Here is a 46,019-nt window from a genome sequence, read left to right as displayed (position 1 = left end):
CAAATACGATTACTGGCAATAGTTCTTCCGGTATTTCCGTGTCCAATTCGAACTGGACAATTCATAATAACAATCTCTACGGCAACACATCCTATGACCTTTCTTACTCTGGCGGATCGGGGACTACGCTGGATGCGACCGATAACTGGTGGGGTACAACTAATGCAGTGGAGATATCGGCTCATGTTTACGACAGTAATGATGATTTGACCAAGGGGACGATCAACCTGGGCAGTGTCCTTATGTCGGCAGGCGGTACTTCCAACAATGTTCCCAGTATCTCAGCTAACGTATCCCCCTTCTTTGGTAACATACCGTTTACACCTACCTTTACTGGGTCAGGTACAGATAGCGACGGCTCCATTGCCAAATATGAATGGGATTTTGATGGAGACGGGACATTTGATTGGAACTCCACCAACACAGGTAATAGCACCCATACATATTCCACGTCAGGGAACTATACTGCCACGTTCCGTATAACTGACAATCTGGGGATCACCAATCAGGTTTCTATCGGAGTGACAGCTATTGACCCTAACTCGCCTACCGCTATTCCCATTGGCGGCAAACTCATATCGGATTTGACATTATTACAGGGCTTTACCTTTGTGATGCACGATAATCTCATAGTTCCCTCCGGCCTTACTTTAACTATTGAGTCGGGTGTTACCATAAAGATCGACAGCGGCAAGGCCATTCAGGTGGACGGGACGTTGATTTCCAGAGGGACGAGTGAAAACAAGGTCGTCTTCACCTCCAGTCTGGCGAGTCCCGTGGCAGGAAGCTGGGGATTCATCAAATTCACCGATTCAAGCATTGACGCTACCTTTGATGATTCCGGCAACTATACTGGCGGCAGCATTTTGCAGCACTGCAAAATCGAGTATGCCGGTGGCGGTTCAGTACCGGATGCTGTGATCGTGGAAAGCGCTGCTCCCTTTATCGACAACTGCGAGATAGCCTATACCAAAGGTGCGGGCATATACGCAACCAATCCGCCGAATATTCGGATTACCAATAATAATATCCACCACAGCCAAAAAATTGGTAACGGCTATAGTATTACTGGCGGCGGTATTGCCATTGACGGTGGGAGTGCTATTATCAAAGGCAATGTTCTGTCGAACAACGCTGGTGAGCAAAGAGGGGGTGGCATAACCCTCAGGTCCATAAGCGCGTCCACTTTGGTTGATGGCAATACAATCACCAATAATACTGGCAATGGTAACGATAGCGGAGCGGGTGGCATCCATGTTGGCGGAAACTCGGCCGTTATTACCATTAGTAACAATACCGTTGACAGTAACTCTGGGAGTTCCGGCTACGGAGGTGGTGCTGGCGGAATTAAGGTCCACTACAACACTGCCAATGTTGTCATCGACAGCAATACCGTAATCAACAATACTGGTGATTGTGGTATCAATCTTGGGGGCGGAGGTTTCGGTCCGTCGGCCCATGCCACTATCCAGAACAACGCTATTAAGAACAATGCTTCCTCAGGGATTCAAGTCTTTGGTGATGGTCAACCGACCGTTATCAGTGGTAATACCATCCAAAGCAACACGGGTAATGGCGTTAATATCGTACAGGGTCAAAACATTACTATCCAAAACAACACGGTTGAATCGAATAATGGAGGGATTAGCGTTGGTTCGGGGAGCGGGCAAACAATCTCCGGCAATACGATACGTAACAATGCAGGTTCCGGACTTTCTTTAGGTAGCGGGTCTGGCTCTGTGTCTACAAATACGATTACTGGCAATAGTTCTTCCGGTATTTCCGTGTCCAATTCGAACTGGACAATTCATAATAACAATCTCTACGGCAACACATCCTATGACCTTTCTTACTCTGGCGGATCGGGGACTACACTGGATACAACCGATAACTGGTGGGGAACGATCAATGCATCAGACATTGATATGGATGTATATGATAAGTATGATGACCTAGTGAAGGGAATATCGAATTTCTCAACACTCCTCCCATATGCCGGCGCAGTAATTCTTGGCCCCACAAATCCATTTATCTCGATACTTAAACGCTCAGGCACGGTTAAAAATCCCGTGCTGACCCTTTCGCTTGGCGCTGATGGTCCGCCAATCGATATGAAAATCACTGAAGACCCCGAATTTCCACCTCCTGCCAGTTGGGAAACCTTTGCGGCAACAAAGGAGTTCAAAGGGGACGGCACCAAATATATCTATGCGAAATATAGAGATGCAAGCACCAATGAATCTGCCATTGCCTTTGCCCGCCCCAGAGGCGTGCTTTACATTCAAAAGAATAAGACGCTGGTCAGCAGGCCGGTCAACATTAAAATTAGAGCGGCGGAAGTGTATACGAAGAAGTATCCGGATTTAATTGCAAAATTATACTTCCGGGGCATTGGAGAGACGGTGTTTCAGCAGACTGTTATGGACCTCGTCGATAATGTCCATCAAGCCTGGATACCTGCGGAGCATACTGTAAACGGCATTGAGTACTATATCATGGTGGAAGACGGTCAGGGCAACGTCCTTACCTCCCTGCCGGAAAGCAATCCCTCGACGCAACCGATGTCCATGTCGTCAGATCAGCTTGTCACTGAATCGCTGGAGAAGGGGAAAGATGTCGAACTTGAGCTTGCCATGGGCGTTACCCTTAAACTACCCGCCAGCGCCGTAGTGAGCGATACGAATCTGGTGGTGAGGAAGCCGGAAAGTGAATTGGCGGCGCTGCCAGGGATAACGCCAATGGGGATCGGTTTTGATGTATCGCTCGAGAACGGCACGAAGGCCTTTACAGAACCGGTTCAGATGGCCATAGGCTACAACCATAAGGAAATAAGCGATGCTTCACAGAGGCGTTTGCGGGTTTACTACCGCAGAGACGATGGCCTCATCCGTCTGGTTCAGGGCTTTGTCGATCTCCTGACCAAGGAATTCAAGTTTTCGACGAATCACTTTTCATCGTTTTTCCTGGCAGAAGGAAGCGATGCCTATCCAGAGTTGCCGATCTCCTGGACGCAGGGCCAGCCGCTGGTCGTCAAAATATCCGTTCTGAAAGGAGTTCCCCTTTCTCAGGCCACCCTTTACTACCGCTCAGGTGAGAAAAACGATTGGACAGCTCTCACCATGACCAAATCCGGCGATTTCCTGGAAGCGACCATTCCCGGCAATGAGGTGGTCAAATCTGGTTTGAGCTATTACGTTGAGGGCACGGACGGAGAGACGTCGGCCACGTCCGGCACCGTGGCCGTCTATACAGGCGAGGACAATTACGAAATCGACGACAGTGATGCCAAGGCCAGTGTCATTGTCCTGAATCACGACTATCCGCAAATCCATAACTTTCACGCGACCGGTGACGAAGATTGGGCGAAATTTTACGCCCATGCAGGGATCGTTTACGAAATCAAGGCCTCGAATCTGGGCCAATATGCCGACGTTGTCCTTGACCTGTACGATACCGATGGGGAAACGTTGCTGACCTCGGTTGATGATGGGTTCAACGGACAGGATGAATTGCTCTCCTGGACGGCCCCTGAAAAGGGTATCTATTATGTGAGGGTCCGGCAATACGACGCCGCTGTGTTTGGCGCTGAGACGAATTATGATTTGCGGATTTACCGGCCGGTGGCCCCCGATATAGGAACCATTCGGGGAATTATCCTGAGTGATACGGCGCAGGCGCGGATCTCCGGCGCGGCCATACTGGCAAGCCTGGGAAGCGCGATCAGCAGCAATGGCGATTTTATACTTAAGGTGGAGGCCGGCACGGTCAGTGTCCAGGCGGAAGCTAACGGATACCAGAGCGCAACGATACCGAATGTGCAGGTACAGGCCGGACAGGAGACCGTCGTGGACATCTCTATGTTGCCGTTGACCGCTGCCTTGACGGTCGCGAAAACGGGGAACGGCTTGGGGACTGTAACAAGCAATCCTGCGGGGATAAACTGCGGTGTTGATTGCACGGAAACATACAATTCAGGCACGGCGGTTACCCTTACCGCATCGCCCGATTCAGGATTCACCTTTGCCGGCTGGTCGGGCGCATGTTCCGGCACGGCATCCGCCTGCGACGTTGCGATGGATGCGGACAAGAGCGTTTCGGCGGCCTTTGCCGACATTTCCCCACCGGTAGGTTCCGTCTCCATGAGTGGGGGGGCTGTTCTCGCGAATAACGGGACGGTCACCATTGCGATTTCCGCAACCGATGCCGGTAGCGTGGTTCAGATGAGGTTTTCCAACGATGGCGTAACCTGGTCGGATGCCGAGGCCTACGCAACAGTGGGAACATGGACGCTTGCTTCCGGTGACGGCTCAAAAACTCTTTACGCAAAATTTAAGGATAGCGCGGGCAACTGGTCGCAAGCGTATACCTATTTGATTACTCTGGATACGGTGGCCCCGGTACTGACGCTTTCGACGTTGCCGGATGGAGCTTATATAAACAATCCGACGTTGAATGTCGCCGGTTCGGTGACGGATGCGACGTCGGGAGGGAAAACGCTGACGGTGAATGGGAAGGACGCGACGATCGGCGTTGACGGGATATTCAGTGATATCGTCACGTTGGTTGCCGGGGCGAATGCGCTTACAGTGACCGCGACCGACAATGCTGGGAACCAGACGACGGCGACGCGAACGATCACGCTCGATCAGACGGCGCCGGCTTTGATGATAACTGCGCCTGCCGACAACAGCAAGACAGGGGTTTCGGATGTGACTGTGACGGGGAACGTGGACGAGACCTCAACCGTCGAGATAACGTTAAACGGTGACGTTGCGCAGGCGACGACGATGAGCGGCAACAACTTCAATCTGTCGTTGACGCTGACCTACGGCGTAAACACGATCGATGTAAAAGTTACGGATCGTGCAGGTAACAACAGTTCGGGAAAGAGGACCGTTACCTATGACAATCAGGGGCCGTCGTTGGCGATAACCGTTCCCGCTCAGGATGTCAGAACCAACCAGGGCAGCATAATCATCAAGGGCACGGTGACTGATCTGACTACTGTGTCGCTCACGCTTACCGATGGGACAAACACTTTTTCTCCTGTGGTAACAGCCGGCGCCTTTGAGCAGGCGATCACCCTGGCGGTGGAGAAGACCTATGCGGTGACGGTGACGGCTGCCGATGCAGTGGGAAACCAGACGATAGTGCAGAGAAATGTTATCTACGATATCACACCGCCTGCGATGGCCGTCAATGCCTTAGTGGCTTTGACGAATAAATCGAGTCAGACCGTGACGGGAAGCAGAGAGACGAACGCCATTATAACGGTTACCTGTTCAACGGCTACCATAGGGACAGTGACTTATCCTACGGATACCTCCTGGAGCGTGACGATATCCAGTCTGACTGGAGGGAACAATGCCATTGTTTTCAAGGCGGCGGATGCTGCGGGGAATGAGACCGCCCTTGATAGATCGATCACTCTGGATACAACGCCGCCTGTGGCGGAGATTTCCGGATTGCCGGGATCGCCGACGAAGCTTACGGGCGTAACCTTGAATATTGCCGGTGCCGGTGTGACTGCCTATCGGTTCAAGGTGGACAACAGCAGCTACTCACAAGAGGTAGCGGTGACCGACCCTATAATCTTGACTGCTATGTCGGAGGGTAGTCATACGGTTTACGTGGTCGGCAGGGATGCGGCGTGGAACTGGCAGGTGGAGGAATTGGCGACATCGGTAACATGGGTAGTGGATACGATTGCACCGCTCGTTGAGGGGACAGTGAATGACGGTAGTCCATATGCCATGAAGAATACGGCTATATTGACGTTCACTCCATCGACCGCGGATGTTGTAAAATTACGTTTGAGCAATGACGGGGCCATCTGGGGAGAAGAACAGGCGTACGCGAGCAGTTTGACCTGGAATCTTGGGACGAGCGACGGTGCAAAGACTATTTACGTGAAGTTTAAAGACAGCGCCGGCAATTGGTCTCATACGCATAGTTATACAGTTAATCTGGATACGATGGCGCCGGTTCTGGCGCTTTCTACCATGTCGGATGGGTCTTACACGAACAATCCGACGTTGAATGTTGCCGGATCGGTGACGGATGCGACGTCGGGGATGAAGACGCTGACAGTGAACGTGAAGGAGGCGACGATCGGCGTTGACGGGACGTTCAGTGATATCGTCACGTTGGTTGCCGGGGAGAACACGCTTACGGTGATAGCAACCGACAATGCCGGGAACCAGACGACGGAGACGCGAACGATCACGCTCGATCAGACGGCGCCGGTGTTGACGATAACCGCACCTGCCGATAACAGCAAGACCGGGGTTTCGGATGTGACGGTGACGGGAAGCGTGGACGAGACCTCTACCGTCGAGATAACGTTAAACGGGGGCGCTGCCCAGTCAGCGACGATGAGCGGCAAGAACTTCAACTTGCCCTTGACGCTGACCTACGGCGTAAACACGATCGACATAGCGGTGACGGATCGTGCCGGTAACGAGGGCGCAGGGAAAAGGACGGTGACCTATGACAATCAGGGGCCGTCATTAGCGATAACCGTTCCCGCTCAGGATGTCAGAACCAACCAGGGCAGCATAATCATCAAGGGCACGGTGACTGATCTGACTACCGTGTCGCTCACGCTTACCGATGGGACAAACACTTTTTCTCCTGCGGTAACAGCCGGCGCCTTTGAGCAGGCGATCACCCTGGCGGTGGAGAAGACCTATGCGGTGACGGTAACCGCTGCTGATGCAGTGGGCAACCAGACGATAGTGCAGAGAAATATCATTTACGACATTACGCCGCCTGAGATGACGATCGATGCCTTTGCGACCTTGACGAATCAATTGAGTCGGACGTTGACGGGAACGAAAGAAGCCAACACCACATTAACAATCACCTGTCCAACGGCTACGGTAGGGGCGATAACTTATCCTACGAATACCTCCTGGAGTGTGACGATATCCAGTCTGATTGAGGGGAACAATGCCATTGTTTTCAAAGCCGTGGATGCCGTGGGAAATGAGACCGCCCTTGATAGATCGATTACTCTGGATACAACACCTCCGGTGGCGGAGATTTCCGGATTGCCGGGATCGCCGACGAAACTTACCGGCGCAACCTTGAATATTGCCGGTGCAGATGTGACGGCCTACCGCTATAAACTGGACAATGGCGGCTACTCGCAAGAGACGGCTGCGACCGATCCTATAACCTTGACCGCTCTTTCCGATGGCAGTCATACGGTTTATGTTATCGGCAGGGATGCGGTAGGGAACTGGCAGGCGGAGATTTCGGCAACCAAGGCGACCTGGGTAGTGGATACGGCAGCGCCGCTGGTTGAGGGGACAGTGAATGACGGTAGTCCATATGCCATGAAGAATACGGCTACTTTGGCGTTTATCCCATCGACCTTGGATATTGTAAAAATACATTTGAGCAATGACGGAGCTATCTGGGGAGAAGAACAGGCGTACGCGAACAATTTGACGTGGAATCTTGGGACGGGCGACGGCGTACGGACGCTTTATGTCCAGTTCAAGGATAGCGCGGGCAACTGGTCACGAACGTACACCTATTTGGTTACTCTGGATACGGTGGCCCCAGTTCTGACGGTATCGACGTTGTCGAATGGGTCTTACACGAACAATCCGACGTTGAATGTTGCCGGATCGGTGACGGATGCGACGTCGGGGGTGAAGACGTTGACTGTGAACGGGAAGAACGCGACAATCGGCGTCAATGGGGCATTCAGCGATGCCGTCATTTTGGTTACTGGGGCGAATACGATTACGGCGACCGCGACGGACAATGCCGGGAACCAGACGACGGAGACGCGAACGATCACGTTCGATCAGACGGCGCCGGTATTGACGATAACCGCGCCGGCCGACAACTGTAAGACAGGGGTTTCGGATGTGACGGTGACGGGGAACGTGGACGAGACCTCGACCGTCGAGATAACGTTAAACGGCGGCGTTGCGCAGGCGGCGACGATGAGCGGCAACAACTTCAATCTATCGTTGACGCTGACCTACGGCGCAAACACGATCGACATCGCGGTGACGGATCGTTCCGGCAACAAGGGCGCAGGGAAAAGGACGGTGACCTATGACAATCAGGGGCCGTCATTAGCGATAACCGTTCCCGCTCAGGATATCAGGACCAACCAGGGCAGCATAATCATCAAGGGCACGGTGACTGATCTGACTACCGTGTCGCTCACGCTTACCGATGGGACAAACACTTTTTCTCCTGCGGTAACAGCCGGTGCCTTTGAGCAGGCGATCACCCTTACAGTGGAGAAGACCTATGGGGTGACAGTGACCGCTGCCGATGCAATTGGCAACCAGACAATAGTGCAGAGAAATATTATTTACGACATCACGCCGCCGGAGATGTCCGTAGATGCCTTTGCAACCTTGACGAATAAATCGAGTCAGACCCTGACGGGAACCAGAGAGACGAACACCGTTGTAACGGTAACCTGTCCAACGGCTACCATAGGGACAGTGACTTATTCTACGGATACCTCCTGGAGCGTGACGATATCCAGTCTAACTGAGGGGAACAATGCCATTGTTTTCAGAGCCATCGATGCGGCGGGGAATGAGACTGCTCTTGAAAAGACGATCATGCTGGATACAACGCCCCCTGTGGCAGAGATTTCCGGATTGCCGGGATCACCGACCATGCTTACGGGCGCAACCTTGAATATTGCCGGTACCGGTGTGACTACTTACCGGTATAAGGTGGATAACGGCAGCTACTCACAAGAGGCGGCGACATCCAATCCAATATCCTTGGCCACTCTATCCGATGGCAGTCATACGGTTTATGTTATCGGCAAGGATGCTGCGGGGAATTGGCAGGCAGAGGGGTTGGCGACAGCGGTAACCTGGGTAGTGGATACGGCAGCGCCATTGGTTGAAGGGACAGTGAATGACGGTAGCTCGTATGCCAGCAACAATATGGCTATTTTGACGTTCACTACGTCAGCCCAGGATATCGTAAAATTACGTTTGAGCAATGACGGGGCCATCTGGGGAGAAGAACAGGCATACGCGAGCAGCTTGACTTGGGATCTTGGGACGGGCGCCGGTTCACGGACGCTTTATATCCAGTTCAGGGATAGTGCGGGCAACTGGTCACAGACGCACACCTATGCAGTTACTCTGGATACGGCGGCGCCGGTTCTGACGGTTTCGACGTTGTCGGATGGGTCCTACACGAACAATCCGACGTTGAATGTTGCCGGTTCGGTGACGGATGCGACGTCGGGGATGAAGACGCTGACGGTGAATGGGAAGGATGCGACGATCGACGTCAATGGGACATTCAGTGATGCCGTCATTTTGGTTACCGGGGCGAATGCGATTACGGTGACCGCGACGGACAATGCCGGGAACCAGACGACGGAGACGCGAACGATCACGCTCGATCAGACGGCGCCAGCTTTGACGATAACCGCGCCTACGGACAACAGCAAGACAGGGGTTTCGGATGTGACGGTGACGGGGAGCGTGGACGAGACCTCGACCGTTGAGATAACGTTAAACGGCGGCGTTGCGCAGGCGGCGACGATGAGCGGCAATAACTTCAATCTGTCGTTGACGCTGACCTACGGCGTAAACACGATCGACATAGCGGTGACGGATCGTGTCGGCAACAAGGGTGCAGGCAAAAGGTCCGTGACCTATGACAATCAGGGACCCTCATTGGCGATAACCGTTCCCGCTCAGGATATCAGAACCAACCAGGGCAGCATGATTATTAAAGGTACGGTCGTGGATCTTACGGCAGTTGCACTCACGCTTACCGATGGGACAAACACTTTTTCTCCTGCGGTAACAGCCGGCGCCTTTGAGCAGGCGATCACCCTGGCGGTGGAGAAGACCTATGCGGTGATAGCAACCGCTGCCGATACAGTCGGCAACCAGACGATAGTGCAGAGAAATATTATTTACGACATCACGCCTCCTGTGGCAGAGATTTCCGGATTGCCGGGATCACCGACGAAGCTTACCGGCGCAATCTTGAATATTGCCGGTGCCGGTGTGACTGCTTACCGGTATAAGCTGGACAACGGCGGCTATTCCCAAGAGGCGGCTGCGACCGACCCTATAATCTTGACTGCTATATCGGAAGGGAGTCATACGGTATACGTAATTGGCAGGGATGCGGCAGGGAATTGGCAGGCGGAGATTTCGGCAACCACGGCGACCTGGGTAGTGGATACGGCAGCGCCGCTGATTGAGGGAATAGTGAATGACGGTAGCTCGTATACCAACAACAATATTGCTATTTTGACGTTTGCTACGTCAGCTCAGGATATCGTAAAATTACGTTTGAGCAATGACGGAGCCATCTGGGGAGAAGAACAGGCATACTCGAGCAGCTTGCCTTGGGATCTTGGAACGGGCGCCGGTTTACGGACGCTTTATATCCAGTTTAAGGACAGTGCGGGGAACTGGTCACAGACGTACACCTATGCAGTTACTCTGGATACGGTCGCGCCGGTTCTGACGCTTTCGATGTTGTCGGATGGGGCTTACACGAACAACCCGACGTTGAATGTCGCCGGTATAGTGACCGATGTGACGTCGGGGGTGAAAACGCTGACGGTGAATGGGAAGGATGCGACGATCGGCGTCAATGGGGCATTCAGCGATACCGTCACGTTGGTTGCCGGGGCGAATGCGCTTACGGTGACCGCGACGGACAATGCTGGGAACCAGACGACGGAGACGCGAACGATCACGCTCGATCAGACGGCGCCGGTGTTTAGTCTGAATCCGGTGCAAAGTCCGACCAGTCAGACAGACCAGACCCTGACCGGTACGAGGGAAGCAAGTGCCAAAGTCGCGGTTGTCTGTCCCACCGCTTCTGTAGGAACGGTTACGTATCCTACCGAAACAACATGGTCAGTGACAACGACCAATTTGGCCGAGGGAGACAATGCCATTTCTGTAAAAGCTAATGATATCGTTGGCAATGAAGCCACGATACATTCAGTGATTACGTTGTTCATTGTCACTTCCGGGGATGTCAACAACGATAAGAATGTGGACTTGATTGATGCCGTTTTGGCCATACAGGTTATGAATAACATGGCGCTTGCCCAGCCGATTTACAACGAAGCAGATGTCAATGGCGACCACAGAATCGGCATGGCGGAGGTGCTTTACATTTTGCAGAAGGCGGCGGAGATGCGACAGCAGTAAATAATTTGGGAGTGGAAAAGTATTGAAAAATTGCATCCATAAAAGGTACTTCATATTTTTAGCAGGATGTTTCTGCTGGCTGCTTCAATTTAATGGAGCTTGGGCTGCCGATGTTCCCGCGGGGAAGGTCATTCATACACGCGGTCAAGTCGAGATTATCAGCATGACCCCCAAGGCGGTCGTACCGGGTCAGATTCTTAACCATGGCGATGTCATCCGCACGGGAGCCGATGGGTGGATCGCCATCGTTCTGTCAGATGAAACCCTCCTGCAATTAAATCGTAATTCCCGCTTTACCCTGAAGGATGTTGCCGAAAATGCCGGTTGGAACCTGATCCGGAATGTTGTTGTAAAAACTATCAGAAATGTATCGAGCTCCCGTTATATGCTGAATGCTGGCGAGGGATGGTTCCGCAACAAGAACAGGAATACACGGATAGATATTGAGGCGTTCGGCATGGTCGCGGGCGTTCGGGGTACCGAACTCGATTTGAAATTGAGCGATGACGGGGTTGCAACCGTAGCCGTTCTGGAAGGGAGAATCACTGCAAGTAACGATTTAAGTTCTATAGACGTCCGAACTGGTGAACAGGCGGTTGCCCGACCTGGCAAACCGATAACCAAGAGCATACTTCTGACCCCGGAAGATGCCGTTCAGTGGACGATCCCGGTTCCGCCCCTTTTTGATGACCGCGGTGTTCCTTCGGAGGTTCGGGTGGCCTTGGCGGACCTTCAAGCGGGAAATGTGAAACAGACCGAACGGCAAATGGCGGATTTCACTTTGCGCAATCACGAAGAGGCTTCCGGGTGGAGTCTGCTGGCCCTTACCCGCATTATTCTTGGTCGAAAAGCGGAGGCGCTGCAAGCCGCCGACAAGGCGGTACAAGCCGCGCCGGATTCGGCCAACGCCTTCATCATTCAGGGTTACGCTTTTCAGGCCGCGTTCGACATGGACCGCGCACTGAAATCATTCAAACAGGCGCTCCGCCTTGACGGTGAAAATGTTCTTGCTCTTGTCAATCTTGCCCGGCTTCAATTTGGCATGGAGCTGACCGATCAGGCTTTGGAAAATTTGGAAAAGGCTCGACGGCTCGCCCCGCAAAATGGTAATGTTTACAACCTCGAGGGATTTGTACTTCTGGCTGGAAGGCGTACCGATGAGGCCATTGCCGCTTTCCGAATAGCGTCCGAACTCGATCCCTCCCTTGGTGAGCCGCACATGGGGTTGGGACTCGCGTATATGCGGAAGGGCGATTCTGCGCAGGTCCTGGAAGAGATCACAACTGCCGTTCTCCTCGAACCACGGCGGTCGCTATTCTTGAGCTACTGGGGGAAAATGCTCTATCAGCTCGAACGTTTTGACAAGGCCCTGGATGTACTCAAAACAGCGGCTATTCTCGATCCCCGTGACCCTACCCCCGAATTCTACCAGGCGCTCATCCTGCGCGACCTCAACCGGCCGACGGAGGCCATCGCCGCGATTAACCGGGCAGTGTCGCTCAACGACAATCGGGCCGTGTACCGCTCACGCTTTCTGCTCGACCGGGATCTGGCTTCGAAGAACATTGATCTGTCAGTCCTTTATAACCAACTCGGCCTTTCCGCCTGGGCAAAAAACAAGGCGATGGCTTCCATCAAGCAGGATTACAATAATTCCGGAGGACATCTCTTTTTGTCCGGCGCCCTGCGGGATGCTGATGACCGCTCTTGGGCCTTCGCCGGGGAATCGCTGCTGTCGCGCCTACTGCAACCGGCCAACGTCAACACATTCAACACATTCAATGAATACACAGCATTCTTTGAAAAACCCGCCGTTCATGCGACCGTAAGTGGCTCGTTCGGCGAAATGCAGACCAGCGGGGGTGAAGTCTTTCTCGATGGCGCCATTCCCGCTCTGAACTTGGCCCTGGCGGCGGGTGGCCTTTATCAGGAGACGGACGGTTGGCGCAGCACGAACGGCGAACGTGCCGGCAATTTTGCCGTTTACGGGAAATGGGATCCAACAATGAAAGACGGTTTAATGGCTGTTTACTCAAGTCAGAAGTCGAAACAAAAAGATACCGGCTACCCGCGCTACGAATGGGACGCGCTGCAGGAACCGGATGCCTGGACGGAAAACAGCTTGAGCCGTGTCGAACTGGGATACCACCACCATTTTTCACCCCGTTCGGATGTGCTGCTGCATTTCAGTCGGTTGAGTTCAACCACTGATATCCACGATCTGAGGAGTTTCAGCCAGGACCTCTCTGGACCACCGCCCATGACCGCAATTGGAAAGACACTATTTTCCGGATGGAATGAGACGCCTTACCGCCAGATGCAGGGTCAGTTTCTCTTCAAGGCTGGGGCGCATCAGTTGATACTTGGATGCGCCCAGTATTGGGGAGAAAACGATTTGGAAGGAGTCAGCTCGGCAGATGTTAATCAGGTGAAAACCGGTGGTATCCTGACCGATGTCAGCATCAACCTTTATCGGAATCCGATTCAAACCGAGACGAGTCGGAGCTCTCAGAGCTACTACCTTCAGGATATTTGGAAGATCAATAGATACTTGAGCGCCGAGGGTGCGCTATACTTTGATCGGATGGAGAACAGTGACCCCCTTTACAAAACGGCTTGGACGCTTAACGAATTCAATCCCCGTTTCGGCATCATTTTTACCCCGACCGCTCAGGACACCTTCCGACTGGCCGCATTTCGCTATTTGCTGCCCTATATTACAAGCAGAATCGATCCGATGGACATCGGTGGTATCACGGTACTGCGCAACAACTTTCAGGGGGCAGCCATCAGGGAAGGAGATCTCACTTGGGAGAGGGAATGGAGATCGGGATTCTTGTCCATAGGCGGTTTCTACCTGGAAAAGGAGTATGCGCATCAGTTGATCGATGCTTCTACGGCAATCGTAGAGCAGCGGGAGAGGGGCCGTATGAAAGGAGCGGAAGTGGTGATCAATCAGCTCCTATGGCATGGTGTGGGGCTGGCAGCGAGCTATCGCTATCAGGACTTGCAAGACGAAAGTCTGCCGGAGGCCAACCGGGAAGACCACAGAGTCACGGCTGGCCTGAAGTATGTCCATGCGCTGGGATTTTCGGCGGGTATATCGGAGACCTGGCGCCATTCGCGATTTGAAGCGATCAGTAGAGACGATGAAGACATCTGGATTACCGACGTCAAAATCGGTTACGAATTCCCCGGCAGGAAAGGCAGCGTCAACCTTGAATGCCGCAACCTCTTCGACCAGCGTTTCAACTGGATTACTGATTATTTTGTCTTTGCCGGTCGTGCCCCGTCCCGGGAGACTATCCTGACCCTATCAGTAAACTTTTAACTGAAAATTTGCCGGCTTGACCTGAAAGGGCTTATGTGAGAAAAGGTCGAGAAGGCCGCCTTTGCCAGCCCCAAAGAAGGTAAGGCGTAATCGGGCGGCAGAAAAAACAGTTTGTACTCATTTAACAATCAGGAGGTATAAAATGGCAAAGGAATTCAAGGGATCGCAAACGGAAAAGAATTTGCTGGCAGCCTTCGCTGGAGAGTCGCAGGCGAGAAACCGTTACACATATTTCAGCAGCGCGGCGAAGAAGGAAGGCTTCGAACAGATCGCGGCCTTTTTTACGGAGACGGCGGATAACGAAAAGGAGCACGCCAAGGTATTTTTCAAGCACCTGCAGGGCGGCGAAGTGGAGATTACCGCTGCCTATCCGGCGGGAATGGTAGGCACAACAAAGGAGAATCTTGCCGCAGCGGCGGACGGCGAAAAAATGGAGTGGACCACCCTCTATGCAGACTTCGCAAAAACGGCAAAAAAAGAGGGTTTTTCTGAAGTTGCCCGTTCTTTCGAGCAGATTGCTAAGGTGGAAAAGTTTCATGAGGAGCGCTACCGAAGGCTGCTGGCGAATGTCGAGTCCGGGAAGGCCTTCCGCAAGGAGCAAGCCGTGAGATGGCACTGCCGGAATTGCGGTTATATTTTTGAGGGCAAGATGCCCCCTAAAATCTGCCCTGCGTGTCAGCATCCCCAGGCCTATTTTGAAGAGTTGGCTGAAAACTACTAACCCCATCTGGTGGTCGGGAACATCACCCGCTGAAAATTTGTAAGCGGGTTTCATATCGGTCCCTCCTAAGGGGGCAGGCGAGCATTGCCGCATCCGAGGAGGGACCGTTTTCTTCATTGTGCCAATCTTTTTGCTGCCATCATTTTATGGCCGTCTTTTCAGAAGGAAAAGCTCGCTGATACGCCCCCGTAAAGGAAGGAGCTGTCCCGCTCGGCGTTGGTCGCTGTTCCCTTCAGTCCGAAACCCTTCATTTCATTTCTCGCATCGCGGGAAAGAGGAAATACATAAGAAACAATCGGCGTCACCGTTACATATTTCATGACCTTGAGCGGCATTGAGGCCGTTACGCTTCCGTCATGAAAATTGTTGAACTTATCCGTTGTCGCCAAGGCATTGCCGTCGAATTTCGGATAGGTCGTTTCATCGTTGCTCAACAAATAGCCCGCCGATGCGGCAAGTTTCAAAGACATTATTTTGCTGAGTTCAAAAACATGCGAAATCCCGAGCAGCATATACCAGTTGTGGTAGTGGTCGATTTCCTTGTAAACCGTCAAGGTCGGCGACAAGAGGGTGTTCAGCCCCAGCGAAGCGAAAATCTCCTGGGAATCCAGTCGATCCGCCAAATCCTGATTAAGTGCGCCCAGGCCGTAGTAGATGTAACCTCCTCCTACTGTGAAGGGTTCCATTGCCTTGGAGTAAGCTAAGGTAACATCGGTCTCATTCCACGCGCTGCTGTAACTCTTGTCGGGAGCTGCTCCGCTGTAATAGGGTTTTGCATCCAGGTTTCCCCAGATATTAACGGAAAAACCCTTATACCCAACCGTCAGCGAAGGCTGAATCACTACTCCGTTTCTGCTTAATTCGTAGCCTCTCCACAGGTACTGGCTGAGAACCGCGACTGTAACGTCCGTAGCCGGTTTTTCTTCCTCTGAGGCAAAAAGCCCCGGAGCAAAGATTGTAAACATGGCGATGATCATGAAGCAGATCATCAAGCTTTTTTTCACTTTCACTGAATGGTCCATAACCTGTGCCTCCTGATAAATTTTTTTGCCAATCACGCGCGTCACGGCAATTGTGGATAATATAGGCGATATCCATGCCATCAGTGTACGTAATTGAATATATTATGTTATTTATTGTGAGTGCAGAGATAATATCTGAATCGTGAACATTTTTGTATCAAGATAACTTACAACAGTATGATGAGCAGCCTTTTGCTTGTTTTCAAAAAATGGCTTTTATTTCTTTAAAACATCGAATTTACATGCCATCGTTCGAATATTTAAACAGAAATACAACTGAAACATAATTGTGGTTCATCCGGTTGATCCGTACTTTTACGTTATCTACAAGTCAATGAAACTGGAAATCGTTCCCATCTAACGATTATTGAAGTCGAGAACCGAGGGTGATGAATTTTTGTACGGGCCTTCTTTTGGTAATGTGCGAATGTAATCAAGAAATAAAAGGGGATTGCACAAATCCAGAATGGTTATCCGAAATTAGAGCGAGGATCACCACTTCGAGCTGAGAATCCTAACTTTTTTGTATAATATCTATCTACTTTGTATAATATCTATCTACGGACTATTTGATTTTCAACGCCTCCCCAGCCTTACGCCGAATTTCCTCAAAGTCTTTACCCCTGGGCATAGTGAAGAAGCAACTGCCGTTGCTGCGCCGCTCCCACAGTTCACCGAGTTGACGTTTTTCGATATTTTCCGGCAAATCCCAGTCACGACTGTTCTTGTATTCAACGGCCAGAACAGTGCCATTTACCATCTGACAGAGAAAGTCGGGATAAAAGCGGTCACTGCCGGTTTGTAGTGAAAAAGACGTCGGCTTGCGCTCAACGTTGCGAACCCAGCAATTGACCCCTTCAAGCTGCGTCGCCAAAAAGAGCGCACACTCGAATTCTTCGCCATCTCCCTTCAGATTGCCGATTAGCGGGAAAAAGTGCTTGGGCAATTCTGTAAATCCGCAATAGATTGAGTCATAAGCATACCGCCCCTGTTCAAACACAACCAGGTTTCTGTCATTGACAACAAATTCCTCCGGCGTAAGCAAAAGCTCCTGGTGAACCCGCTTCATGGCAAGCCTTTTGGCTTCGCCGATCTTTGCTTCCAGTGCGTTTCGCAACCGGAACTTTGCATACGCAAGTTCTTCCAGCGTGAAGCCGTTGGCTTTCAGCCAATCGATGGCCTTGTTCAGAAAAGCCGCCTTTTCATCCGGCAACAGGTTTTCGTCATAAATGTTTCGGTCCAACCAATAGACTAGAGACGCTTGGCTCCAGCCCGACTGGTACTCGAACAAGACTGGCTCCGCGATGCCGGGCTGAAAAAAGGTGAACTTCACTTTTTCCTTCTCCAGATACATCAAGCCGCCTTGAGGGTTTTGGTTTACCTTGCTGAAAGACGGCAGATCGCAAGGATAGTCTATCAGGCTCCAGTCCCCCTGCAACAGGTGGGTTTCCTCGAAGGGTTCCCACAACCCACCCTGCCGTAACTGCAGCCGGGGTACCTTGAACAATTCTCCTTGTTCCGCGGGTGACTTGGGAGGGGCCTTGCGGGGCGACCTCATCCGGGTAATGGCCTCCTGCACGGCCTGCTTTCCCGCTGGCGTGTGAAAAACATCCTGCAAAGTCTTCACCTGGGTTTCGGTAAAAGAACCCTTCAGCGTGATAGAACCATTCTCCGGGGTGATCTCGATCTTTTTCATCAGCGTGTCAGGAATCGACTCTGTCTCGGGCAGCTCCGGTGTGCTGTAGGTAATGCTCGTCTGCTGCTGACTGAAAAGGTCTTCGGTTTGCGCTCCATCCGGGATGTTGATCAGCTCCCTGGCCTCCTGCCGTTCAAAGCCGTTCCGCACCAGACCGTCTTTCAGACTCTCGACCGTGGCGGCAAAGTTGCTCGATGTCAAATAGGCATAAGCCATGTTCAGTTCCGGGTGGTCCTTCTTTTGGGCATAAGGCTGGCGCAAAATGCGCCCCAGTATCTGTTCCGCCGCCGTGGCCGAACTGGTGTTGCGCAACGAGCACAGCACATAAGCAAAAGGACAGTCCCACCCTTCGCGCAGTTTGTCCACGGTGATGATAAAGCGGAATGGACAATTTTCGGACAGGATATTGATATCCGCAATTTCGTCCATTGTTCCGGTGGCGATGGCAATCTCACGTTCGGGAATGCCGAAGTCATCCGTCAGCGCTTTTTTGACCCGCTCCGGCGTCAAAGTTTCGTGATCCGCATCCCTGCGCTCTGCTTGCAGCAGCATGATCGGGCGCAGGTAGTTTCCTCCTGCCGATCTTTCCGCTTCGGCGGCCTGATGCAATTGATTCAGACAGGCAATCGCATCGCGCAGGGCATCGAGCCAGTTGGGCCGCTGCACCAATGTGAGGGGCATCTTGATCATATCTTCCGAGTGCAGGACGGAGGCAGAAACACTGAAGAGAACATTGCTTGGTTGCCAGATTCGGTCCGGCGTCGCCGTGAGTTCCAGGATGGCACATGGTTCAAAACGCGCCAGGGTTTCAAAGGCCAGAGACGTCCCCTGATTATGGGCCTCGTCCACAATGACAAAGGGGCTGCGCAGTCGCAACACATCAACCAGCGATCCGTTTCCGCGCACTTCAGGATCGCTGATCCCCTCGAAGTGCTCCATCAGGCTGCCGTTCTGCTTATAGACGCTCAGGCGCCCCGTTTCCTCCTGTTTGAAGGCCTGCATCGTAGCGACAATGATCACGTTCGAGCCGTTCAGCACATGCGGGGTCACTCGTAAAGCCCCCTCGATGTCGAGCACAGTCAACTCCCCCAGTGCCGACGAAACCGACTGACAGAGAATCGATGTCTTGTCGCGTAGCGCCTTCAGGGTCTGCTCGCGGATCGGCTCCGACGGCACCAGCCAGAGGCTCAGGCTATAGGGAACATGCAGCAGACTCCTGTTCACCCGTTCAATGGCCATGCCGGCGACGAGCGTCTTTCCGCCACCGGTGGGAATGCGTACGCAGACATAAGGAACTGTTTCGAGGGTGCGCAAGGGGCGGTAGAACAATGCCATGTCGCGCCACTCCTGCGTGGTTTGGGCATAGCTTTCCCGCGGCTGTCCGCTTTCTCGGCAGCGTTTGAGGAACTTCTCAAACCAATCCAGCGCGTCGGACTGATATCTCTTCAGAATCATGCGCCCCCCACTTTCAGTTTGTATGGCAACTGCTTGAAGACGATTCCCTCTCGTCGCATCCGTTCGTGGTCAATGCGGCAGGCCGTGCCGTATATGACTTTTGATCCGTCGTGGGCGGGTAGCGTACCCAAAATATTCGTGGTCAGAACGTTACCGCCCCGCTGCGTCTTGTCTTTCAAAATGCCGTTGTACAGAAGATAGACCGCCGTGCCATTGTGGATACCCAAAAGTGGGCTGTCCAAAGCGACTGTAGTGGGCAGCGGTTCACCGGTTTCAGTGAAATAGACATGGCGGGCCAAGTCGGAAAAGCATACCGAGGAACGGATATTGCCCCGTTCGTCAAAGAGCGGCTCCCCCAATTCGCAGTAGCGAAAACCGCCACCGAGCGCTGCAACAGAAGATGGTTTACCTTTTCTGGGAATGTATGTATAGCCCGCAATAGCTTTTTCCAAGCGTGCCTTGGTCTTTGTCCGGCAAACCTCCCTATCCATCTCCACAAGGACGAATTTCCTGCTGCCACCAACAGCTTGATTAAGTTTCATTACAGCATGGGCCGTTGTGCCTGATCCACCAAAGCTATCCAGAACGATGTCGTCATCATCGGCAACGACACCAATCAAATCGGCAAGCAATTCGGAGTCTTTGGGAAACGGAAACGCTCCTGCGCCAAGGATGCCTTCGACTTCAAGCGTAGCGGCTCGTCCATCCTTGTAAAAGACACTCATCAAAGGCTCCTGATCCACCTCCTTTAGATAGCTTTTACGGTTTGGTATTGTCGTTTCATCCTTGCCAAAGTGAATACGGGGTGGTGTTTCAGCGAGAGCCTTGCGTGTAGTTTCCTCATCCCAACGCCAGCCCGTTGAGGGTTTGGCACACGGTTTTCCCATTCTTGGATGTATGATGTCATAACGTGGACGGCTTTCCCTACCGTCATCCGGACCAGCAAAATCGGCTGCGAAATAAAGCCCCCTGTCATCAGACCATTTGTAATGTTTATGGGCTTTTCGTGGGTCTTTCTTCTCGAATGATCGATACCATGACATCATGGCCTTACGAATACTGCTATGGTCCTTTCCAAGGCTGACACGAAGATCGGCGTAGTATTGAAGAACTGCGTCAACACCTGCCTTCCTCTTGCGCCATTTGATGTTTTTTGACGTTAGATAGCCTTTATTCCGGGCAAAGATCACAATATATTCGTGTGTCTCGGATACAAGCTTGGAATCGCCTTTCTTACCTTTCTCCCAGACCAAAGTGGCAACTTCGTTTTGCTCTCCAAAAACCTCCCGCATCAACAAACAAAGGTTTGCATACTCGTTATCATCAATGCTGATAAAAATCGCCCCATCATCGCGCAGAAACTCTCGCAGCAAAGACAGGCGCGGATACATCATGCAGAGCCACTTGTCATGCCGTGAAAGATCTTCCGCTTCCTTCCCCACGGCCCTGCCCAGCCACTCCCGCATCTCGGGGCTGTTCACGTTGTCGTTGTAAACCCAGCCTTCATTCCCGGTATTGTAGGGCGGATCGATGTAGATGCACTTCACCTGCCCGGCGTAGTAGGGCAATAGGGCCTTGAGCGCAATCAGGTTGTCTCCCTGCACGAGTAGGTTCCCGCTGCCGGGATCGCCCACGGAGAGGTCATCATTGCTGCGCAGTAAGTGGAACGGCACCTCGCGGTGATGGTTAACGACGGCTTTCTTGCCGATCCAATCGAGTTTGGGCATGAATCCTTTCACTCCTGTCTCTATAAAGGTTTTATGGATAAAGTGCTTTGCCGGTTAAAGAGGGCGCCGGCAGGCATTGTCGCTTATCGCATAATGCTTTGATAAAAAATCGTCTCTGAACTGGCGAAGTATAGAAAGGTCATCGTCTTGTGTCAATCAGATATTAGTTACATAATACCATACGGATTTCGATAGGCGGTTATTTGGGCGGTAGTTCCTTAAATAGCTTTTTATAATCCAATGCAAATGATTTTGGTTTATCTTCAGCATAATTCCAATATGATGCAATCTGCCTCACGACAGTGATGTCTATGTGCCGGCAATCCAGCATCAGCCTCAGAATATCCAGTGTTTTTAATGTTTTGATGTTGAAATCTTCGGCTAACGCCAACATATCTGAATCGTCGGTTACGATCTGGATATCCAGCACATAGGCATGCGCCAACGCGGTAATATCCACCCTTGAAAGTCCAGGATATGAATCTTTTGCATAGTCCTTTATAAAATCGTATACTTGCGTTATTGTCTGTTTGTTTTTTCTCGAAATATTCAGTTCACAGGCCCGGTTCTTCTTGTATTCAGGTTCATTAACCCAATAGAACATGCTCTTGAGTCGCGGACTCTTATTATATTCTGTTTGAAGCTCCTTGATCACGTAAAGGCAATGTCTCTCCTTTCCGAATTCAATCTGAAGAAGGGGATGAATAGTTTGGGCAAGACGGAAATAAACATTGGAGTCTATTAGGATTTTTATCTGAGGCATGGTTAGAGCGCCTCATAAATATTCCTGGCATCAAGCAAGGACATTCTGAGGATGCTCTGGACAAAACTTGCCGGTTTCCTGTTTTCCTTAATATATGTCTTCAGGGAACCAAAAAAAGGACTGCCGAAATGATCTGTGGCGGATCTGATATATTGATCCGGCGCGGGTGTCTTATCTTTAAAAAGACATTCACTGATGGTTTTGAATGCCTTATTAAAGTTGGTGTTTGCCTTGTATATTTCCTGATGATCTGTCAAATCAATGTTCGGAAGTTTACACTGTTGGGCATATTTATTGATTTCCAAATAAACCGTCAGCGGAGACACACATAATCTTTCGGCAACCGATTTTATATGATTGATTTGGAGGGAAATTTTGTCTGTTTTCCTCAAATGCTGGTATTCGATAGCAGCGATTTCCTCGGGAACAAGCAAGGCCCCGGCAAAGGCATCGGCAAAATCTTCTCCTTTATCGTCGTGCAACTCCGGCGCTAAGACGTGCCCCAACTCATGGGCCATCCAGAATTTGAAATCATGAATATTACAGTCCAGATTCAGATATATCCATGTCGTCATTGACGCCGGCAAATAGATGTGGAGGGCGTTTTCATGTCTGTCTTTGCTTCCCCACAGGACGGGAATGATGACGGCGTTAAGGTCGTTAAAAAAATTAATTAAATCTTCAAACTCTATGGCTTCATTCTGAACCTTGCCAATCTGGCTTCTTGTTTTTTTTGCAACCTGCTGGATATAAGGATAATCAAGCTGGGGGTGGATCAGGGTTTTTGGTCGGGTAAGCCTGTCAAAGGGAAGATAAGGGATAAGATTGGACAGAATTCTTCCAGTGTCGCGGGCTTCCTCAAGATATTGATCTGTGATCTTGTGATTACCTTTTTTTCTGAATGCGACAACAGGTTCATTTTCAGAGGGAAGACTTGATACAATCTCATTAAAATTCAGCCCCAGGGCCATGGCTAGCTTCAACAGCTTGTCTGGTCGCGGGAACTTTTCCCCTTTAAACCATTGCGATACGGTTTCCCTCGAAACTTCAACGATACTTGCAAGTTTAGACTTGTTAAAGCCGAGCCGCTCAGCGCTTTCCTCTATTTTGTTGATGTTAAGTTTGCGATTATTCATGACTGCATCATATTCACAGCTGTCAACATTTGTCAACTTTTATTTGATAGGCCCTAGGAACAAAGCTCTTTTCGGTTGCAGGTGACTGGACAATCAGCTGCCAGGCTTTGCACGTTTCATTCGGCATTCAGTAAAAGTCCCAGAATCTTTACTTACAACACTTGTATTTGCAGACTTGCAGTTCCGTTAAGGAAGAAGGCAGCGCAAAGCTGCGGAAAATACTGATCAAAATGTTGTTTTCAACTTTTGCCGGCTAAAGACATTCACCTTTCTGTGGAGGCGTGCAGCGGTTGACCAGGGGCTTATCACTTTTATTCCAGCCGCTGCCTGGTGATATGTTCGACCCATACTTCTGCGCCGAATACTTCCTGCAATTTCTTGGAAAGAGCGTCCAGATCGGCCATGTTTTTTGCCTCTATAACCAGGTCGTAGTCATTGAGCACCCGGAGGCTGCCGTATTGCTTGAGAATGGCGATCGCGTTTTCCACATCCGCAGTGAACCAGCCTTTCATCCGGAGGAGCAGTTCATCGCCCCGGAAGGGCCGTTCGATGACCAGTTGAACATCGCGCTGCTTGGCTTCCCAGCCGATAAGGGCCGGTTTTTTCATCACCGGCCGCACCGGGTCATGCAGGGCGGCGCACTTAAACCAGATCAGGGCTCTTTCCATTTTGAATAACCTCGCATTTTAAAAGGCTCTTGTTCTCAGCCGGTTTCTGTATTACTATGATTTAAAATGAAGGTCAAACCGTTCATCGTGAACGTTTTTCCGGCCGTTCGAAAAAAGGATGAAAGCATGGATTTGCTTGCCGCCATGAAGCAAAGAAGAAGCGCCCGGGTTTTTCTGGATAAACCAGTTTCCCGGGCAGAGGTAGAAGAATTGCTTGAGTACGCACACCTTGCCCCCTCCGCCATCAACCTTCAGCCCTGGGAGTTTGTCGTGACCTACGGCGAAGAAAAGGAACGCCTTATCCGACGGCTCTTAAAGGCGCATGGGGAACAAAAGGTTTCCTGCGGACCCGGCACGGCAAACCCCCTTCCGGAGCGCTATGCAAGTCGTTCGCGAGGCGCATCTCGGGGGTTAAAACCACGTATTTCAGAGTTGGGGATGGAGTTTAACAGCTTTATTGAGCAGGGAAGCTGCTCCTTTTATGGCGCACCCATCGCAATTATTGTCATCATGGATAAATTATTTCCCCGACTTCGGTATCTCGATGTGGGCCTTAGCGTCTCTTATCTGCTTTTGTCGGCCGAGGCAAAAGGGCTGGCGACGTGTCCCATCGGGCTTGTCACCGCCTATTCCGACGAAATTGCCGATGCCCTCAGCATTCCTAAGGAAAAAGAGATACTTCTTGCCATCGCGCTCGGTTACGCGGATGAGACCTCGCCGGTAAACCTCTATAAAACGGAGCGTGAGCCGCTTGCAGAGATTAGTTCGTGGTATGAATAGTCCGGCTGGGGAGTATTTTAATGCTTTTGGGCCTGGCCCTTTACTGTCTAAACCGGGCAAGCGCTTCCTGGGCGAGCTTTTTCCCGGTCTCGGTAAAAAACCACTTTTCAATCTGCTGCTCCAGCCAATTGGCATGATGGGTTATTTTTATTTGAAAACGGTTGGCGTCAATTTCCATCCCGCTTTTATCAAAACGAAACAGCTTATCGGCATCCTTGACGATCTTGTCGCTGGCTGAAAGGGCCGTCGAACGGGTGTCATGACCTTCAATGATAGCAATAATTTCTACAGACTTCTGAGGTTCATACGCGATTGCCAGTAAAATATCCCGGGCCAGTTTTGCCCCTTCAATCTCGTGCAGGCGGGTCAACGCCGGATCAGAGTTTGGCCCGAATGCCTTCAAGTGCAGCTCTTCTGGCACCTGACTCCAGCCGATATCATGGCAGATTACCGCTGGTATGATTATCGAGGGATCGCCAGGCTCGCTCTCCAGCAAGCGGCAGGCAGAACGATAAACAATCTCGGTGTGAATGTCGTTTTTCCGGACATTCAAATAAGGCTGGGCAAGTTTAAAAATATGGCTGTAATCAGCGTGCATCCTCTCTCCTAACTATTTATACATTATTTCAATACTTTAGAGGTAATTGCAAAACTCCCCATTCTTGTCATTCCCGCAACGATTCTGAGCGGGAAAACGAAGTTTAATGTTCATAATCTGGTTCTAACTGCTTGAAAAACCATATTCCCGATAGAGACATTCGGGAATGACAAATGGTTTTGCAATTGCCTCTTTATCCTATAAAATTTTTCATCATCCCCCCTCGACCAGATGGGTAAAGATGATGGTATCTCCTGGCTGCAGGTGAAAGTCCTCCATCCGCTCGGGGGGGACGTATTTTCTTCCATTGACGATAATCTGGAGATTGGTTTCGCAATGTCCGTTAGTAAGGAAAACGCGCTTGCTCAGTGATCCGTATTTACTGATAATTTCGCGAACAAGATCGCCCGCGCTGCTTCCTTTGAGATCGAAGGCGAATTCCGTGGCGCCGAAGGCCTCTTGAGCGCCTGCCACGACGATGAATTTAAGATTTATCTGCATTAATTACTTGTGAAAACTTTCCATCTCCGGCGCCAAGTCCGCAAGACCTAATTCTTTCAGCTTTTCCGCGGTCGGGATGCCGTTTTTATCATATCCCATAAAGTCATAATACTCGTCGAGGAGAGTGTCCATCTTTCTGATGACCTCGCCTGTTGAGGGGCCGGCATTCTTCAAGGGCTCTTTGAACATCCTTTCCGGAAGCGTATCGTCCTTTCTGCTGAATCCCTCCCGAACATTAAAGCATCTTTCCAAGCAGACAATCCGTTCGCCAAACTTGTCGATATTGTTGACCTCAGCCAGATCGCGCCGGCCGGTAGCGCTGACATAGAGATCGCAAATCAGTTGCTGAGTAACATTGGTATCGGCAAAATTGCAGAGGATGCCCGTTTCTTCCACCGCCTTTTTTATCTGGTTCCAGCCCGCGATATCTCCCTTGCCGTCATCGGCAAAACGGTCTATTTCTCGAGGTTGCATGAAACCGGATATTTCCTGACGGGCATAGCCGTACATATGGCTGCCGCCGATGTTCGAAACGGCGTATCCGAGACCATGCGCCTTGGCCGCCCGCGGTTCGTATCCGGGCAGTTCCAGACCTTTGGCGGTCATTGCATAGTATTCTGCGCCTTTCCCGATCAGTTGGCCGGCCTTTCTTGTTCCTTCAGCCAGGATGTTGCCTATGCCTTCGCGTTTCGCTACTTTTTCGATGAGCTGAAAAAGCGCCTCATGGTTGCCCCACTCCGGTTTCAGACCATCCAATTCCTCTGAACGTAAAATGCCTTTTTCGTAGAGTTCCATGACAAAGCCGGCAACCACCCCCATGCTGATAGTGTCTATTCCCAGGCGATCGCAGAGGGCGTCGGCCGCGATGATGGCCCCGGGGTCGGTGTTGGCGATTTCTCCACCGAAGGAGAAGACAGTTTCGTACTCCGGACCTTCGCTTTCTGCCCCTTTGTAGGGACCTTCCGTAGCTTTGAAGATGTTGCCGCACCGAGTTGTGCAGGCATAGCAGCCATAGTCGCCAGTTTTCAGCTTTTGGAATGCCTCCGCGCCGATCTTTTCCACTCCGGTCAGACCGCCTTCCTGAAAATTCTTGACCGGAAAAATGCCAAGCGCGTGCATTTTTGACGTCATAAAGGTGGTGCCGTAGGTGGTCATTTTCTTACGTCGGTCATGGGTTTTAAGAATTTCGTTATGTTCCTTCACGAGCTTCAGGAAGGTTTCCCGGTCCTGGAGTGCCGGAGCAGTGCCGCCGGAGGTATTGATGGCGACGGCCTTTAAATTCTTTGACCCCATCACTGCGCCGACGCCGCCGCGGGCCGCTGCCCTTTTCTCATGGATGATCGCGGCAAATTTTACGAGGTTTTCGCCTGCCGGTCCAATGCAGGCAATGTGGGTATTGCTTTTGCCGCATTTATCCCAGATTTGATCCTGTGTGGCAGCGGTATCAAGACCCCACAGACCGTCGGCATCAAGGAACTCAGCCCCTTCTTTACTCAAATGGACATAGGTTGGACGGTCTGCCCGGCCGTGGATCGCAATAAATTCGTACCCGCAAGTCTTGATGGCAGCGCCGAATTTCCCGCCGCACACTGAGCGGATATAGGCGCCTGTGAGCGGGCTTCTGGCAGCCACAATCCAGCGGGAGAAGCCGGGAGCGCTGGTTCCGCCAAGAATTCCCGGCAAAAATAGGAGGATATTGTCAGGACTGAGGGGGTCCGTATGGGGGGAAAGATGCTTATAGAGGTATTCTATCCCGAAACCGCGACCGCCCAGAAAGTCGCGAACCACATCCGGATCGAGCGGCGCTTCGACAGCTTCCCTTTTTGATAGATCAAGCTTCAGAAACTTGTTTTGATAAACGGTCATTTTTTGCTTCCTTATCTCAGTCAAACATTCCTACCATTAGATTGATTATATAGTCAACATCTTTGGATTTATCGGCTTTGGTAAACTTCGCCGGCCGGGCCTGAACCCAGAAGATGTTTTCCGGAAAGGGGAGGTTTTTATCAATTACCCATTCCATATCCTGGGGCATCCCAAAGTGCTTTTCGACAGCGAGGGCGATTTCGGCGAGCGCGAGCAGTTCGTCATCGTCGAGGCAGGGTTTTTCCTGTAATTCTTCCGGCACCTTGGAGTAAACTGTGCCGGAAGCTTCCCGAACCACCATTCCCTGTTTACGGCAAACGTGTCGGCCGGTGATCTGCATATTCTCTTTTTCCAGCGTGAAAGAATCGGGGGTGATCTCGCCGCTGACGACGCTCTCTCCCAGGCCCCAGTTGCCCTCAATTATCACCTGGGTGGTATCGCCTGTAGTTGGCAATACGGTCAGGATAACCCCGGCCGCTTTCGCATCAACCAGCATCATTACCGCCACTCCGATCGGGGCCCACTCCACAGGGAGATTTTTTTCGATCCGGTACATCATGGCGCGCACTGTGTAGGCGCTGCTCCAGACCTTCTTTATATATTCAATAACATTGTCTTCGCCGCTGATATTGAGATACGTATCCATCTGCCCGGGCATGCTGACGATTCCGCTGGAGCGGACCGCCACCGGCAGATCAGCTCGGCCCAACTTTGTGCAGAGCTCCCGGTAATAATCCACTATTTCCTTTCTCATGGACTCCGGCATGGCCATAGATTCAATAAGATGCTGAACCACGCGGCTTTCTTCCTGACAGACTTCCACCTTTTTCAGGATTTCCCGGCGCGGTTCAATGCGCTCCCTGATCTGGCCGGCAAGACCCGTAAGATTCATGAAGGCCTCGAATCCCTGCACCGAGATGGCAAAACCGTAGGGCACCCTCATGCCGAGTTTGCTCATTTCGCCCAAGTTGGCGCATTTTTTCCCCACCAGATCGTTGAATTCCATTCCCAGTTCTTCAAACCGGTAAAGCCACTGTTCCATTTTCCAGTCTCCTCATGCATTAGTAGCTTATGCGCTTATGAGATAGTTTTGATAAACAAAAAAGTCCATAAGTTACAGTGATTTTGTAATTCCGCTCAGCAGATAGGCCATCTCCACTCTTCCTGTCGGCGCCAGAATCCTGCTGCTGTAGTCTTTTGCAAAATTGGCCAGCAGGTGACGTCTTTGCCGGCGGTACTCATCCGTCATCATTGCTTGCGCAACCTCCACCAGATTGGTGGTTAGCCCTTCCAAGATCAGGCGCAGGGTGTTGCCGATGATGACCTGCCACTCTGCCTGGACCCGGATGCCTACTTTTGCCAGCATTGGCAGATACTCATTCTTCAGGAAGTCCGTGTATGCGGCTTCCGTCCCCCGAACAAGCTTGAAGTACTGGTTAAATCGCCACGTTCCGAGAGCCAAGCCGTAATTGGCCATATCCACGCGGCCAGTATCCTTGAGAACGGCATTGCTGTAATTGGCAACATAGTTGTTCAGCTCTTTGGTTACTTCAATAAACTCCTCTCTCTGCCAGGCCATCTGCATGCTCAAAAAGTCATCGGCCATTGCCGCGGAGGTAATCCTCGGGCCGGATCCCAGAATGACATGGAATCCGCCAATGATGTTAAGACCCACCTTCGCCATGGCAGGCAGATGTTTCCGCAAAATAAAAGTCGAGTAATCATCCTCCTTGCCCTTGATGATTTCCCATTGCTGAACAAACAGAAACATAAATCACCTCCCCATGAAATCAGCGGCATTTGGAGACAGATTAAAATCTGCCTCCAAATGCCAACAGCCGCTTAGCGAGTTTAATGCAGTATTACTACCGTCCCTAAATTAGCATCTACTTTTATTCGCTGTCCTGATTTGATCTTCGTTGTTCCCTCAAAGACGTTCATGACCACGGGGATGCCGTATTCCCTGCCCACGATGGCGGCGTGGGAGAGGCTGCCGCCCCGGTCCACCACCACCCCCTTGATCATTCCGAAGATGGGGGTCCATGCCGGCGAGGTGCTTACCGCGACAAGAATGTCTCCGGGCTGGATGCTGGCCAGATCCTCTTCCTTGAAGACGACCCTCGCAATGCCTTCGGCCACGCCGCCGGAACCGCATGTTCCGATGAGGTCGGCCTTGAGCTCCGGCCGGGCTTCCGGCATGGTGCCCACGACCACTTTGAGGGCGATCGGATCCATCGATTTGACCATTACCTCCATGGCCTGCGCCATGCTGAAATCACTCTTTAAAATTACGGGAGGATTGCCGTCCTTGTTCCACTGCGTCCATTCGGCCCGGCGACGCTCGACGAGAGGCTTGAGGTTGAACTGCCCGGGGTTGAGACCTGCTTTGCGGACTTCATCGGGCATGAGGAAGAAGATGTCGTCGCGTTCGGCAATGGTTCCTGCGGCTGCAAAACGCCGGCCGATATCAATGCAGGTCTTGCGCAGCAGGGCGTGGGTTTCCTGATCGAGATAATGGTTGTGCTCTTCGCTGAAACGGCTGCAGTTCTGAGCAATTTTCATCAGCGTGGAAAACCACCCCCGCTGTTCGGCGGAAACCTTGGCCAGCATCTCCGCCTCTGTTTTTTTGCGCTCCTCTTCGAGCGCCAACCGTTTCTTTCCGAGATCGAACTTCTCCCCCGCCTTCAGGTAAACCGCAACCTTGTCGAAAGCCTGGGGCAGATCTTCCGCCCACGTGGGCAGACAGATCTCAGCCATTCGTTCCATCCGCCATCCGGCCTTCGCGTCAATGAATGCCACAAATTCTTTCAGGAACTCGCGGCCTTTATCGGTCTCCTGGAGTTTGGCTTCCCAATCTTTGGGCGCCGTCGCCTGCAGAGTTGCTTCCATGCCAATTTCCCGTAATTTCTGGGCGTAGTCGCACAGAGCCAGATCGACGCGGAAACTCTCATTATCGAAGCCGCTCATCAGCTTCTGGAAATCAGGATGGGTGTCGTCGATGTTCAGCAGATGCTTGCAGAGCTTTTCAAAGAGCACGAAGGGCATGTAGGTGCCGTACATCATATACATGTGAATTTCCCACATCCTGCGGCACGTGGCGATTGCGTATTCGAAGTTTTCCAGGAGTTCTATCTGGGTTGCTTTTTCACCGTCCACTGCCTTGATTTTCCGGTACCGAACGAACAGCTCTTCCAGCAAACCGGTCCAGAGCTTGTCGTAGTTCTCCACGAAAGGCCGGATTGCCTGCTGGAACTTCACCTCCCGGGCCTTCTTTTCTTCCTCCGAGCCCACCAATAACAGTGTCAGGTAAGCGCCGCCATTTTTAAAACGCCAGTCCCAGCCGTGAACAGTGGGAAGCTGGAGGGTTTCGGCGCCATACTGCATCCCGTGGCGGCAGAAATTGATCCAGAACCACCCGAACATCGGAGTCCAGGGCGGCACCGAGTGGGTGCCATCCAGAAACCAGACCGGCGACTGTTCCAGATCGGTTTTCTCATCAAACTCTAATCCCGGTACGCAATCATACATCTTCATCTTAAGTTCCCTCCTTAATTAATGTTGTGATTGCCGGTGACAGAATTGCAATTTGTCACCAAACGTTTTTGATTGCCGGGGAGAGAATAAAATTCGGTCCCCAACCCCCTTAGCTAGTGCATGGCCCTCCCGCCATCCACAAGTATAATTTCTCCCGTTATGAAATCGGCGTCATCGGAAGCCAGAAAAATTACCGCTCCGACAATGTCTTCAGCTTTGCCCAGTCTCCGGAGGGGCGTTTTTGATGTGTCATATTTTGCAATATCCGCGATCGTGCGGCTCGCTTCGGTATCAGTAAAGCCTGGCGCTACGGCGTTTACCGTGATGTTGTTCGGCCCCAGTTCGGCGGCCAGCGCCCTGGTTAATCCGACAACTCCGCCCTTGGAGGCTACGTAATGGGCAAAGCCATTGGAACCAGTGAAGAATACCTCGGAAGCAAGGTTAATGATCTTACCTTTGCCCTGCTCCTTCATGCTGGGGAATACCGCCCGGGCACAGATCCAGGGTCCCTTGACGTTGATGCCCATCATCATGTCCCACTCCTCCGGCGATATTTGATCGAAGGGCTTTCGCGCGACGCCGAAATAGTAAGCGGCATTATTCACCAAAACATCAATCTTGCCGAATTTCTTGACAGTTTCATCAGCTACTTTCTGCATCTCTTCGAGTTTGGTAACGTCAGCCAGAAAAAAGATGCATTCAGCGCCCCTGGCGGTTGCTTCTTCTGCCGCTTTTTTGAGCCCATCAAGGTCTTTTCTGGTTACGAGGACAAGTTTGGCGCCTTCGTCGGCAAACCTCAAGGCGAAAGCCTTGCCCAGCCCCTTGCCCGCTCCTGTGATGATAACAACCTTGTCCTCAAGTGTTTTATGCTGCATGATGTCAGCTCCTTGCGTCAAGTTTGACGACAAATTTTCCCTCACTGATTTTCATATCCCTGGCGATCGCCGCGCACTTGATTTTTAAAAGAAATAACGCTGATTTTCCTTGTGTTTCACCTCGCAGAGCTTCGTAATTTCCGGTTCCTTTGGAAATTACGAGATCGCTCTTGCGAAAGACTCGGTTGGCGGCCGACTTGCCATTTCCGGGAACAAAAACCTTTTTTACTGTCACTATTCTGTCGGCTGTGCGGTTCAGGTTGAAAAATTCTGCATCCGCAAGGGTCGCATCCTCGAAATAGGCCGGTTCCTTGACGACCACAGTCACATCTTTTCCCATCCCTTTGAGTTGTGCCACAAGAAGCGCGTCAAACCCTATTTCGCCTGCGTTATCTGTTACATAGAAGACGTGATTTGACTGGGTCGCGGCCTTGAAGGCATCGCCGATAAAAACGGGGAGGGGACCTTCCCCCGTCATGATCGCCAGCGCCTCGGGAAAAGAAAATGCTTTTCCTCCTGCCGGCGCGCCCATTGGCGAAACATTTCCCGTGGCGGCGAGCGAGCAGGCTCTTTGAAATTTCCCGCGCGGCGTTCTTGCCTGATTTACATAGGCAGCGGCCTGCGGCAGCAGCTTCCTTACATAATCATTTGTTTCCCGCTTGATTGCCCTCCAGAAATCTGATTCCGGGGGAACAAATTCATAAATCAAGTCCGCTGCCTGGTTGCACAGAGCGCCCACATTGGCTGAGTCTGCCATCTCGCGGGCAAGGAGGTGGACGATACTTTTGAACAGCGGGGGGATGTCCTCATTGCTGTTCTCGGCTATCGCCCGCTCATAAACCCACTCCAAAAGGCATAACCCGCATTTGATGTCCGGTTTCATGCTCTCTTCCTCTTCCTTATCCTCCGACTGCTACCAGCCGCGCTCTTCCCATGGCCGGTATTTAAGCCCCAGATCCTGGGCAATAACCTTATAGCAGTTGTAGCTGCTGCCTCGACCAATCCCGTGGGCGGAATGCGCTGCCGACGAACAGAGGTAGTAATTTTTGACTGGCATGCGGTATCCCGATATCTCCGGAAAGGGTCTCATCCTTCCCAAACACTCATAGTTAGCATCGAGTGCCCCCCAACCTCCCTGGGGCATGCAGAGATTTCTGTTGACCACGTCGTCCGGCGTGGCAATCCAGGCGGAAATGAAGTTGTCCATCGTTACATTGGGGGCATATTTCGCCCACTCTTTCACCATGCGGGTTTCAATTTCCCGCTTCATTCTCAGCCATTCCCGTTCCGAGAAATTTCTCCAGGGGCACGTGAATTCCTCCACAAGGGCGGCGAATCTACCGGCTGGGGCGCGGGTTTTGTCCCACTGCACGTCCGGCGCTACGAGGAGGTACAACTGGTCGGCGATGCCCTTCTCCCAGCGTTCTTTCTGATAACGGCCGCTCAGGAAATAGTCGGGGTCAGCCTTGCCAAAGTACAGCCGGGGAACCATCCCCAATTCCGGGTTCATGGGGTAAACGGGCGCCTCCATCAGGGCAATATTTCCCCACATCAACTGCGTTCTTTCATAGCCCGTGTCCTCTAGCGTCGGAGGTTTTACCTTCAGTTTCTGCGCCTTTTCCCAGAGTTCATCGGGCGTCCACTCCTTGCCTACGGCCTCCAGCGTCAGTTCCACGCTCAAATCACTCACGACGATGTCGGCCAGCACCCGATCGCCATTTTTCAATTCGATTCCGTAAGCCTTGTTGTTATCTACGAGGACTTTCTTGACCTCGTTGAGAACGAAAAATTCGCCCCCGTACTGCTGGAAGGCCCGCAGCAGCGCATGGGTGATGCTGTGTGTTCCCCCGGTGACGATCGCCGCGGCATCCATCGAGAGGATGAGCCCCAGGGCGTGAACATGCCAGTAGGGGCCCGGCCGGTCGCAGGGCATCAGGCCGTTTGAGGTCTGCATGGCGCGCATGTAGAAGGTCTGCATCTCGGGGCTCTTGAACATCCGCGTGGCGATCTCGCCCACTGTTCCCATGCAAATCTCCCGATCCAGGCCGTCTTTCGGATCATCGAAGAGCGCCTCCAGCGGATCAGGCCTGTTCCCCCATTCCCCGGGTCCCGTATAACGGTAAAGGCCGAAAGCTTTTTTCCATTTGTTTTTGAAGCTTTGAATAATTTTCTCTACCGTGTCTGCGTCGTCCTGGTTAATCTTGGCGATCTCCTTGATCGTGTAGTCGGCGGCCGCCTGCGAGAATTCAGACCGGCCCGTGAGCGGATCGACAACCGGAAAGATCGTTTTCCCCATAATATAGCTGCCGTCGGGATAGATCCAAGCCTCGTTGTTTTCCGGGAACAGGTAAACCAGGCCGTAATCGCGCAAATTAAAATCTGAATAGGCAGGATTTGTGTAGAATCTGGTAAAGTGCGCGCATACGTTCTGGATAAAACCCGGCAGCGGCAGCTCTTCACCGCAGGCGCCGCCGCCCATCTCGTGCCACCGCTCAAACATCGCCGTCTTGAGGCCGGCCCGCTGCAGGTAACACGCGATTATGGTTGCGTGATGCCCACCGCCGACGATCACTGCATCATACTTTTTATCTGGCATAATACCCTCCCTGTGCCTTTATCATCATGTTAATTGCTTTATGATTAATTGATCATTTCTTCCTTGCGGGAATGGGCCTCGGGCCAATCGGCGCCGGACCGGAAACTGCCTTCGCCGGAGCGGCCGCGAGCGGCGGTAAAACATCTGCACCTGGCGTTTTCGACTGCGCCGGTTCAGCATACTTTGGCCCGCGGCTGAAGAGAAACTTCAGGCAGCTCAACATAAGTGCCGGACTTGTAAAGATTATCCCGAGCATTTCCCTCAAATCCGGCGGCTCTATGAAGGCCCGCACCGTCCAGTGAACGGGATTCGTTATTTCCACCTCCACGAGGAGTCGCACTGGTTCGCTGGCGCCTTTGGGGGCGGACTCCAGGGTTGAAGGAACTACATCAGTGGTCACGATACTCGCTATTCTTCCCGACAGCAATGTCCTCCCCAAACCGGTTGATCTTATAAACATGGCACTCTCCTTTCAAAACAGTCCGAGGTCTCTTGCCTCTTTGACGCCGCGCGGTTCGGGCCACCATTTCTTGATCCCCAGGTCCTCGGCAATCTTCTCGGCGGCGTTGAAGCCAGGCCCGTAGGTAATCATTCCGCCCGAATGGGTGGAGGCGCCGCCAATGTAAAGATTCTTGATTGGCGTATCATGCTGGCTGCAGAATTCGTTCGGCCGGAAATAGCCCATCTGCAGCGGGAGGTAGGCGCCCTGTTTGAAACAGCCCTGCTTCATGTCGGGGAATTTGTTTTCCGTATCCAGGGGCGTGCCGATGTAATCCCAGACGATCGTATCCTGGTTCATGTTCGGCGCGTACCTGCCAAGAATGGCCTTGCAGCGTTCCGCATAGTCTCTTCTCATCCTGTTCCAGGCCAGGGGGCCTCCGTCTTTCAGGTTGTAGGGGGCGCACTCCATCGAAATGAGGCCGATATGTTTAACGAAGCTGTCGGGATGGCGATGCATGCGGATTGGGTCATGAATGGACGGGAAACAGCAGTTGAAGCCGCCGTCGTGCAGTTCTCCGCGCTTGGAAGCCTCAAAGTGGTTGATCAGATCCTGTTCGCTTTCGTAGCCAACTATGTAGATCAGGGCATCGGCGAGTTCCGGATGCTGATCGAAAATCTTGAAGTGCGGTCTTTCCGTGAGCGCCAGATGGACGGTGAAGAAACTCATGTCCGAATATTTCCACTGGTCGAGCCGGGTGATCAATTCCGGTTCGAGATGTTCCTTCCCCACATAATCATAGAAGGTCTGATGCGGGTTAAGGGTGCTGCAAACGAATTTTTTGGCCTTGATTATCGTGCCGTCCTCAAGTTCTACCCCTTTGGCTTCGTTGTTTTCGATGAGGATCTTTTTGATGACGCAGCCGCTGATTACCCGGCTGCCGTTTTCGGAGATGTACTTTCCCATCAGATGGGCCACATGATGCGAGCCCATGTGACTCAGGCGGAAATGCCATCCCCGGTTGATCATCAGGGGCACCAGATAACCCAGACCTTCAAGGTCGTAATCGAGCCCCCACATGGTGGCGAGATAGAGAAAAAATGCCCTGACCTTGTCGTTTTCGAACCACGAGTCAACGATCTGCCGAGGCGTATAGCCAGTCAGTTCATCGTCCCACCTGGTTGCCGGATGGAGTTCCAGTTTGGCCGCCTGCTCCAGGCTCGGCAAGGGGTTTACATAGCTTGCCGGGGCCAGGAAGACATCCATCGCTTCATCGGAAATGCTGGCGAAGTTGAGGAACGATTCGGCATCCTTTTCCGAAAATTTGCGGATGGACTCGGCCGATTTTTCCGGATCGTTGTACAGGGCGAGATAAGTGCCGTCCTGAAAGGGCATGACAACTTGCAGATCAGGATATATCCACTTCAGGTCATATCTTGTTTCCAGCTCGAAATCTCTCAGGGGAGGCGCGTACTCGCACATCATGTGGTAGATGGCGTGGCTGTCCACCAGCATGCCTGGGAGAAGCAGATTTTCCGTCGCCAACCCCCCCCCGATCTCATACCTTCTTTCCAGAACTGCAACTTTCAACCCTGCCTTGGCGAGATATCCCGCCGCAGTGAGTCCATTTGGACCGGCGCCGATGATAATCCCGTCAAATTCCAATTCCCTCATAGTCTTGCCTCCTTACTTTTCGATTACAATTTTCGCCGATGAAAAGCTGACGCACCCGTCAAAGGGTGATTTTCGATTGGCCATGCCGCTCTTGCCGCGCAAAACGAAGCGTAATGTTCACGAACTTCAACAGCCCTGTTACCGGCTGCCGCCAGAAAGAGAGCTTGAAGAGCCTTCGATGAGTTATAAATAACTGGTTTGGTAGATCTGATGGTTGCCTTTTACTTTTTAAATATTGACAGGTCAACACAAATAATTTTATAATTTACTAAATTAAATTGTATAATTCAGGTTATTCCCAATGATGAATTTAAATCAGTTGCGGGCTCTGTACTGCGTTGTCAAGACAGGCGCCTTTGCCAAGGCAGCCGAAGAGCTCTTTGTTACCGAGCCGGCCGTCTATATCCAGGTGCGCTCCTTAGAGAAGGACATGGGCTTTATCTTGCTGGACAGATTTGGCAAGGAATTGCACCCAACGGAGATGGGCAAGCTTCTTTATGACTATGCAGAGAAGATATTCGGCCTCGTCGAAGAAGCGACACAAGCGGTGCAGGAGCTGCAGGATCTCAAAAGCGGTTCATTGCGGCTGGGCGTCACCAAAGCCCTTTCCCAATACCTCATGCCTGCGGTTATCGCCAATTTCCAGGATCGCCATCCGCATCTTTCCATCCACCTTGATGAAAGAAGCTCCCGGGAGCTCGTGGAAGGCATCCTGCTCCATCGGTTCGAACTGGCCATTGCGGCAAAGGTTCCCTACCCGGAAAGGGTGGCCGTCGTGCCTTTCACTCGGGACGAACTCATTCTCGTCGGTTCTCCGCGCAGCAAACTGCTCAAGCAAGATAAGGTCACCCTTCAGAATCTGACCGCCGAGTCTATCATTCTTTCCGATGCCAGATCAGCCACCAAATTCACCATGTGGCATGAATTTGAAATAAGGGGTCTCAATCCTACGTCAATCATTGAGGCCGGGAGTACGGAATTTATCAAGTCACTGGTAAAAAAAGGCAAGGGATATGCTTTTATAGCCAGTATCTGCGTCCGGGAGGATATCAAAAACGGGACGCTTGCCGCCATCCCACTTGCTGAAGGCAGTTTTAACATGGATATCTGCATCATCCATCTTAAGGGGAAGACGCTGTCTCCGGCGGCTGCGGCATTTGTCTCCTTCCTTCAGGAAAACAAGGGATCGCGAACGCTGACCAAACTTGTGGATGATTTGGTGAAATAGTTTAAAAATGAACGTGATATGACAGTCTCAAGCAAAAGACAGACAGGGATTTTCCCATTCCACGGCTGGATTGGCTGCTTTTTCGTTGCACTATTCTGGCTTTTGAACTGGCTTCTTCCGGGAAACAGAACTATCTGGGGATTCTTTCCCCTCTGGTTTGGCTATTCCCTGGCCGTTGATGCGCTGGTGTATCGCTGGAAGGGGAATTCCCTGCTGACCAGGAGTCCTTTGGCGTGGGCCGGCCTGTTTTTTGTTTCGGCGCCGGTATGGTGGCTCTTTGAGCTTCTCAACCTCCGGACGCAGAACTGGTTTTATCTGGGAACGGAGAGTTTATCGACTTTTCAATACGCGCTCTTTTCCACCTGGAGCTTTTCGACGGTGATGCCGGCGGTCTTCGGCACGGCGGAGCTGGTGGGGACCTGGAAACCGCTTGCAAAACTCGTTTCCGGCCCATTTATCCCAAACACGCCGGCATTTTTGAACGGTCTTTTGCTTGCCGGCGTGGTGATGCTCGCCCTCCTGGTCCTCTGGCCGGATGTTTTCTTTCCCCTCCTTTGGGTTTCGCTCTTTCTTATCATCGAGCCCCTGAACGTAAAGTTGGGCAACCGCTCGCTTTTGGCTGACCTGTTTCGGGGCGACTGGCGAACGTTTTTTTCTCTTGCCCTGGGCGCCCTGATCTGCGGATTTTTCTGGGAGATGTGGAATTTTTATTCATTCCCCAAATGGATATACCGGATTCCCTATGCCAACTGGGTACACGTCTTCGAGATGCCGCTTGCCGGTTATCTCGGCTATATTCCCTTTTCGTTTGAGCTTTTTTCGCTGTTCCATCTTTTAACGATGCCGTTGCGGAAGAACAAACTAAGGAGTGAAATTCTCCCAATCCAATAACAGAAAGGATAAAATATATGTTTGCAGTAATTATGGCCGGAGGCCGGGGGACGCGTTTCTGGCCCCGCAGCAGGGAGAAAATGCCCAAGCATCTCCTTGACATCCAGAGCGAAAAGTCGCTGATCAGGGAAACGGTTGACCGGATTAGGCCGCTTGTTCCCCCGGAGCGCACGCTGATTGTGACCGGCCGAAGTCATGCCGTGGAGCTGATTCGCCTTTTGCCGGAAATTCCCGCGGGAAATATTATAATCGAGCCGGTCGGGCGCAATACCGCCCCCTGCATCGGGCTTGCCGCCCTCCATATCCAAAAAAGGGCAGGGGACGCGGTGATGCTGGTGCTGCCTTCCGATCACCGGATCGCCGCTGAGATGCAATTTCGCCGCGTTCTGGAGGCGGCTGCCGTAGCTGCAGCATCACAGGAAGCGCTGTTGACGATCGGCATCAAACCGACCGGACCGGCAACCGGGTACGGATATCTCGAAGCGGGAGAGCTCTTTGCGAAGGATGGGGATTTGCCAATTCGCCGGGTTAAGTCAATCCGGGAAAAACCGGATCTCGCGACAGCCGGAGAATTCCTGAAAAATGGTGAATTCTTATGGAACAGCGGGATGTTCATCTGGAAGGCCTCGACGATACTGAACGAAATTGCCCGTTTTCTACCGGATATCTATAAAGGACTGACCGAGATAAAATCTGTTCTCGGCGGGGAGGACGAAGCCGAGGTTGTCGAGAGGGTCTATCCCTCTTTGCCTTCCGTCTCAATAGATTACGGGGTGATGGAAAAGGCGAAGGATGTCCTCGTCATCCCCGGGGACTTCGGCTGGTCGGATCTCGGGAGCTGGGATGCCCTCTGGGAGGTTTCCCCAAAGGATGCAAGAGGCAACGTCGTGCGCGGACGCTTCATCGGCATTGATGCGGGCGATTCCCTCGTTTACAGCCCGGAAAAACTCGTCGCCATAGTCGGGGTGCGGGACATTTTCGTCGTCGAAACGAAAGATGCCCTCCTTATCTGCCGCCGCGACCGCTCCCAGGATGTCCGCAAGGTGGTAGAAAAACTCGAAAAAGAGGGTTTGGGTGAATATCTGTAGCATTCTCTATCTTGCAGCGCCGGCTAATTACCCGGCGCGCAAGGCATATTGCTTTTGAAGGTGGGTGTTCATAATGGATAAGAAAAAAAACAACGGCGGGGCATTTATCGAAGCGCCAACCAACATTCCCTGGTATTTGAAGATCGGTCTATGGGCAGCGAAAAAATCAACGGGGAAAGAGATGCTGCCCGGCCTTTTGCTGGCATGGTTTCCCAAGGCTGCCATCGGCTCGGGATTTCTTGAGTTTTTGACGGCGCATGGGCCAAAGGATATGGAGCGAAGGATCCTCAAAATCGTCCGTATCCGGGCTTCGGCGCTTATTTCCTGCCCGTTTTGTATCGACATGAACAGCTATGATTATCCCGATCACGGCTTGACGAGGGAAGAGGCGGAGGCGCTTTCCCAAAAGACGGGCTGGGATGCGATTGCGAGTTTTTCCCGCAGGGAACGGATCGCGCTTCGCTATGCCGAAGGCATATCCATGACGCCGCCGGATTTTCCGCAAGAACTGCGGGATGAAATACGAATGCATTTTTCAGAGCGCGAGATTGTGATCATGGCCGCGACCGTAGCGCAGGTAAATTACTGGGCACGCCTGCTCCGTGCCCTCGCTGTACCGTCAGCCGGTTTCTGCGAGTTGATCAATCAGAAACCGACGGCTTGACCGTCTTTGCGCGGGTCGGAGGCGGCGCAGTAACAGTCATCAAGACGGTAAATAAGCTGGGCGCCTCCGAAGAGCTGGGCGGGTGAATCGCAATAAACCTTATGCCCTCGTTTTTTCAGGGGGTCTTCTTTCTGGGACGACGATGTCTCCCGAATCTTTTTCTGACGGGGATGCCAGATAAAGAGCGCAGTAACACTGCCCGTATTGCCGAACGTCCTGCTCCCGGTAAACACATGGACAGATAATATCTTGATCCCACTCGCGATTTCCTGATGCCAGACGACAGGGACAGGAAGCATAGCCGTATCGCTCACGGTTGACGATCAATCCGCCGATCAGCTCCAATGCCATTTTTTTATCGGCATTTAAAAAATAACCCTTGGGTTCCTGTGACTTCTTGAGCAATTCGTAAAGTTGTTCCGCGTTCATATCCCTAATGCCTCTCTCAATTTGCTTTCATTGAAACCGACTAGGATGCTGTCTCCAATCAAAATAGTCGGGAAACTGCGTGCTGGATTATAACCGGTCAATTCTTCGATCGTATTTTTTCTTTGCTCGCCGGTCAGCAAATCAACATCGATAAACTGAAAGTCAATGGCATTATCCTCCATGAATCTTTTTGCGGCCCGGCAGTGGCCGCAAGTGCTCAGCGTAAACATTCTTACCGTCATGATACTTTTCTCCGAATGATCATATATTCTGTAACTGGCCGTCGCGTTTTATCTTAATTCCCTGACAATCGGGCGTCTCTGGTTTGTCAGGAGACATTTTCAAATTAATACGAAAAAATGATCCGCACCAGTTCGCTTTTTGATGGCTTAACTAGCCACCGCCGCCGCCTCATCAGCTAGCGCCAACCTTAATTTCGAGGACATCGCCATCCTGAACCTTTCTTGTCAGACTCCTTCCATCGAAGTGATTCAACATTATGCTGACATTCGGGCGCAGGTTCCCATGCAACGCAGACGAACCCTCTTGAACTGGGTAGAACAGCTCTTCCTTGATTCTGGGAAGAAGGGCTGTAAGATTATTGAGACAATCTTCCTCAGTCTCTCCGACTGCCTCGAAGGAGAATTTACCCCTCGTAATACCGGCGAAACTTCGCGGCAGTTTCAATGTTATGCTCACCGCTGGTTTACCCCCTCAAAACCGGTCGCGTTGATTGATAAGAGCTTCTTTTATGCGGCGAGTATAGGGAGGCGACTTTTGCATGTCAATAGAAATTTTGAATTATATCAAGAGTAAATTCTTCTGCGCAGTCCCCGGCAAGCATCCGGTGTCGCAGGTGGTTTCTGAAGGAAAGAAAAGACGATTAAGCAAAATTAGGCGGTGGATTTTGATGTGGATTTTGATTGACAAGAGGTGTCACTTCGTATAGATACTCCTGCCATTGCAGGGTATAAACTTTCCTGTTCCCAAAAAGCCGATGTAGCTCAGACGGTAGAGCAGCTGATTCGTAATCAGCAGGTCAGCAGTTCGATCCTGCTCATCGGCTCCATAAGATCAGGGGGTGGCGGTTTAAATGCCGAAACCCCCTGTTTTTTGTCCGGCCGCTTGCTCCCACTCCTCGCCCCCAAAAGGAGTTTTTGTAATTTGACATTTAATTTGCGACGATTAGACACATAGCTTGCGACGGATTAACGCAATCGGTGAGAACATTTGAAGGGCAATCCATAAGACGCAAAAATCCTTTCGTTTTTGCTAACCACTCAAAAACGTCAGTTTTTAACACTATGCAAGATATCTCTTTACAAGCAAAAACAGCACCCCGCGAGCCAATTGCAAAACCATTTGTCATTCCCGAAAGCGAAGCTTAATGTTCATAATGTCTCTATCGGGAAAGCGAAGCTTTATGTTCATAATATGGTTTTTCAAGCAGTTAGAACCAGATTCCCGCTCAGAATCGTTGCGGGAATGACAAGAATGGGGAGTTTTGCAATTTGCTCAAACAAATCAAACATCCCCAATTATTCTTCCCTTTCATCGCCTCCTCGTTCATGATATTACTCGAAGGGGCGATTGTCACCGTGAGCGGCGATCAGGTGCCGGTACGGCTGTGACCGTGTTGTTGATTCTTTACAGCCACAAGATGAATATCCGACGCCCTGCTTGAGGAAAGGCGGCGGCAGGCGTAATCAAGGGGTATTGAAGACCGCGCCACGCGAAGCCCCGGAAGAAGGTGGAATTTTCATGCGCATTGTTCTCGTTCACCCGCGGGGATTTAACTGGTTTCCCGGTCATCGCGATATTACCGACATCGCCAATCGCATGGTTCCCCAGGGGATTTTGTCCATCGCCGCGTATCTGTTGAAACAGGGGCATGACGTTTTTATTTACGATTGCCTGGGTCCGGGCGTTCCGGTTAGCCTCTCTGAACAGGTTAAAGCGATCTTGAATTATGAACCTCAGATGGTCGGATTTTCGGCCACAACATCTTCGTTTCCTGATGCAGCAGAGATGGCGCAGAAAATCAAGGAACACTCCGCGAACATTAAAACCGTCTGCGGAGGCGTGCATGTTTCCGCATTGCAAGACCAGTTGCTCCGCGCTTACCCTGCCTTTGACTTTCTCTGCATCGGCGAGGGAGAGCTCACGATGGCGGAACTGGCCCAAGGCATGGATCCTGCGGAAATCAAGGGATTGATATGGCGCCAAGGTTCCGAAGCAATTACAAATCAGCTCCGCCCCCAAATACCCGATTTGGACTGTCTCCCGTTTCCCGCTTATGAAAAGCTCAAGGGTTTTCCTCACGATTACCACCTGCCTTTGTTCAGCTATGTCCGTACGCCCGGGGCGACGATGATTACGTCAAGGGGTTGCATGTATCAATGTTCTTATTGTGATCGTTCCGTCTTCAGGAAGGGATTTCGCTATAACTCCGCTTCTTATATTTACGATCACATGAACTATTTGAGGACAAGATTTGGTGTGCGGCATATTAATATTTATGACGACTTGTTTACCGCGGATCGCGTCCGCATTATTGAGCTCTGCGAAAAACTTGCCCGACGTCCCTTGGGTATTCAGTTCAACTGCGATGTGCGGGTTGGTTACACGGATGATGAATTGCTCAAAATGCTGAGAGATGCCGGCTGTCTTGTGGTTTCTCTGGGTATCGAATCGGCAGACCCGCAAATGTTGGCCAGGCACAAATCCGGGGTCTCGCTTGAGGGGGTATGTGATACCGTGAGGCGGATTCATGCCGCAGGGCTGCGGGCAAAAGGGCTATTTATTATGGGCTTGCCAGGAGAAACGGAAGGATCTATTCGAAGAACTTCTGATTTTATTATTTCGTTGGGGCTGGACGACATGAATATGTCCAAATTTACCCCTTTTCCCGGGGCTCCGCTTTGGTCAACGATCAGGAAAGAAGGGACATTTAATGAAGATTGGCGGTTGATGAATTGCATGAATTTTGTTTTTGTCCCCAAGGAAATCGCGTCAAAAGAGAGATTGGATCTTCTTTACAATGAGTACGTGAAGCGCTTCTATTCCGATCCCGAGTGGCGCAGGAAATTCCGCCGTCGTCTGTGGCAGCATCGTAAAAGCATTACGTATTTAATTCATCATTTGCCGTCGTTCTGGTCGGCCAAGCGTCAGTTTGAGCCCGGCAGATGAAGCTTATCAAAACTAACGGGAAATTAGGAGGTCAATATGCGCATTCGTCACGTGATGATGGTCACTTTGATGCTCTCGGTTTTTTTATTACCCTCAAGCGCTATAGGAGAGGAAAAACCTCTTTGGGAAGTAGGTGCGGGATTGGCGGTTCTCCAAATGCCCGACTACCGTGGGTCTGACGAAAAAAGACTTTATTTGCTGCCTTATCCGTACATCATCTACCGCGGCGATATTTTAAAAGTCGACAGGGAGCGCATTTCGGGACGCATTTTTAAAACAGATAGACTGTTATTGGATTTTAGTCTCTTTGGTAGCGCGCCGGTTGATAGTTCCCAAAATACCGCCCGCAGCGGTATGTCGGATCTTGACCCAATGTTTGAAATAGGTCCGTCTTTAAATATAGCGCTCCTTGAAAACCGGCAAGACCGCTACAAATTGAATCTTACTTTACCGGTGCGTGCTGTTTTTTCTACTGATTTTTCATCGCTGCGTCATAAAGGCTGGGTATTTAGTCCCCGGCTGGTTTTCGAAAAAACCGATTTAATTCCGGAGAGCGGTTTGAATCTGGGAATTTCAGTCGGGCCGATGTTTGCCGACAGCGTCTACCATAGATATTTTTATTCGGTCGAGCCGGCTTATGCTACGGCCCAGCGCCCTTCCTATGATGCCGGCTGCGGATACAGCGGTTCCACACTTACCCTCGGTTTAAATAAAGGATTTAAACAATTTATCTTTAATGCTTTTGTCAGCGTGGATTTTCTCCAAGGCGCCGTTATTGAAGATAGCCCGTTAGTAAAAACCAGATATTCCGTCATGAGCGGGTTCAGCGTGTCCTGGATATTCCTGAAATCCGCAAAACGTGTACCTGCCGAAAGATAAGAATTAGTCAATAGAGGTAATTGCAAAGCTCCCCATTCTGTCATTTCCGCAACGATTCTGAGCGGGAATCTGGTTCTAACGGCTTGAAAAACCATATTCCCGATAGAGGCATTCGGGAATGACAAATGGTTTTGCAATTACCTCAATGGAACAAAACGAACAGCAGAAGTAAAATAACAATGACTTGCGCAAAATAAATGCCAAATTTGTGCCGATGGTAGAATTCAAATGCTTTTTGAATACGTTTAAGCCCGCCCAATAAGCGCCGGATTAGCGCAAGTATTGGATACTTGTAATTATCCGATGTAAAATTATTTTGAAATGCACACATAGGATAAATTGCATAGACATCATCCGTCAGCGGCCGAAAGAGGGTGTCGTTAACGATACCCTGCCAGGGCTCATATGCTAACGTTTCCGCATAATGCCGATTTAAAGCGTAGGCATGGGTCAGGCTCTGGTAACAAACTTTCTGCACGCACGGATCAGCAGTTTTACGGCTGGAGCGAATTAAAGCCCCGAGAAGCAAAACTTTCCATTCCGGATGTTGTCTCAAAAATTCAGCGCAACTTCTTAATCGTTCCGGATCAAAGCGGTCAAATTCTACATCGTCTTCAAAAATAACGATATTTCTCGCACCTGCCTCCAACCCTTTACGCAGGCAGATCATGTGGGATTCATATACTTGCTGCTCAAAATCGTACGAAAGACGTTCACCAATTACGAACTCAACTCTATCAGCCAGCCCTACTTTTGAAAATTCTTTGAGCGCCGACTTGCGACGATCTCCACGTTCCCGCAGAGAAACGCAGTATAAACGATCAAAATAATCCCAACCGGAAACCGGATTTTTTACGGCAGCATCTGCATTAACAAGATTCATGACCGCCTCTGTCTCGGGCCGAAACCTTTCTTCTTTTTATGGCGTAAGTAAAAATCACATCTTTCGGTCATATGAGGCAATTGCAAAACCATTTGTCATTCCCGAATGTCTCTATCGGGAATATGGTTTTTCAAGCAGTTAGAACCAGATTCCCGCTCAGAATCGTTGCGGGAATGACAAGAATGGGGAGTTTTGCA

At 51.4% G+C, this 46,019-nt stretch carries 31 protein-coding genes and 1 tRNA gene; 11 read left to right on the top strand and 21 right to left on the bottom strand.

Annotation, left to right across the window (positions count from 1 at the left end):
* The first annotated feature begins 38 nt into the window (after nucleotides 1-38).
* From M0P74_13210 to M0P74_13200, 3 genes are all read left to right on the top strand, one after another.
* Nucleotides 39-11,189: an Ig-like domain-containing protein gene (locus tag M0P74_13210; protein MCK9364544.1), complete on the top strand. Its 11,151-nt coding sequence runs from the start codon at nucleotides 39-41 to the stop codon at nucleotides 11,187-11,189.
* A gap of 163 nt (nucleotides 11,190-11,352) precedes the next feature.
* Nucleotides 11,353-14,520: a tetratricopeptide repeat protein gene (locus tag M0P74_13205; protein ID MCK9364543.1), complete on the top strand. Its 3,168-nt coding sequence runs from the start codon at nucleotides 11,353-11,355 to the stop codon at nucleotides 14,518-14,520.
* Between the two features lie 142 nt (nucleotides 14,521-14,662).
* The gene (locus tag M0P74_13200) at nucleotides 14,663-15,241 is read left to right on the top strand and encodes a rubrerythrin family protein (protein MCK9364542.1); all 579 of its coding nucleotides are present in this window, start codon (nucleotides 14,663-14,665) and stop codon (nucleotides 15,239-15,241) included.
* A 158-nt stretch (nucleotides 15,242-15,399) separates the two neighbouring features.
* Here the strand turns inward: M0P74_13200 and M0P74_13195 are convergent, their stop codons facing one another.
* The 6 genes from M0P74_13195 to M0P74_13170 all read right to left on the bottom strand — a co-directional run bounded on the left by M0P74_13195 (nucleotide 15,400) and on the right by M0P74_13170 (nucleotide 23,708).
* Nucleotides 15,400-16,263 carry a hypothetical protein gene (locus tag M0P74_13195; protein ID MCK9364541.1) on the bottom strand — a complete coding sequence of 288 codons (864 nt, stop codon included), beginning with the start codon at nucleotides 16,261-16,263 and terminating at the stop codon, nucleotides 15,400-15,402.
* Between the two features lie 565 nt (nucleotides 16,264-16,828).
* Complete coding sequence (locus M0P74_13190) at nucleotides 16,829-19,414, bottom strand: DEAD/DEAH box helicase family protein (GenBank protein MCK9364540.1); 2,586 nt, start codon at nucleotides 19,412-19,414, stop codon at nucleotides 16,829-16,831.
* Complete coding sequence (locus tag M0P74_13185; protein MCK9364539.1) at nucleotides 19,411-21,153, bottom strand: site-specific DNA-methyltransferase; 1,743 nt, start codon at nucleotides 21,151-21,153, stop codon at nucleotides 19,411-19,413. Before M0P74_13185 ends, M0P74_13190 begins: the two co-directional genes overlap by 4 nt.
* Nucleotides 21,154-21,340: 187 nt before the next feature.
* A complete protein-coding gene (locus M0P74_13180) occupies nucleotides 21,341-21,904 on the bottom strand; it encodes a hypothetical protein (GenBank protein ID MCK9364538.1) in 564 nt (187 codons plus the stop codon).
* Between the two features lie 2 nt (nucleotides 21,905-21,906).
* Nucleotides 21,907-23,040, bottom strand: coding sequence for an XRE family transcriptional regulator (locus M0P74_13175; GenBank protein ID MCK9364537.1), 1,134 nt, complete (start codon nucleotides 23,038-23,040; stop codon nucleotides 21,907-21,909).
* Between the two features lie 311 nt (nucleotides 23,041-23,351).
* Complete coding sequence (locus M0P74_13170) at nucleotides 23,352-23,708, bottom strand: hypothetical protein (GenBank protein ID MCK9364536.1); 357 nt, start codon at nucleotides 23,706-23,708, stop codon at nucleotides 23,352-23,354.
* A 66-nt stretch (nucleotides 23,709-23,774) separates the two neighbouring features.
* Between M0P74_13170 and M0P74_13165 the strand changes: the two genes are divergently transcribed.
* On the top strand, nucleotides 23,775-24,488 hold the full coding sequence (locus tag M0P74_13165; protein ID MCK9364535.1) for a nitroreductase: 714 nt from the start codon (nucleotides 23,775-23,777) through the stop codon (nucleotides 24,486-24,488).
* A 40-nt stretch (nucleotides 24,489-24,528) separates the two neighbouring features.
* On the opposite strand, the gene M0P74_13160 is transcribed toward M0P74_13165, so the two are convergent.
* From M0P74_13160 to M0P74_13110, 11 genes are all read right to left on the bottom strand, one after another.
* Nucleotides 24,529-25,086, bottom strand: a complete 558-nt coding sequence (locus M0P74_13160; GenBank protein ID MCK9364534.1) for an HD domain-containing protein — start codon at nucleotides 25,084-25,086, stop codon at nucleotides 24,529-24,531.
* A gap of 213 nt (nucleotides 25,087-25,299) precedes the next feature.
* Complete coding sequence (locus tag M0P74_13155; protein ID MCK9364533.1) at nucleotides 25,300-25,587, bottom strand: MoaD/ThiS family protein; 288 nt, start codon at nucleotides 25,585-25,587, stop codon at nucleotides 25,300-25,302.
* A gap of 3 nt (nucleotides 25,588-25,590) precedes the next feature.
* Nucleotides 25,591-27,453: an aldehyde ferredoxin oxidoreductase family protein gene (locus M0P74_13150; GenBank protein ID MCK9364532.1), complete on the bottom strand. Its 1,863-nt coding sequence runs from the start codon at nucleotides 27,451-27,453 to the stop codon at nucleotides 25,591-25,593.
* Nucleotides 27,454-27,469: 16 nt separating this feature from the next.
* Nucleotides 27,470-28,495, bottom strand: coding sequence for a PEP/pyruvate-binding domain-containing protein (locus M0P74_13145; GenBank protein ID MCK9364531.1), 1,026 nt, complete (start codon nucleotides 28,493-28,495; stop codon nucleotides 27,470-27,472).
* A gap of 72 nt (nucleotides 28,496-28,567) precedes the next feature.
* Nucleotides 28,568-29,224 carry a hypothetical protein gene (locus tag M0P74_13140; GenBank protein MCK9364530.1) on the bottom strand — a complete coding sequence of 219 codons (657 nt, stop codon included), beginning with the start codon at nucleotides 29,222-29,224 and terminating at the stop codon, nucleotides 28,568-28,570.
* An 80-nt stretch (nucleotides 29,225-29,304) separates the two neighbouring features.
* Nucleotides 29,305-30,987, bottom strand: coding sequence for a PEP-utilizing enzyme (locus M0P74_13135; protein ID MCK9364529.1), 1,683 nt, complete (start codon nucleotides 30,985-30,987; stop codon nucleotides 29,305-29,307).
* A 113-nt stretch (nucleotides 30,988-31,100) separates the two neighbouring features.
* Nucleotides 31,101-31,862: a 3-oxoacyl-ACP reductase FabG gene (locus M0P74_13130; GenBank protein MCK9364528.1), complete on the bottom strand. Its 762-nt coding sequence runs from the start codon at nucleotides 31,860-31,862 to the stop codon at nucleotides 31,101-31,103.
* A 4-nt stretch (nucleotides 31,863-31,866) separates the two neighbouring features.
* Nucleotides 31,867-32,745, bottom strand: coding sequence for an ARMT1-like domain-containing protein (locus M0P74_13125; protein MCK9364527.1), 879 nt, complete (start codon nucleotides 32,743-32,745; stop codon nucleotides 31,867-31,869).
* A 30-nt stretch (nucleotides 32,746-32,775) separates the two neighbouring features.
* A complete protein-coding gene (locus tag M0P74_13120) occupies nucleotides 32,776-34,458 on the bottom strand; it encodes an NAD(P)/FAD-dependent oxidoreductase (GenBank protein ID MCK9364526.1) in 1,683 nt (560 codons plus the stop codon).
* A gap of 52 nt (nucleotides 34,459-34,510) precedes the next feature.
* Complete coding sequence (locus tag M0P74_13115) at nucleotides 34,511-34,918, bottom strand: hypothetical protein (protein MCK9364525.1); 408 nt, start codon at nucleotides 34,916-34,918, stop codon at nucleotides 34,511-34,513.
* A gap of 12 nt (nucleotides 34,919-34,930) precedes the next feature.
* Complete coding sequence (locus M0P74_13110; protein MCK9364524.1) at nucleotides 34,931-36,571, bottom strand: NAD(P)/FAD-dependent oxidoreductase; 1,641 nt, start codon at nucleotides 36,569-36,571, stop codon at nucleotides 34,931-34,933.
* 301 nt (nucleotides 36,572-36,872) lie between these two features.
* Between M0P74_13110 and M0P74_13105 the strand changes: the two genes are divergently transcribed.
* The 4 genes from M0P74_13105 to M0P74_13090 all read left to right on the top strand — a co-directional run bounded on the left by M0P74_13105 (nucleotide 36,873) and on the right by M0P74_13090 (nucleotide 40,442).
* Nucleotides 36,873-37,799, top strand: coding sequence for a LysR family transcriptional regulator (locus M0P74_13105; GenBank protein ID MCK9364523.1), 927 nt, complete (start codon nucleotides 36,873-36,875; stop codon nucleotides 37,797-37,799).
* An 18-nt stretch (nucleotides 37,800-37,817) separates the two neighbouring features.
* On the top strand, nucleotides 37,818-38,690 hold the full coding sequence (locus M0P74_13100; protein MCK9364522.1) for a hypothetical protein: 873 nt from the start codon (nucleotides 37,818-37,820) through the stop codon (nucleotides 38,688-38,690).
* 17 nt (nucleotides 38,691-38,707) lie between these two features.
* Nucleotides 38,708-39,778 (top strand): sugar phosphate nucleotidyltransferase, encoded by a 1,071-nt coding sequence (locus M0P74_13095; protein MCK9364521.1) that lies wholly within the window; start codon nucleotides 38,708-38,710, stop codon nucleotides 39,776-39,778.
* Between the two features lie 73 nt (nucleotides 39,779-39,851).
* Nucleotides 39,852-40,442: a hypothetical protein gene (locus tag M0P74_13090; protein ID MCK9364520.1), complete on the top strand. Its 591-nt coding sequence runs from the start codon at nucleotides 39,852-39,854 to the stop codon at nucleotides 40,440-40,442.
* 99 nt (nucleotides 40,443-40,541) lie between these two features.
* On the opposite strand, the gene M0P74_13085 is transcribed toward M0P74_13090, so the two are convergent.
* From M0P74_13085 to M0P74_13075, 3 genes are all read right to left on the bottom strand, one after another.
* Nucleotides 40,542-40,871, bottom strand: coding sequence for a ferredoxin:thioredoxin reductase (locus M0P74_13085; protein MCK9364519.1), 330 nt, complete (start codon nucleotides 40,869-40,871; stop codon nucleotides 40,542-40,544).
* Entirely contained in the window at nucleotides 40,868-41,113 is a 246-nt protein-coding gene (locus tag M0P74_13080; GenBank protein MCK9364518.1) for a glutaredoxin family protein, read from the bottom strand. Before M0P74_13080 ends, M0P74_13085 begins: the two co-directional genes overlap by 4 nt.
* A 172-nt stretch (nucleotides 41,114-41,285) precedes the next feature.
* Nucleotides 41,286-41,570 carry a hypothetical protein gene (locus tag M0P74_13075; protein MCK9364517.1) on the bottom strand — a complete coding sequence of 95 codons (285 nt, stop codon included), beginning with the start codon at nucleotides 41,568-41,570 and terminating at the stop codon, nucleotides 41,286-41,288.
* Nucleotides 41,571-41,864: 294 nt separating this feature from the next.
* On the opposite strand from M0P74_13075, the gene M0P74_13070 reads away from it, so the two are divergent.
* From M0P74_13070 to M0P74_13060, 3 genes are all read left to right on the top strand, one after another.
* Nucleotides 41,865-41,940, top strand: a tRNA-Thr gene (locus M0P74_13070).
* A gap of 692 nt (nucleotides 41,941-42,632) precedes the next feature.
* The gene (locus M0P74_13065; GenBank protein ID MCK9364516.1) at nucleotides 42,633-44,060 is read left to right on the top strand and encodes a B12-binding domain-containing radical SAM protein; all 1,428 of its coding nucleotides are present in this window, start codon (nucleotides 42,633-42,635) and stop codon (nucleotides 44,058-44,060) included.
* 36 nt (nucleotides 44,061-44,096) lie between these two features.
* Nucleotides 44,097-44,939: a MipA/OmpV family protein gene (locus tag M0P74_13060; protein MCK9364515.1), complete on the top strand. Its 843-nt coding sequence runs from the start codon at nucleotides 44,097-44,099 to the stop codon at nucleotides 44,937-44,939.
* A gap of 142 nt (nucleotides 44,940-45,081) precedes the next feature.
* On the opposite strand, the gene M0P74_13055 is transcribed toward M0P74_13060, so the two are convergent.
* Nucleotides 45,082-45,822 (bottom strand): hypothetical protein, encoded by a 741-nt coding sequence (locus M0P74_13055; protein ID MCK9364514.1) that lies wholly within the window; start codon nucleotides 45,820-45,822, stop codon nucleotides 45,082-45,084.
* Between the last annotated feature and the right edge of the window lie 197 nt (nucleotides 45,823-46,019).

It is taken from the genome of Syntrophales bacterium (assembly GCA_023229765.1).
Taxonomy (GTDB): Bacteria; Desulfobacterota; Syntrophia; order Syntrophales; family UBA5619; genus DYTH01.
The sequence above is the reverse complement of the archived record's forward strand: the minus strand, read 5'-3'. Positions and strand labels throughout refer to the sequence as shown.

Bases quoted from the DNA above. Each gene is read 5' to 3' on its own strand.
- M0P74_13170 (MCK9364536.1), bottom strand. From the start codon at position 23,708: ATGGAAAGAGCCCTGATCTGGTTTAAGTGCGCCGCCCTGCATGACCCG.
- M0P74_13120 (MCK9364526.1), bottom strand. From the start codon at position 34,458: ATGCCAGATAAAAAGTATGATGCAGTGATCGTCGGCGGTGGGCATCAC.
- M0P74_13180 (MCK9364538.1), bottom strand. From the start codon at position 21,904: ATGCCTCAGATAAAAATCCTAATAGACTCCAATGTTTATTTCCGTCTT.
- M0P74_13145 (MCK9364531.1), bottom strand. From the start codon at position 28,495: ATGGAACAGTGGCTTTACCGGTTTGAAGAACTGGGAATGGAATTCAAC.
- M0P74_13125 (MCK9364527.1), bottom strand. From the start codon at position 32,745: ATGAAACCGGACATCAAATGCGGGTTATGCCTTTTGGAGTGGGTTTAT.
- M0P74_13140 (MCK9364530.1), bottom strand. From the start codon at position 29,224: ATGTTTCTGTTTGTTCAGCAATGGGAAATCATCAAGGGCAAGGAGGAT.
- M0P74_13205 (MCK9364543.1), top strand. From the start codon at position 11,353: ATGACCCCCAAGGCGGTCGTACCGGGTCAGATTCTTAACCATGGCGAT.
- M0P74_13100 (MCK9364522.1), top strand. From the start codon at position 37,818: ATGACAGTCTCAAGCAAAAGACAGACAGGGATTTTCCCATTCCACGGC.
- M0P74_13090 (MCK9364520.1), top strand. From the start codon at position 39,852: ATGGATAAGAAAAAAAACAACGGCGGGGCATTTATCGAAGCGCCAACC.
- M0P74_13115 (MCK9364525.1), bottom strand. From the start codon at position 34,918: ATGTTTATAAGATCAACCGGTTTGGGGAGGACATTGCTGTCGGGAAGA.
- M0P74_13080 (MCK9364518.1), bottom strand. From the start codon at position 41,113: ATGACGGTAAGAATGTTTACGCTGAGCACTTGCGGCCACTGCCGGGCC.
- M0P74_13195 (MCK9364541.1), bottom strand. From the start codon at position 16,263: ATGGACCATTCAGTGAAAGTGAAAAAAAGCTTGATGATCTGCTTCATG.
- M0P74_13095 (MCK9364521.1), top strand. From the start codon at position 38,708: ATGTTTGCAGTAATTATGGCCGGAGGCCGGGGGACGCGTTTCTGGCCC.
- M0P74_13105 (MCK9364523.1), top strand. From the start codon at position 36,873: ATGATGAATTTAAATCAGTTGCGGGCTCTGTACTGCGTTGTCAAGACA.
- M0P74_13200 (MCK9364542.1), top strand. From the start codon at position 14,663: ATGGCAAAGGAATTCAAGGGATCGCAAACGGAAAAGAATTTGCTGGCA.
- M0P74_13085 (MCK9364519.1), bottom strand. From the start codon at position 40,871: ATGAACGCGGAACAACTTTACGAATTGCTCAAGAAGTCACAGGAACCC.
- M0P74_13155 (MCK9364533.1), bottom strand. From the start codon at position 25,587: ATGCAGATAAATCTTAAATTCATCGTCGTGGCAGGCGCTCAAGAGGCC.
- M0P74_13055 (MCK9364514.1), bottom strand. From the start codon at position 45,822: ATGAATCTTGTTAATGCAGATGCTGCCGTAAAAAATCCGGTTTCCGGT.
- M0P74_13150 (MCK9364532.1), bottom strand. From the start codon at position 27,453: ATGACCGTTTATCAAAACAAGTTTCTGAAGCTTGATCTATCAAAAAGG.
- M0P74_13065 (MCK9364516.1), top strand. From the start codon at position 42,633: ATGCGCATTGTTCTCGTTCACCCGCGGGGATTTAACTGGTTTCCCGGT.
- M0P74_13190 (MCK9364540.1), bottom strand. From the start codon at position 19,414: ATGATTCTGAAGAGATATCAGTCCGACGCGCTGGATTGGTTTGAGAAG.
- M0P74_13130 (MCK9364528.1), bottom strand. From the start codon at position 31,862: ATGCAGCATAAAACACTTGAGGACAAGGTTGTTATCATCACAGGAGCG.
- M0P74_13160 (MCK9364534.1), bottom strand. From the start codon at position 25,086: ATGCACGCTGATTACAGCCATATTTTTAAACTTGCCCAGCCTTATTTG.
- M0P74_13165 (MCK9364535.1), top strand. From the start codon at position 23,775: ATGAAGGTCAAACCGTTCATCGTGAACGTTTTTCCGGCCGTTCGAAAA.
- M0P74_13135 (MCK9364529.1), bottom strand. From the start codon at position 30,987: ATGAAGATGTATGATTGCGTACCGGGATTAGAGTTTGATGAGAAAACC.
- M0P74_13110 (MCK9364524.1), bottom strand. From the start codon at position 36,571: ATGAGGGAATTGGAATTTGACGGGATTATCATCGGCGCCGGTCCAAAT.
- M0P74_13060 (MCK9364515.1), top strand. From the start codon at position 44,097: ATGCGCATTCGTCACGTGATGATGGTCACTTTGATGCTCTCGGTTTTT.
- M0P74_13175 (MCK9364537.1), bottom strand. From the start codon at position 23,040: ATGAATAATCGCAAACTTAACATCAACAAAATAGAGGAAAGCGCTGAG.